General features: G+C 46.2%; 48 protein-coding genes and 5 tRNA genes (1 of these 53 running past the window's edge). 31 read left to right on the plus strand and 22 right to left on the minus strand.

Annotated elements, in window-relative coordinates:
- Positions 1-164 precede the first annotated feature (164 nt).
- Entirely contained in the window at positions 165-1,055 is an 891-nt protein-coding gene (ilvY, locus tag R7P72_RS19175) for an HTH-type transcriptional activator IlvY (protein ID WP_005379097.1), read from the minus strand.
- Between the two features lie 143 nt (positions 1,056-1,198).
- Here ilvY and ilvC point away from each other — a divergent pair, with 143 nt between their 5' ends.
- Positions 1,199-2,683, plus strand: a complete 1,485-nt coding sequence (gene ilvC / locus R7P72_RS19180; protein ID WP_005379098.1) for a ketol-acid reductoisomerase — start codon at positions 1,199-1,201, stop codon at positions 2,681-2,683.
- 266 nt (positions 2,684-2,949) lie between these two features.
- On the opposite strand, the gene ubiK is transcribed toward ilvC, so the two are convergent.
- From ubiK to R7P72_RS19200, 4 genes are all read right to left on the minus strand, one after another.
- Positions 2,950-3,201, minus strand: a complete 252-nt coding sequence (gene ubiK, locus R7P72_RS19185; RefSeq protein WP_005379099.1) for a ubiquinone biosynthesis accessory factor UbiK — start codon at positions 3,199-3,201, stop codon at positions 2,950-2,952.
- Positions 3,202-3,332: 131 nt separating this feature from the next.
- Positions 3,333-6,455 (minus strand): multidrug efflux RND transporter permease subunit VmeD, encoded by a 3,123-nt coding sequence (gene vmeD / locus R7P72_RS19190; protein WP_005379100.1) that lies wholly within the window; start codon positions 6,453-6,455, stop codon positions 3,333-3,335.
- 12 nt (positions 6,456-6,467) lie between these two features.
- Positions 6,468-7,574, minus strand: a complete 1,107-nt coding sequence (gene vmeC, locus R7P72_RS19195; protein ID WP_005379101.1) for a multidrug efflux RND transporter periplasmic adaptor subunit VmeC — start codon at positions 7,572-7,574, stop codon at positions 6,468-6,470.
- A gap of 18 nt (positions 7,575-7,592) precedes the next feature.
- Positions 7,593-8,174 (minus strand): TetR/AcrR family transcriptional regulator, encoded by a 582-nt coding sequence (locus R7P72_RS19200; RefSeq protein ID WP_005384254.1) that lies wholly within the window; start codon positions 8,172-8,174, stop codon positions 7,593-7,595.
- Between the two features lie 170 nt (positions 8,175-8,344).
- On the opposite strand from R7P72_RS19200, the gene rep reads away from it, so the two are divergent.
- Positions 8,345-10,360: a DNA helicase Rep gene (rep, locus tag R7P72_RS19205; protein ID WP_005379104.1), complete on the plus strand. Its 2,016-nt coding sequence runs from the start codon at positions 8,345-8,347 to the stop codon at positions 10,358-10,360.
- Positions 10,361-10,433: 73 nt separating this feature from the next.
- On the opposite strand, the gene R7P72_RS19210 is transcribed toward rep, so the two are convergent.
- Positions 10,434-10,847, minus strand: coding sequence for a c-type cytochrome (locus R7P72_RS19210; RefSeq protein WP_005384252.1), 414 nt, complete (start codon positions 10,845-10,847; stop codon positions 10,434-10,436).
- A 335-nt stretch (positions 10,848-11,182) separates the two neighbouring features.
- Here R7P72_RS19210 and R7P72_RS19215 point away from each other — a divergent pair.
- The 5 genes from R7P72_RS19215 to R7P72_RS19235 all read left to right on the plus strand — a co-directional run bounded on the left by R7P72_RS19215 (position 11,183) and on the right by R7P72_RS19235 (position 11,779).
- Positions 11,183-11,259: transfer RNA gene (locus R7P72_RS19215), tRNA-Arg, on the plus strand.
- A gap of 33 nt (positions 11,260-11,292) precedes the next feature.
- Positions 11,293-11,368 (plus strand) — tRNA-His (locus R7P72_RS19220).
- Between the two features lie 69 nt (positions 11,369-11,437).
- Positions 11,438-11,514: transfer RNA gene (locus tag R7P72_RS19225), tRNA-Pro, on the plus strand.
- Between the two features lie 48 nt (positions 11,515-11,562).
- A tRNA-His gene (locus tag R7P72_RS19230) sits at positions 11,563-11,638 on the plus strand.
- Between the two features lie 64 nt (positions 11,639-11,702).
- Positions 11,703-11,779 (plus strand) — tRNA-Pro (locus tag R7P72_RS19235).
- Positions 11,780-11,974: 195 nt separating this feature from the next.
- Here the strand turns inward: R7P72_RS19235 and R7P72_RS19240 are convergent.
- Positions 11,975-12,700: an HAD family hydrolase gene (locus tag R7P72_RS19240; protein WP_005379107.1), complete on the minus strand. Its 726-nt coding sequence runs from the start codon at positions 12,698-12,700 to the stop codon at positions 11,975-11,977.
- Between the two features lie 661 nt (positions 12,701-13,361).
- On the opposite strand from R7P72_RS19240, the gene R7P72_RS19245 reads away from it, so the two are divergent.
- From R7P72_RS19245 to R7P72_RS19265, 5 genes are all read left to right on the plus strand, one after another.
- Complete coding sequence (locus R7P72_RS19245) at positions 13,362-15,077, plus strand: dipeptide ABC transporter ATP-binding protein (RefSeq protein ID WP_005379108.1); 1,716 nt, start codon at positions 13,362-13,364, stop codon at positions 15,075-15,077.
- A 92-nt stretch (positions 15,078-15,169) separates the two neighbouring features.
- Positions 15,170-16,723 (plus strand): ABC transporter substrate-binding protein, encoded by a 1,554-nt coding sequence (locus R7P72_RS19250; protein ID WP_005379109.1) that lies wholly within the window; start codon positions 15,170-15,172, stop codon positions 16,721-16,723.
- Between the two features lie 147 nt (positions 16,724-16,870).
- Entirely contained in the window at positions 16,871-17,848 is a 978-nt protein-coding gene (locus tag R7P72_RS19255) for an ABC transporter permease (RefSeq protein WP_005379110.1), read from the plus strand.
- A 2-nt stretch (positions 17,849-17,850) separates the two neighbouring features.
- Positions 17,851-18,801, plus strand: a complete 951-nt coding sequence (locus R7P72_RS19260) for an ABC transporter permease (RefSeq protein WP_033907403.1) — start codon at positions 17,851-17,853, stop codon at positions 18,799-18,801.
- A gap of 157 nt (positions 18,802-18,958) precedes the next feature.
- Positions 18,959-19,978, plus strand: coding sequence for an SPOR domain-containing protein (locus tag R7P72_RS19265; RefSeq protein WP_213908236.1), 1,020 nt, complete (start codon positions 18,959-18,961; stop codon positions 19,976-19,978).
- 74 nt (positions 19,979-20,052) lie between these two features.
- On the opposite strand, the gene R7P72_RS19270 is transcribed toward R7P72_RS19265, so the two are convergent.
- The 6 genes from R7P72_RS19270 to R7P72_RS19295 form a co-directional block, all read right to left on the minus strand.
- Positions 20,053-20,196, minus strand: a complete 144-nt coding sequence (locus R7P72_RS19270) for a hypothetical protein (protein ID WP_155486777.1) — start codon at positions 20,194-20,196, stop codon at positions 20,053-20,055.
- Positions 20,186-22,507, minus strand: a complete 2,322-nt coding sequence (locus R7P72_RS19275) for an acid phosphatase (protein WP_132937271.1) — start codon at positions 22,505-22,507, stop codon at positions 20,186-20,188. The genes R7P72_RS19270 and R7P72_RS19275 overlap by 11 nt, the downstream gene beginning before the upstream one ends.
- 263 nt (positions 22,508-22,770) lie before the next feature.
- Positions 22,771-24,339, minus strand: coding sequence for a hypothetical protein (locus R7P72_RS19280; RefSeq protein ID WP_132937272.1), 1,569 nt, complete (start codon positions 24,337-24,339; stop codon positions 22,771-22,773).
- Between the two features lie 2 nt (positions 24,340-24,341).
- The gene (locus tag R7P72_RS19285; RefSeq protein WP_005379118.1) at positions 24,342-24,914 is read right to left on the minus strand and encodes a sigma-70 family RNA polymerase sigma factor; all 573 of its coding nucleotides are present in this window, start codon (positions 24,912-24,914) and stop codon (positions 24,342-24,344) included.
- Between the two features lie 2 nt (positions 24,915-24,916).
- Positions 24,917-26,389: a chromosome partitioning protein ParA gene (locus R7P72_RS19290; protein ID WP_132937273.1), complete on the minus strand. Its 1,473-nt coding sequence runs from the start codon at positions 26,387-26,389 to the stop codon at positions 24,917-24,919.
- A gap of 13 nt (positions 26,390-26,402) precedes the next feature.
- Entirely contained in the window at positions 26,403-27,755 is a 1,353-nt protein-coding gene (locus tag R7P72_RS19295; RefSeq protein ID WP_132937274.1) for a serine/threonine-protein kinase, read from the minus strand.
- A 219-nt stretch (positions 27,756-27,974) separates the two neighbouring features.
- On the opposite strand from R7P72_RS19295, the gene R7P72_RS19300 reads away from it, so the two are divergent.
- From R7P72_RS19300 to R7P72_RS19315, 4 genes are all read left to right on the plus strand, one after another.
- Positions 27,975-28,982, plus strand: a complete 1,008-nt coding sequence (locus R7P72_RS19300) for a substrate-binding domain-containing protein (RefSeq protein ID WP_017636149.1) — start codon at positions 27,975-27,977, stop codon at positions 28,980-28,982.
- 55 nt (positions 28,983-29,037) lie between these two features.
- A complete protein-coding gene (locus tag R7P72_RS19305; RefSeq protein ID WP_005379132.1) occupies positions 29,038-29,973 on the plus strand; it encodes a LysR family transcriptional regulator in 936 nt (311 codons plus the stop codon).
- A gap of 269 nt (positions 29,974-30,242) precedes the next feature.
- Positions 30,243-30,647, plus strand: a complete 405-nt coding sequence (locus R7P72_RS19310) for an SMR family transporter (RefSeq protein ID WP_005384225.1) — start codon at positions 30,243-30,245, stop codon at positions 30,645-30,647.
- Positions 30,644-30,973 carry an SMR family transporter gene (locus tag R7P72_RS19315; protein ID WP_031780884.1) on the plus strand — a complete coding sequence of 110 codons (330 nt, stop codon included), beginning with the start codon at positions 30,644-30,646 and terminating at the stop codon, positions 30,971-30,973. Before R7P72_RS19310 ends, R7P72_RS19315 begins: the two co-directional genes overlap by 4 nt.
- 1,421 nt (positions 30,974-32,394) lie before the next feature.
- Here R7P72_RS19315 and edd read toward each other — a convergent pair.
- Both edd and R7P72_RS19325 read right to left on the minus strand, forming a co-directional pair.
- Complete coding sequence (gene edd, locus R7P72_RS19320) at positions 32,395-34,191, minus strand: phosphogluconate dehydratase (RefSeq protein WP_005386249.1); 1,797 nt, start codon at positions 34,189-34,191, stop codon at positions 32,395-32,397.
- Entirely contained in the window at positions 34,191-34,715 is a 525-nt protein-coding gene (locus R7P72_RS19325; RefSeq protein WP_005379140.1) for a gluconokinase, read from the minus strand. The genes edd and R7P72_RS19325 overlap by 1 nt, the downstream gene beginning before the upstream one ends.
- A gap of 153 nt (positions 34,716-34,868) precedes the next feature.
- Between R7P72_RS19325 and R7P72_RS19330 the strand changes: the two genes are divergently transcribed.
- Together R7P72_RS19330 and R7P72_RS19335 are read left to right on the plus strand one after the other, a co-directional pair.
- Positions 34,869-36,245, plus strand: a complete 1,377-nt coding sequence (locus R7P72_RS19330) for a GntP family permease (RefSeq protein ID WP_005379142.1) — start codon at positions 34,869-34,871, stop codon at positions 36,243-36,245.
- 9 nt (positions 36,246-36,254) lie between these two features.
- Entirely contained in the window at positions 36,255-36,866 is a 612-nt protein-coding gene (locus R7P72_RS19335) for a bifunctional 4-hydroxy-2-oxoglutarate aldolase/2-dehydro-3-deoxy-phosphogluconate aldolase (RefSeq protein WP_005379148.1), read from the plus strand.
- Between the two features lie 105 nt (positions 36,867-36,971).
- On the opposite strand, the gene xapA is transcribed toward R7P72_RS19335, so the two are convergent.
- Positions 36,972-37,796 carry a xanthosine phosphorylase gene (gene xapA, locus R7P72_RS19340; RefSeq protein WP_005379149.1) on the minus strand — a complete coding sequence of 275 codons (825 nt, stop codon included), beginning with the start codon at positions 37,794-37,796 and terminating at the stop codon, positions 36,972-36,974.
- 121 nt (positions 37,797-37,917) lie between these two features.
- Between xapA and R7P72_RS19345 the strand changes: the two genes are divergently transcribed.
- Entirely contained in the window at positions 37,918-38,823 is a 906-nt protein-coding gene (locus tag R7P72_RS19345; protein WP_005379156.1) for a LysR family transcriptional regulator, read from the plus strand.
- Positions 38,824-38,904: 81 nt separating this feature from the next.
- Here R7P72_RS19345 and gorA read toward each other — a convergent pair whose 3' ends face one another.
- Both gorA and R7P72_RS19355 read right to left on the minus strand, forming a co-directional pair.
- Positions 38,905-40,260, minus strand: a complete 1,356-nt coding sequence (gene gorA, locus R7P72_RS19350) for a glutathione-disulfide reductase (protein WP_005379157.1) — start codon at positions 40,258-40,260, stop codon at positions 38,905-38,907.
- A gap of 259 nt (positions 40,261-40,519) precedes the next feature.
- Positions 40,520-41,359 carry a 23S rRNA (adenine(2030)-N(6))-methyltransferase RlmJ gene (locus tag R7P72_RS19355; protein ID WP_005379158.1) on the minus strand — a complete coding sequence of 280 codons (840 nt, stop codon included), beginning with the start codon at positions 41,357-41,359 and terminating at the stop codon, positions 40,520-40,522.
- A gap of 399 nt (positions 41,360-41,758) precedes the next feature.
- Here R7P72_RS19355 and prlC point away from each other — a divergent pair, with 399 nt between their 5' ends.
- On the plus strand, positions 41,759-43,801 hold the full coding sequence (gene prlC / locus R7P72_RS19360) for an oligopeptidase A (protein ID WP_017635033.1): 2,043 nt from the start codon (positions 41,759-41,761) through the stop codon (positions 43,799-43,801).
- Between the two features lie 66 nt (positions 43,802-43,867).
- On the opposite strand, the gene asnC is transcribed toward prlC, so the two are convergent.
- Positions 43,868-44,332 (minus strand): transcriptional regulator AsnC, encoded by a 465-nt coding sequence (gene asnC / locus R7P72_RS19365; RefSeq protein WP_005379160.1) that lies wholly within the window; start codon positions 44,330-44,332, stop codon positions 43,868-43,870.
- A gap of 113 nt (positions 44,333-44,445) precedes the next feature.
- Here asnC and R7P72_RS19370 point away from each other — a divergent pair, with 113 nt between their 5' ends.
- From R7P72_RS19370 to R7P72_RS19380, 3 genes are all read left to right on the plus strand, one after another.
- Positions 44,446-47,571 (plus strand): EAL domain-containing protein, encoded by a 3,126-nt coding sequence (locus R7P72_RS19370; RefSeq protein ID WP_213907359.1) that lies wholly within the window; start codon positions 44,446-44,448, stop codon positions 47,569-47,571.
- Positions 47,572-47,660: 89 nt separating this feature from the next.
- The gene (locus R7P72_RS19375; protein WP_005379162.1) at positions 47,661-48,440 is read left to right on the plus strand and encodes a class I SAM-dependent methyltransferase; all 780 of its coding nucleotides are present in this window, start codon (positions 47,661-47,663) and stop codon (positions 48,438-48,440) included.
- 186 nt (positions 48,441-48,626) lie between these two features.
- Positions 48,627-49,199, plus strand: a complete 573-nt coding sequence (locus R7P72_RS19380) for a hypothetical protein (RefSeq protein ID WP_005379163.1) — start codon at positions 48,627-48,629, stop codon at positions 49,197-49,199.
- Positions 49,200-49,271: 72 nt separating this feature from the next.
- Here R7P72_RS19380 and R7P72_RS19385 read toward each other — a convergent pair whose 3' ends face one another.
- Positions 49,272-50,150, minus strand: a complete 879-nt coding sequence (locus R7P72_RS19385; protein ID WP_005379164.1) for a carboxylate/amino acid/amine transporter — start codon at positions 50,148-50,150, stop codon at positions 49,272-49,274.
- Positions 50,151-50,214: 64 nt separating this feature from the next.
- Positions 50,215-50,640, minus strand: a complete 426-nt coding sequence (uspA, locus tag R7P72_RS19390; RefSeq protein ID WP_005379165.1) for a universal stress protein UspA — start codon at positions 50,638-50,640, stop codon at positions 50,215-50,217.
- A 282-nt stretch (positions 50,641-50,922) separates the two neighbouring features.
- Between uspA and ftnA the strand changes: the two genes are divergently transcribed.
- The 3 genes from ftnA to R7P72_RS19405 all read left to right on the plus strand — a co-directional run bounded on the left by ftnA (position 50,923) and on the right by R7P72_RS19405 (position 53,238).
- Positions 50,923-51,450, plus strand: a complete 528-nt coding sequence (gene ftnA / locus R7P72_RS19395; protein WP_005379167.1) for a non-heme ferritin — start codon at positions 50,923-50,925, stop codon at positions 51,448-51,450.
- 91 nt (positions 51,451-51,541) lie between these two features.
- On the plus strand, positions 51,542-51,865 hold the full coding sequence (uspB, locus tag R7P72_RS19400) for a universal stress protein UspB (protein ID WP_005379169.1): 324 nt from the start codon (positions 51,542-51,544) through the stop codon (positions 51,863-51,865).
- 179 nt (positions 51,866-52,044) lie between these two features.
- On the plus strand, positions 52,045-53,238 hold the full coding sequence (locus tag R7P72_RS19405; protein WP_005379170.1) for an NAD(P)/FAD-dependent oxidoreductase: 1,194 nt from the start codon (positions 52,045-52,047) through the stop codon (positions 53,236-53,238).
- 93 nt (positions 53,239-53,331) lie between these two features.
- Here the strand turns inward: R7P72_RS19405 and R7P72_RS19410 are convergent, their stop codons facing one another.
- On the minus strand, positions 53,332-54,675 hold the full coding sequence (locus tag R7P72_RS19410; RefSeq protein ID WP_005379172.1) for a sigma-54 interaction domain-containing protein: 1,344 nt from the start codon (positions 54,673-54,675) through the stop codon (positions 53,332-53,334).
- 436 nt (positions 54,676-55,111) lie between these two features.
- Here R7P72_RS19410 and R7P72_RS19415 point away from each other — a divergent pair, with 436 nt between their 5' ends.
- From R7P72_RS19415 to R7P72_RS19435, 5 genes are all read left to right on the plus strand, one after another.
- Positions 55,112-55,663, plus strand: coding sequence for a BON domain-containing protein (locus R7P72_RS19415; protein WP_005379174.1), 552 nt, complete (start codon positions 55,112-55,114; stop codon positions 55,661-55,663).
- Positions 55,664-55,708: 45 nt separating this feature from the next.
- A complete protein-coding gene (locus R7P72_RS19420; RefSeq protein ID WP_005379177.1) occupies positions 55,709-55,885 on the plus strand; it encodes a DUF1328 family protein in 177 nt (58 codons plus the stop codon).
- An 8-nt stretch (positions 55,886-55,893) separates the two neighbouring features.
- Positions 55,894-56,091: a hypothetical protein gene (locus R7P72_RS19425; protein ID WP_005379178.1), complete on the plus strand. Its 198-nt coding sequence runs from the start codon at positions 55,894-55,896 to the stop codon at positions 56,089-56,091.
- A gap of 104 nt (positions 56,092-56,195) precedes the next feature.
- On the plus strand, positions 56,196-56,627 hold the full coding sequence (locus tag R7P72_RS19430; RefSeq protein WP_005379185.1) for a hemerythrin domain-containing protein: 432 nt from the start codon (positions 56,196-56,198) through the stop codon (positions 56,625-56,627).
- A 144-nt stretch (positions 56,628-56,771) separates the two neighbouring features.
- Positions 56,772-57,671 carry the 5' portion of a diacylglycerol kinase family protein gene (locus tag R7P72_RS19435; protein WP_005379192.1) on the plus strand. The gene runs 765 nt beyond the window's last position, so 900 of the gene's 1,665 nt are visible here — the first part of the coding sequence; its start codon is at positions 56,772-56,774; the stop codon falls past the right edge of the window.

Here is a 57,671-nt window from a genome sequence, read left to right on the forward strand (position 1 = left end):
ACTCAGAAGTGAAACGAAATAGCGCCGATGGTAGTGTGGGGCTTCCCCATGTGAGAGTAGGACATCGCCAGGCTTTAAATTTAAGAAGCCCGCTCGAAAGAGCGGGCTTTTTTGCATCTATAGAGTTTTAAAATTAGCCCACTTTATACCTAAAAAGTGTTCATCTAAGGTGCGATATACTTGCTCTCTGCAACCTTCCAAAAGGCTTTAACAAGCGGATTCTCCAGCTGAGTTTTGTTGCAGCAAACACCAAGTTTAAAAGGTTTAATTGGTAAGACTTTTAAACGATTTATCTTTTCTCTTACCGGACTGTTGTTGATTACAACATCAGGTGCGATACCTACTCCACACCCCAATGCAACCATACTTACGATGGCTTCATGTCCGGAGGTTTGTGCGTAGATCTTTGGCTTTATTTTCATTTGTTTGAGCCAAGTATTGGCCCTGTCCCTTGCCGTTCCTGCTTCTGGGAGTATGAATGGAATGACCGACCAGTCTGGTTTTTCTTTTTGTAGCTCTTCAGCAAACGCACTAACCCCAACAGGTACGATGACAGAAAGTGGGATTTCACTGATCGTTTCAAATGCGATTTTATTTGGCATCTGTTCTGACTTGGCTGATATGGCAATATCGGCTTCATCTGCTAGTATTTTGTCGATCGCTTGAGCTGGATCGCCGGTTGATAGTTTGAACTCAATGAAAGGGTTCTGAATACGAAAGTCAGAGATTAGCTCCGGAAGATGGCTGTAGCTTGCAGTAACAGAACAAAAGAGACGGATTTCTCCTTTCAATTCATCCTCGGTTCCCTTCAGGTGACTCTGATACTGCTGCCATTCGCCAAGAATCTTTAAGGCAACTGGGACTAGCTTTTTACCTTGGATAGTTAAATCAACGCTACGGTTGTCGCGTAAAAACAATTGTTGGCTGGTTTCCTCCTCTAATTTTTGTATCTGTCGGCTTAAGGCTGAAGGGCTAATATGCATTGCCGCTGCGGTCTTGGCGAAACTTTTACTCTCACAGAGATGAATGAAAAGTTGCAGGCTTTTGATATTCATTAAATTTTCATTTCCATGTTGCATAAATTGCAATAACTAATTGTGAATATATCACTTTAAGCAATCTCATGTCTGTTTTAGTATGAAGTTATTCGGTAAGGCAATTACTGACCTCAATGGAAGAATCTCAAAGGAGCACCCAGATGGCTAATTATTTCAATACCCTAAACTTGCGCGAGCAGTTGGACCAATTAGGTCGTTGTCGTTTTATGGACCGCAGTGAGTTCGCTTCAGAAGCGGATTATCTGAAAGGTAAGAAAGTAGTCATTGTAGGTTGTGGTGCTCAAGGTCTTAACCAAGGTCTGAACATGCGCGACTCTGGTCTAGACGTTGCTTATGCGCTTCGCCAAGCCGCGATTGATGAGCAACGCCAGTCATTCAAAAACGCAAAAGACAACGGTTTTGAGGTAGGTAGCTACGAAACGCTAATTCCACAAGCTGATCTAGTAGTAAACCTTACTCCAGATAAGCAGCACACAAACGTTGTTGAGACGGTAATGCCGTTAATGAAAGAAGGCGCAGCACTAGGTTACTCTCACGGTTTCAACGTTGTTGAAGAAGGCATGCAAATCCGTAAAGACCTAACGGTAGTAATGGTTGCACCTAAATGTCCAGGTACGGAAGTTCGTGAAGAATACAAGCGCGGTTTCGGTGTACCGACTCTTATCGCTGTTCACCCAGAGAACGACCCAAAAGGTGAAGGTTGGGATATCGCGAAAGCTTGGGCTGCAGCAACAGGTGGTCACCGTGCAGGCTGTCTAGAGTCTTCTTTTGTTGCTGAGGTGAAATCTGACCTAATGGGTGAGCAAACTATCCTTTGTGGCATGCTACAGGCTGGCTCTATCGTATGTTACGAGAAGATGATTGCTGATGGTATCGATCCTGGCTACGCTGGTAAGCTTCTTCAATACGGTTGGGAAACCATCACTGAAGCACTGAAGTTTGGTGGTATCACTCACATGATGGATCGCCTAACTAACCCTGCAAAAGTGAAAGCATTTGAGCTTTCTGAAGAGCTAAAAGAACTGATGCGTCCGCTATACAACAAGCACATGGATGACATCATCACCGGTCACTTCTCTAGCACTATGATGGCTGACTGGGCAAACGACGATGCAAATCTACTAGGTTGGCGTGCAGAAACAGGTGAAACTGCTTTCGAAAACTACCCAGAAACTGACGTAGAAATCTCTGAGCAAGAGTACTTCGATAACGGTATCTTGATGGTTGCTATGGTTCGTGCGGGTGTTGAGCTAGCATTCGAAGCGATGACGGCATCTGGCATCATCGATGAGTCTGCTTACTACGAGTCTCTACACGAGCTGCCACTTATCGCAAACACTATCGCACGTAAGCGTTTATACGAGATGAACGTGGTTATCTCAGACACTGCGGAATACGGTAACTACCTGTTCGCTAACGTAGCAACGCCGCTTCTACGTGAGAAGTTTATGCCAGCCGTAAATACTGACGTAATTGGTAAAGGTTTAGGTGAAACGTCTAACCAAGTGGATAACGCGACTCTTATCGCTGTGAATGAAACAATCCGTAACCACCCTGTAGAGTACATCGGTGAAGAGCTACGTGGTTACATGACTGATATGAAGCGTATCGCGGTGGGCGGCTAAATGACTCCATTTCGGTGTCGAAGGTGCTCGTTTACTATCGTAAAGTCCGCGCCTTCTCCTAGAAATGAAACCTTAATACAGCGTAATTTACTTAGTCTCAAGTAACGCAGTAGATAAACTCCAGGCAGACTGGAGTGATAAATACAAAATAAAACACAACATCTAATCAAAAGGCTTGGTCGCCGTTGACCAAGCCTTTTTGTTTTTAGCCGATTTATCTGCGCGCCGATAAGAAAAACGCTCCTTTGTGAGGAGCGCTTTGATACTTATTTTTCAGCAAGCTTTTCTTCAAGTTGCGCCAACTTCTGTTCCATTTCTGTTAGCTTTTGACGTGTACGTAGTAAAACTTGAGTTTGAACATCAAACTCTTCGCGACTTACAACATCTAGCTTGTTTAGCTGGCCTTGGATTACTTGACGAACTTTCTGATCGACATCAGAGCCCAATTCTTTTACAGGTTGAGGCATTGAGTCGTGAATCTGTTTAGCAATTTGCTCTAATTTCTTTGGGTCAAACATAGTGGCTAAAACTCCTTTTGATTTGTCCTCATTTTAAGTAAATGATACGTGAAAGTCGCCACTTAGATGGCAAAAAAGAGAGCGGCAATAAAAAAGGCCACCGAAGTGACCTTTTTGAATGCCTTAATAGCTTATCTGTTATCCGCTAATTCACGATGAGCTGCTTTCGCTTCGTCAACTCGCGCTAACTTCTCCAAGTCTTTGTCTTCAACAAATACTGGCAGAGGTTTGTGTTTTTCAGCTAGGTAGCTGTAAATCACAGGTAGTACGAATAGTGTGAACAGTGTACCGATTGCAAGGCCAGCAACGATGACGATACCGATACTGAAACGTTGCGCGGCACCTGCACCTGTTGCGTACATCAGCGGGATCAGACCTGCGATCATCGCTGCAGTGGTCATTAGGATAGGGCGAAGACGCACTTTCGCAGCTTCCATCACCGCATCAATACGAGACAGTTTATTATGTAACTGCTCTTCTTTGGCGACTTCACAGATCAAGATACCGTGCTTGGTTATTAGGCCGACCAGCGTTATCAAACCAACCTGCGAGTAGATGTTCATCGAGGCCGTACCCCAGGCCAATGCGATCAAGGCACCACATATTGCCAGAGGTACAGATACCATGATGACAATAGGATCGCGGAGTGATTCAAATTGAATCGCCAGAACGAGGAAGATGATCGCAAGTGCAAGACCGAAGGTTGCATACAAGGCACTACCTTCCGTTACAAACTGACGAGATTCGCCCATGTAATCGTGGTTATATCCTGCAGGCAGTTTGGTTTGTGCAATATTTTCAAACCAGTCGATTGCGTCACCCATAGCAACACTAGGTGATGGTACTGCACCCACAGTCGCTGAGTTTAGCTGGTTGAAGTGTGGCAAAGAGCGAGGCTCAGCCACCACATCGATAGTAATCAGACTGCCTAATGGAACCGCTTTACCATCCACAGAGCGAACATAGTAGTTCTTCATCGATTCTGGGTTTAGACGCCATTTACGCTCAACTTGAGGTATCACCTCATACGAGCGACCATTCAGGTCGATTCGGTTTACATAACCATCTGCCATCATGGTGCTGAGAGTGATGCCAATGTCTTGCATAGTCACACCGTAGGCACCCGCTTTGTCTTTATCGATCTTGATCTTCATCGTTGCTGAATCGTAGTTCAAATCCAGGTCGGAATAGACAAACATTGGGCTACTTGCAACATCGGTTAGAATATCGCTAGCGATAGTAAACAAGCTCTCGAAGCTATTTGGTGTTGTAATTACAAACTGAACAGGTAGACCTGAGCCTGCACCTGGAAGCTCTGGCATTTGGAATGCAGTGACAGACATACCAGGCACACTTGATACTAGGCCACCCACACGTTTCGTGATTTCAGATTGGCTTGCCTCTCGTTCACTCCAAGGCTTCAATGTTGCTAGGCCAAACGCTTGGTTTGAGTTTGGTACACCATTAAAGACCTGTGCGTATTCCACCTCCGGTTGATCTGAGAGTATTTGGTTTACGTCATCCATGGTATTTTGGATATAGTCCAAGTTCGCGTTTGATGGGGCAGTACCCATCAGCATGACCACACCTTTATCTTCAGATGGTGCTAGTTCGCTAGGAATAAACTTGAACAAGACCGGTAAGCTTGCAAATACAATGATTGCAAACGCAATAACAACCGGACGATGAGCCATTACCGCTTTCAACATGCCTTCGTAACGAGTGGTCATGCCATCAAGGATATGGTGAACTTTTTGCTCAAACTTGCTTGGCTTCTCGTTCGCCTTCAGCATCTTCGAACACATCATTGGTGATAGTGTCAAAGCGATGATGCCGGATACGAATACTGAACCTGCCAGTGTCAAAGCGAACTCTTTGAACAATGAACCGGTGATACCACCCATCAATGCGATCGGCGCGTACACTGCACCTAGCGTCAATGTCATCGCGATAACTGGAACCGCAATTTCACGCGTACCAATAATTGCAGCTCGGAATGGCGATTCCCCTTCTTTGATGTGACGGTCAACGTTTTCTAGTACAACGATCGCGTCATCCACCACCAGACCGATGGCAAGCACCATCGCCAGTAGCGTCATCAAGTTCCAAGAGAACCCCATTGCCTGCATCACCATTGCCACACCAATCAATGAAAGTGGAATGGTCACGATAGGAATGATTACCGCGCGGAATGAGCCCAGGAACAGTGTGATAACCACAAGTACGATTACTGCTGCTTCAAGAATCGTTTTCACTACTTCGTGAATCGATTCGTTGATGGCGATAGTTGAGTCGTACATTACGTTCATTTTGATGTTACTTGGTAGGTTGCGCTCAAGCTGAGGCAACAGTTCAAGTACGTCTGCTGCAATGTTGATTGGGTTAGCACTTGGCGCTGCGTTGATCGCTGCAACCACAGCTTCTTGACCGTTTGCACTTGCGCGATAAACGTCGTGACTCTTCTCTAGCGTTACTTTAGCGATATCACCTAGGCGGATGACATCCCCTTCACCAGTTTTCACGACCAATGCTTCAAGTTCAGCAACGTTTGATACCTGAGTATCTGCGCTACCGTTATAAAGCACGAACTCACCCGTCGCTTGACCGGTTGCAGATTGGTAGTTGTTGGCGTTAAGAACGCTCATCACATCGGTTGCGGTCAACTTCAAAGCGCCCATTTTGGCAGGATCTAGCCATACGCGCAGTGCGTACTTCATACCACCATACAGGTCAACTTTGGACACACCGTTTACGGTGAACAACTGCGGGTTGATTACACGCTCAAGGTAGTCAGTGATCTGGCTTGAAGATAACTCGTCACTCGTAAAGCCGATGTACAGTACCGCCGTTGTCGAACCTGTCGACATGGTTACGGTTGGGTCTTCGGCTTCTTTTGGTAGCTGTGAACGTACCGAGTTGGTTTTCGCCAGAATGTCAGACAACGCCGCATTTGGGTCAGTATTCAACTTCATGTTGACAGTAATGGTCGATTTACCCAGTACCGATTGCGAAGTCATGTAATCAATATTATCGGCTTGCGCTACCGCTTGCTCCAATGGCTGAGTAATAAAGCCTTGGATCAAGTTGGCACTTGCACCGTAGTAACTGGTGGTCACGGTGACCACCGTATTCGTCATTTCAGGGTATTCACGAACCTGCATTTTGAACACCGCTTGCAAACCAAGCAATGCAATCAAAAAGCTGATCGATACCGCTAAAACTGGACGTTTTATAAAAACATCTGTAAAGCGCATGATGCCTCCAACTTAAAGCATTGGTGTTTCAGCAGGTGGGGTAGTTGCATCGCTTTCGACAATGCTTACTTTCGCATGGTTACTCAAACGGACTTGACCCGATGTCACCACTACATCACCTGGCTTCACGCCTTCTAGAATGTGTGCGATATCTTTAGAGCGTTCGCCAACTTTTACCACATGCTGCTTAACGCGTTTTTCGCCATCTTCTTCTGTTACGATGTAAACATTGTCGCCATACAGCGTAAATGTGATCGCGGTTTGAGGTAGAGTGACCTGATTTTCTAATTTAGGCAGAATGATGTTTGCACGCGCGAACATACCACTACGCAGTTTGCCGTCACTGTTAGGGATATCCGCTTGAACTTGAATCAAACCACTTTGTACGTTTACAGCTGGTTCAATCGCAGAAATAGACCCTTTGAAAGGTTGGTCTGGATAAGCGTCAACAAAGATATCCACTTCTTGATCGATATTGATACGTGAAATATCGGTTTGTGGCACGGTGAAGCGCAAGCGCATCACGCTGGTATCTTCAAGGCGAACAATGTCGGTGCCCGCCTGTAGGTACTGACCGAGGTACACGTTACGAATACCTACCACACCATCAAATGGCGCTTTGATTTCGCGTCGGTCGATGGTCGCTTTCAGGCTTTCAATATCCGCTTTTAAGGAGAAGTAGTTTGCTTCTGCTTCGTCATACGCTTCTTTAGAAATAGAGCCTTTTTTGAATAGCCCTTGGTAGCGTTTGTATTTCGCTTCTGCCGCTGGCAACTTAGCTTGCGAGCTCTTCAAATTTGCTTTTTCGACTTCAGAATCAAGCAACACTAATGGCTGACCCGATTTAACTTGAGTACCGGAATCAAACGCGATTTTATCGATAACACCGCTGGTCTCATTTGCTACCGTCACGCCTTGGTTTGGCTCGATAAAACCAATTGCTTCGATGACTGGTACCCAATCCACCGCTTGCACTTCTGTCACGGTTACTGGGAACTCAGGTTCAGGACGGTTTGCCATGTATTCAGCGATCTTTTGTTGCTTAAATAAATTGAAACCTATCACGCTGCCGAACAAGAGAACGGCGATAAGTAACATAAAGAAAGTCCACTTTTTCATTCTATTAAGAACTCCAAGTTAGTGTTTAATAATTGCATCCCAACTGGCTTCAATAGCGGCCTCTAATGCCGTCTTATCCAGTTGATAAAATCCCAAAGCGTGTTTCCGAGCAAGTGCAACACTTGCCTCAAAACTTAATCCAGAAAGTACTTCGTTATCGAGAAGCTTGAATACTCCCTCGTCTTTACCCTGATTAAAAAGAAGATCTACTTGGGCAAACATTTGTCTCTCAAGTTCCCGAGCTTTGCTACTATTTGAACAGGGTAAAGATTCATATTGGACCCGGTTGCTGATCGCACTTAAGTTCGAGCTCGCTAGATTCCAAATATTGAGCCACATGGTTCGATAACGCTGTTTTAAAGGCATCTCTTCACTAACACCTAGTTGCACCGCAGTAGCAACACGCTTAGCAACGTTAAGGCGTAGTTCCTCTAAAAGATGTTCTTTATCTGAGAAATAACGGTAAATCGTCCCTGCTGCGACACCTGCCTCATTGGCGAGCTTTTGCATGGAAAGCCCTTGAAAGCCAGATTCAGCAATGAGTTGTTCAGCAGCGACTAAGATTTGTTCTCGTTTATCTACAGCAGGGTTATCCTTCATAATGTCACCCTTTAGTGAATGAACGTTCATTCATTATAGCTTAAATACCCGCCATTTATGCAACAGAATATTGCACTTAATTGGTGTGAAAATTACAAGAAATCAGCATAGCTTTCACGAGGCCACCCCTTTATCATAGGCGCCACATTCATCACCCGCAGAGAATTTCTATGAAGCTGAACCCTAGTCAAGATGAAGCCGTGAAATACGTGTCTGGTCCATGCCTAGTGCTAGCTGGTGCTGGCTCGGGCAAAACTCGTGTTATTACCAATAAAATCGCTTATCTGGTTCAGCAATGTGGTTACAAAGCGCGTAACATTGCTGCGGTGACGTTTACCAACAAAGCAGCACGTGAAATGAAGGAGCGTGTAGGTCAAACGTTAGGGAAAGGTGAGTCTAAAGGTTTGATGGTATCAACATTCCACACTTTAGGATTGAACATCATCAAGCGTGAGTACAAGCATTTAGGGTTGAAAGCGGGCTTCTCACTGTTTGATGACCAAGACCAGCTAGCGCTGCTCAAAGAACTTACCGAAAAGCAGCTTGATGGTGATAAAGATCTGCTACGTCAGCTTCTGAGTTGTATTTCCAACTGGAAAAACGACATGTTGACGCCAGAGCAAGCCAAAGCGCGTGCGCAAGGTGAACAGCAACAATTGTTTGCGTTCTGTTTTGATATGTACCAAAAGCAAATGAAAGCCTATAACGCGCTCGATTTTGATGACCTAATTTTGATGCCCGTTTTACTCTTACGTAATCATGAAGATGTTCGTCAGCGTTGGCAGAATCGTATCCGTTACCTACTGGTTGACGAGTATCAAGATACCAACACGAGTCAGTATGAGCTGGTCAAATTAATTGTCGGAGAACGTGGGCGATTGACGGTTGTAGGGGATGACGATCAGTCTATTTATTCATGGCGTGGTGCGAAACCTCAGAACCTCGTGTTGCTGGGTGAAGATTATCCAAATTTGCGTTTGATTAAGCTAGAGCAAAACTACCGTTCAACGAGTCGAATCCTGCGTGCGGCCAACATTTTGATAGCTAACAACCCTCACGTCTATGAGAAGTCCTTGTTCTCTGAAATTCCTGACGGTGAAAAACTCAAAGTGTTGTTGGCTAAAAATGAAGAGCATGAAGCAGAGCGCGTAACGGGTGAACTAATTGCGCATAAGTTCCTAAACCGTACCGAATATAAAGATTATGCGATTCTATACCGTGGTAACCACCAATCACGTTTGATTGAAAAGTCTCTGATGCAAAACCGTGTACCGTATAAAATTTCTGGCGGCACCTCGTTTTTTGCGCGCGCAGAGATTAAAGACATCATGGCGTATTTGCGCGTTTTGGTTAATCCGGATGACGACAATGCATTTTTGCGCATTGTGAATACTCCACGACGTGAAATTGGCCCAGTAACGTTAGAGAAGTTAGGCAGTTATGCCAATATGCGAGGGAAGAGCCTGTTTGAGTCGAGCTTTGAAATGGGGCTCGAACAGCACCTAACGGGACGTGGCCTAGAAAACCTGCGTCGTTTCACCCAATGGCTAGTGGCGATTGCTGATCAAGCTGAGCGTGGTGATACCGTCGAAGCGGTTCGTTCGCTAGTTCGTGATATCCATTATGAAGATTGGCTATACGAAACTTCAGCAAGTCCGAAAGCCGCTGAAATGCGAATGAAGAACGTTTCTGATCTTTATTCATGGATAGTGGCGGACCTAGAGGGTGACAACTACGATCAAGAAGAGAAAACGTTAAAAGAAGTCGTTCAACGTTTGACCTTGCGTGACATGATGGAGCGCGGTGAAGAAGATGAAGACAGTGATGCAGTACAACTGATGACCTTGCACGCATCAAAAGGCCTTGAGTTCCCATATGTATACTTAATTGGGTCCGAAGAAGGTATTTTACCGCACCAAACCAGTATTGATGAAGATAACGTGGAAGAAGAGCGTCGCCTGATGTACGTTGGTATTACTCGCGCGCAACGTGAACTGACTTTCACTATGTGCAAAGAGCGTCGGCAGTTCGGCGAGTTGATCAAACCGACTCAAAGCCGCTTTTTGGATGAGTTGCCATTTGATGACGTTGAATGGGAAGTAAACAAAAAGCCAGTATCAGCAGAAGAGCGTATGGCGAAAGGTCAAGCACACATTGCCAATATTCGAGCAATGTTTAAGAAGTAAAGTAACCCTGTTCTCACTGACTAAAAACAAAAAGGCTTGCCAACTGGCAAGCCTTTTTCGTTGATGTCTTTACTTATAGACCTTCAATCATGTGGTCAATTGCTGCGATGATTTCATCGTCAGAACAGTCCATACAGGTTCCTTTGGCTGGCATCGCATTGAAGCCTTCTAATGCGTGCTTCACTAACGTATCTTTGCCTTGTGCAATACGTGGTGCCCAATCATCGGCATTACCTGTTTTAGGTGCGCCGTTTACACCAGATGCGTGACAAGCAATACAAAAAGTACCATAAACTGTGGCGCCATCACGTGGACCGGTTGGCTCTTCTTTCACTGGCTCAGAACCCGCTAGATAAACATCACCGACAGGTTGGATGCGTTCTGCGATCGCATCGTATTCAGTTTGGCTGATGTCAGAAGCTAAAGCTGCCGTAGAAAACGTTAAGGCAGCGAACAAAACGCTAATCATTTGTCGAGACATATCCATTAAACCCACTTCACATTCCCGAGGTAAGTGACTTACCTATTTATATAGTTAGAGTATTAATGCCGAGCAGAGAAATCATTAAATTCCACTGAATGGCATAGAATGATTAGACAACTTGGTTGCAGCTGTTAAATCAATGTAAATAATGGGTGATTATATCCCGATAACTTGTTGCAATAAACAACAAGTTATCCATGACAGGGCGTGAATCACATCAAAAATCCACTTTAACGGAAGATAACTGTCGAAAAAGAGACCAAACGATAAAAAAAGTAAAAAAAGTACTAGACGGCATAGTGTGATATCCGTATTATTCCACTCCGCCGATAGGGCATGCGCCCGTAGCTCAGTTGGATAGAGCGTTGGCCTCCGGAGCCAAAGGTCGAAGGTTCGAATCCTTTCGGGCGTACCATTGCCTCGGAGGATACATCGGTAAAAATCAGTGGTGGCTATAGCTCAGTTGGTAGAGCCCCGGATTGTGATTCCGGTTGTCGCGAGTTCAAGTCTCGTTAGCCACCCCATTCTTTCTTTTTTAGATTGAATGCGGTAGCATTGCTCCCAATCTTGATTCAATCAAGATAAAACATCGTCGGTGAATAGCGCAGCTTGGTAGCGCATCTGGTTTGGGACCAGAGGGTCGGGGGTTCGAATCCCTCTTCACCGACCACTATTTAGTTTATGGCTCTAATAGAGCGGTAAACAGCAAAAATTGATGGTGGCTATAGCTCAGTTGGTAGAGCCCTGGATTGTGATTCCGGTGGTCGCGAGTTCGAATCTCGTTAGCCACCCCATTAATTAAGGTGACTTCTTAGTTGAAGTGTCCTGTCTGATTTGAGAAAATCAGCAAATACAGTTCGGTGAATAGCGCAGCTTGGTAGCGCATCTGGTTTGGGACCAGAGGGTCGGGGGTTCGAATCCCTCTTCACCGACCACTATTTAAAGCCTCAGTCGAAAGACTGGGGCTTTTTTGCATCTCTCCTGAAAAGAATCGGCATTCCATTTCAATTTTTCCCAAAAGTGTACAGCTCTAGGGGCTTTTGACCACCTATGATCCAAATGCTTTTCGAGCTGACAAAATAAACCCCAGAGCAGTGTCTGGGGTTTTGTAGTTTTCTAATCCGCTGCTTTTATTGGGCGAGTGTTTTAAGGATTTCTTTCAGTTCTACCGTTTCTTGGATTTCAAAACTTGGCGTTATATCCGTTGAGTTGCTTGCGCCTGTCGCATTCACCCATACACTCAAAATGCCCATATTGTTAGCGCCAGCAATGTCAGCAGGTAAAGAGTCGCCCACGTGTAGAGCCTCTTCTGGTTTTACTTCGACCAAGTCGAGCGCTTTTTGGAAAATACTTGTAGCAGGTTTCTCTTCTGGCTCTTCTCCTCCCACAATAATATGGTCCACCCAGTTGCTCATTTGTGTCGCGTTTAATTTAGGGTGTTGAGAAAAAATCGGGCCGTTAGTGATCACGACGAGTTTGTAATGTTGACGAAGGTCGCTGAGCATTTCTTTTACACCAGGGAAGAAAGTGAACGCGCCCATACGTGCAGAGTCAAAGTAGTCTTGAGCTTGTTGAGCCTCTTTTGCAGTGATGCTGACGCCTTGCTCCGCCAAGATGTTTTGGATCAGGCCACAACGGAAGGCATTTTCATCGGGTAGCAGAGCAACAAGGTGAGGGAACTCAGCATTCAGCTTTTTGTATACACCCTGTAAGTAGCGCTGCAAAAAAGCTTTTGGCTCAGTCACTTGTGGGTAGGTTTTATGAATCCAAGTTGTAAACGCTTGTCCTGCAACTTTATCGGCTTGTGACGTTGCACATAAAGTCTCGTCCATATCAAAAAAAATCGCTTTAAGCACAGGGGCTCCTTTTATTTACGGCTTGGCTTTGACACTGTTCATCTATTATCCCACTCTCAATTGTGTCGTAAAGGGTTAAAACCGGCGAGTTTTCTTATGACGTACGAATGAAGATAGCGGTACTTTCCTTTGCTTAGTCAATAAACCGCTTAAGTGGCGCATAATCTGCATTGGAGCAGGATTTGTGTGGTTTTGCTGTTTTGTTCACGTTTTGACCTATCCTTTCTCTTCCTAAGTTTGGCTTTTTGTATTTGCCGACTATTTTATTAATAGTTTTTTATGTTGAAAAAACACTTTTTGCATATGATATTGTTTGTTAAATGTTAATAAATGCACATGAATAATATGGTTAATGATCTTGTTTAGCTCATGTTTACTTTTAGAGCATTTTTCTAGTTTTATTGGTGCATGACGCACAAAAATAGTGTGATATGAAAATGGTTAAATACTTGTTAATGCATTTTTATTCGCTAATTGTGCGTTTATTTAATGTTTTTTCGGCGGAATATACTTTAATTGTTGCTTTTTTGTGTGATTTTTGCCAAATTATTTCCGCATTAAGATTTCAGAGTATTATTCTGAATTTGAACGGATTCATTCAGGTGATGAATGGTGCCTTTGGCATGATTCGATACCACAGACAAGGCAGTAGAGGTCTGAAATGTCACTATTAGAAGTGAAAAACCTTCGTATTGAATACCCATCCCGACACGGCGTTCACGCTGCCGTGAAGTCACTTTCTTTTCATATTGAACGTGGTGAAATCGTGGGTGTTGTTGGCGAATCAGGTGCGGGTAAATCCACCGTTGGTAACGCCGTTATTGATTTGCTTAGCCCTCCAGGTCGCGTTGCTAGCGGCGATGTTTTCTTGGATGGAGAAAAAATTTCTGGCCTATCACCAGAAGCGATGCGTAAGGTTCGCGGCTCGAAAATAGGTTTTATTTTCCAAGATCCGATGACCTCGCTCAATCCACTTTTTACTGTTGAGCAACAGCTGAAAGAGACGATCCACGCTAACATGAAGGTCTCTGATGAAGAGGCGTATCAGCGCGCGCTTTCTCTTATGCAGCAGGTTGGTATTCCGCAACCAGAAAACCGCTTAAAACAGTACCCGCACCAATTCTCTGGTGGTATGCGTCAGCGTGTTGTCATTGCTATTGCTTTGGCTGGTGAGCCTGATCTCATCATCGCGGACGAACCAACTACGGCGTTAGACGTTTCTATCCAAGACCAAATCCTCAACTTGATCCGCGAGCTGTGTATCAAGAACAATGTCGGCTGTATGTTAGTTACTCACGATATGGGTGTCGTCTCCAACGTCACCGATCGCGTGGCGGTAATGTATCGTGGTGACTTGGTGGAGTTTGGACCAACAGCCAAAGTATTGGGCGATCCTGATCACTCTTACACTCGCAGTCTAATTTCAGCGGTACCACGTTCAGACAGAAAGTTAGATCGTTTCCCGTTAGTAAGCTATATCGAAGAAGCGGCGGAAATGGAGCCACTCGATATCAAGAACCACTGGTTAGGACAAAGCCAAGATGAGCGTGAGTACACTGGCCCGCTTTTGGACGTGAAGAACGTTAATCTTCGCTTTGTGACCAAAGACTCTTTGTTCGAGAGCCGCCGAGAATACGTGCAAGCATCTAATAATGTGAGCTTTGAAGTGCACGAAGGCGAAACCTTTGGTTTGGTGGGCGAGTCTGGTTCAGGTAAATCGACCATTGCACGTGTGATTGCTGGTTTATACCAACCTAACTCTGGTCAGGTGAAATTCGAGGGCATTGACCTGACCGCTTTAACCTCTGAGAAAGAGCGCCGCCCGATGCGTCGTCAAATGCAGATGGTGTTCCAAAACCCATATACTTCAATGAACCCTCGTATGAAGGTATTCGATATTATTGCTGAGCCAATCCGTTTCCATAAATTGACGAAAAACGAGTCGGAAACTCGCCAAATCGTGAATGACCTATTGGATCATGTTGGTTTGGGTCGAATGGCTGGGCTTAAGTACCCTCATGAATTCTCCGGTGGTCAGCGTCAGCGTATTTCTATTGCGCGTGCGTTGGCGACTCGTCCTCGACTTTTGATTTGTGATGAACCGACCTCAGCACTGGACGTATCGGTACAGGCACAAATTCTAAACTTGCTGAAAGATCTGCAAAGTGAGCTGAACTTGACTATGTTGTTTATCAGCCACGATTTACCTGTTATTCGTCAGATGTGTGACCGAGTAGGTGTGATGCAAATGGGTACACTTTTAGAAGTGGCACCAACAGAACAGTTATTCACGGCACCTCAACACGAATACAGCAAAAAATTGATTTCTCTGATGCCGGAGTTTACTGGCTTGCGAGAAGAGATCGAAACGGCATAAACCAAGCAATTCGCTTGGCTAACCTTTAGTCATAACAAAGACGCAAACACAACAACAAGGGATCCGTATCCCCGCATGAAGGAGTTATGCAAATGAAAACCATGAAAAGCAAATTAGCAGTGGCGCTAATGGCTGCGGGCCTAAGCTTTAACGCAATGGCAGCAGATATCAAAGTTGGCTATGCAGCTGACCCAGTATCGCTTGACCCACATGAGCAGCTATCAGGTGGCACACTGCAAATGTCACACATGGTATTTGATCCGTTGGTTCGCTTTACTCAAAAAATGGATTTCGAGCCTCGCCTAGCAGAAAGCTGGGAACGTATTAACGATACGACTGTTCGTTTCAAACTGCGTGAAGGTGTGAAATTCCATTCTGGCAATACTCTAACGGCTGACGACGTCGTGTGGACGTTCCAGCGTTTACAAAGCTCTCCTGACTTTAAAAACATCTTCGACCCGTACGAAAAAATCGTCAAAGTTGACGACAACACGTTCGATCTTGTAACTAAAGGTCCTTACCCACTAGTGTTGCAAACCGCAACGTACATTTTCCCAATGGACAGCAAGTTCTACACGGGCAAAACTGCGGACGGCAAAGACAAGTCTGAGTTAGTGAAGCACGGTAACTCATTTGCATCGACTAACGTATCTGGCACGGGTCCATTCATTGTGACTTCACGTGAACAGGGCGTAAAAGTGGAATTTGAACGCTTTAAAGATTACTGGGACAAAGAGTCGAAAGGTAATGTTGATAAGCTAACGCTTGTGCCAATTAAAGAAGACGCAACTCGTGTAGCAGCGCTGCTTTCTGGCGGTGTTGACATGATTCACCCTGTAGCGCCAAACGACCACAAACGCGTTGAAGATGCTGACGGCATCGACCTAGTTACGCTACCTGGTACTCGTATCATCACGTTCCAACTAAACCAAAACAGCAACGAAGCATTGAAAGACGTTCGCGTTCGCCAAGCGATTGTTCACGCAATCAATAACGAAGGTATCGTGAAGAAAATCATGAAAGGCTTCGCAACGGCCGCTGGTCAGCAAAGCCCGGCAGGTTACGTGGGTCACGATGACAAACTGGTTCCTCGCTACGATCTGAAGAAAGCGAAAGAGCTGATGAAAGAAGCGGGTTACGAAAATGGCCTGACGCTAACGATGATCGCACCAAACAACCGTTACGTGAATGATGCGAAAGTAGCACAAGCGGCGGCGGCAATGTTGTCTAAGATCGGTATCAAGGTTGATCTGAAGACCATGCCAAAAGCGCAGTACTGGCCTGAGTTCGACAAGTGTGCGGCAGACATGCTGATGATCGGTTGGCACTCAGATACAGAAGACTCAGCGAACTTCAACGAGTTCCTAACGATGACTCGTAACGAAGAAACCGGTCGTGGTCAGTACAACTGTGGTTACTACTCAAACCCAGAAATGGACAAAGTGGTTGAAGCTGCGAACGTAGAAACGGATCCTGCGAAACGTGCAGAAATGCTGAAAGGTGTAGAAGCAACACTATACAACGACGCAGCATTCGTACCGCTACACTGGCAAAGTGAAGCGTGGGGTGCGAAGTCTAACGTGAAAGCGGCAGACATCGTTAACCCAATGGTAATGCCTTACTTCGGTGACCTAGTGGTTGAATAATCACGGTTAGTCGACTTTGAGGAGGGATGGATTTCCCTCCTCAACTTAAAGCACTCGACTCAGTTTTGTTTCAGTCGGATTGAGTGGGTTATTTAGACTGAATTTTCTCTCTAATTTAGAGATCTATGGATAGTTAAGGGGCAAGGAATGTTTTCGTTTCTGGTCAAGCGCCTGTTTCAGGCACTGATAGTGATGTTTGTGATCAGTTTGGTGGCGTTTGCCATTCAGGACAACCTGGGTGATCCGCTGCGTGAGCTTGTAGGTCAGTCGGTTTCGGAATCGGAGCGTCAAGCGCTACGCGACGACTTAGGCCTGAACGATCCCTTTATCACAAAGTACACGCGCTTTGTGGGTAATGCACTGCAAGGTGATTTGGGTACCTCATATTTTTTCAAGCGACCTGCGGTTGAGGTGATTCTCGACAAGCTGGTAGCTACATTAGAGCTCGTGTTTGGCGCGACGCTTATCATCATTGTTTTCTCTATTCCGCTTGGGGTGTACTCTGCGATTCATCCTAAGAGTGTTTTTACCAAATTTGTCATGGCGATGAGCAGTGTCGGTATCTCGATTCCGGTGTTCTTAACCGCAATCATGCTGATGTATGTCTTTTCAATAGAACTCGGTTGGTTGCCTTCCTATGGGCGAGGTGAAACCGCTAACGTGCTCGGTTGGGAATCTGGCTTCTTTACCATCGATGGCATTAAGCACCTTATCCTGCCGTGTATTGCGCTAGCGTCTATCATGCTGCCGTTGTTCATCCGTCTGGTACGTTCAGAAATGCTGGAAGTACTGAGCTCGGAATACATTAAGTTTGCCAAAGCAAAAGGTTTGAACTTACAAAAGATTTATTACCAACATGCACTTAAGAACACCATGCTACCAGTATTGACGGTAGGTGGCGTGCAGATTGGTACCATGGTGGCCTACACCATTCTTACTGAAACCGTGTTCCAATGGCCGGGCACTGGCTTCCTTTTCCTAGAGGCAATCAACCGTGTAGATACACCGCTGATCACTGCCTACGTTATCTTTGTTGGTCTGATCTTCGTGGTAACCAATACCATCGTTGACTTGCTGTACGGCATCATCAACCCAACTGTGAACCTAACTGGAAAAGGAGCTTAATCATGAGCCAATCAAATTTAACACCAGCTCCTGCTCCATCAGCGTGGCAGCGTTTCAAAGAGTCAGATTTTCTGTATTACTTCAAACGCGACAAAGTGGCGATGGCGAGTTTTACCGTCTTTATGATGTTCTTAGTATTGGCATTGGCTGCACCGATTCTTGCGCCAACAGACCCGTACGATCTGACGTCTATCGACATCATGGATTCTGAGTTGCCACCTTCGTGGATGGAAGATGGCGATGAGCGCTTTGTGTTGGGTACTGACGAGCAAGGTCGCGATATTTTATCGACCATTCTTTACGGCTCTCGTCTGTCTCTAACCATCGGCTTCCTGGCTGTTGGCCTTCAGTTGGTACTGGGTATCATCATTGGTTTGTCGGCGGGTTATTTCGGTGGCCGTATCGATAGCTTCTTGATGCGTTTTGCAGACGTACAGTTGTCGTTCTCGACCATGATGGTCGCGATCATCGTGTCAGCTATCTTCAAAGCCAGCTTTGGCAGTGATTTTTACAGCCAATATGCGGTGGTCATGCTGGTGGTGATCATCGGTGTGGCAGAATGGCCGCAATACGCACGGACCATTCGCGCCTCGGTATTGGCAGAGAAGAAGAAAGAATACGTAGAAGCGGCACGAGTGATGGGCTTTAAAGCGCCACGCATCATGTTCCGTCACATCCTGCCGAACTGTCTATCACCAATCTTGGTTATCTCGACGGTACAGGTAGCGAATGCGATCATGTCGGAAGCGGCACTGTCATTCCTAGGTTTGGGTCTTCCTGTTGATCAGCCGTCACTAGGTGCGCTGATCAGCATCGGCTTTAACTACATCTTCTCAGGTGCGTGGTGGATTACTGCCTTCCCAGGCATCGTGTTGGTTACACTGGTTCTGGTTATCAACTTATTGGGTGACTGGTTACGAGATGTATTCAACCCGAAACTGTACAAAGGTTAAGAATTTTCCCGCCAAGCGTTGTAAATTCGCTTAATTCCTTCCTAAACTGAGAGCCGGATGCAAATTCCGGCTCTTTTTTTGCTAGTTATTCTTTGTTCACATTTTTTTGGCGCTTTGCCGCCATAATGACCTTACCCACTAATTTAGAGTGAAGTGTATGGAAATGAAGAAGGCACAACACCCATCTCGTATCTTCCAAGCAAGCCTAGCTTTCGGCTTGTTGCTGGTATGCGCCCAGTTTTCTAGCCCAGTATCGGCGGAGGAGTTCCTTTGCCAAGCCACTCAAGCCAGCGAGAAAGAATTACCGATGCTTGAGAAAACGTGCCCAATTGGTAACGGAGTATGGGGAAAGAAAGTGCCGCAGGGGGGCAACTACCTTTACTGGATTCAATGCGGATTGCTACCCAAGCCTATGTCTCTCGCGAAAGCTAAGCCTCTCTATAGTAAAATCACGACTGACGTATGGATGAAGCCTGAATCCAAAGGCTATCGCTGTTTGATTGGACCTTACAAGGCATTGTCTGATGCGAGGGATGACTTACGAGGAGTCAAAACCTTGTCGAACTACAAAGAGGCGTTCATCCGAGTGGTTGGGAAAGGGACGAAACAACCAGTAACACCACCTACACCTAAATCTACTGTATCGTCGAAATCAGCCGCATCTTCGGTTAAGCCAACACCGACGGTGACCCCGAAACCCGCGCCAGTTCCTGCTGTGCGAGCTGATACCGACGCCTTTAAAGCGCGGGCAGAGAAGCCAGATACCAAGGCAAAAAGTTCACGTGATAGCTCTTCGTCTACGCCTGTTGCTAAGACCAAAGCGAAGCCAATTGTCACTGGAAATGATGACATTGAAGTTCGGTTGAGAACTTCAGTACAGGGCAAAACGTACGTGGTCCCATATTTACTCGATCACCATAATCAGTTTTACATGGAACATGGTAAGCCGTGGAACCGCCTCAACTACGAAAACTCGCACAAAGTATGTCAGCAACTGGGTATGAACTTAGCTAACCCTGCAGAGTTTAAAGCGCTGAGGGCGTCTGGGGTGATGGAAAAAAATCAATGGCCACTGCAACTGCCGTATTGGGGCAAAGATAAGAAAGGTTTGTTCGCCGATCGTGAGCCCAATCAGCTCACCGGAACCTCATTATTGAACGTGGTGTGCGTGAAATAACGACTCAGATATTGCGGTCAAAATATAGAAGAAAGCCCCGAGTTCGGGGCTTTTTGCGGTCTCAAATATTATCGCTATTTGAGTGGCGTTTCTTTGTGACAGTTAGAGCAGATATACACTTCTTTGATGCCGACCAATCGTTCCCAAAATGTTCTGCGTCTTCTACGCAAATGCACGCTATCACAGCAAGGGTTAACGATGGTTGCTTTAGTCATCATCACCAGGCTCCAAAATCGGTAGTGAACTCGCGATGCTTGTCATGGCTTCTTTGCTGTTAGAGTACAGACCATATTCCGGTGCGGATTCATGACCGTTTTGTTCTTTACTCCAACGAATACCAATATAAAAGTCACCAAAATCGCGGTTGATGTAACGATGACGAGTTTTGTAATCTGACTCTGAGCCTGTTTCTTCTAGAATCAGCAGTTCACGGTCTTCATCATTCTGGATTTCCCAATTACCTGGAGTTTGGAATCCTGTTGGCATGAACGAAGTGTAGTTGTAAGTATCAGTGTCGTATTCGTACGCACCTGACGAGTATTTCAGGACTGTGTCGTCGCCTGTGCCATTACTTTCTACCATCAAGTCATGCTCTACCGTGCCTTGTTTGATGTGTTCTGCAACCGAAAGTGATTCTGCGAATGGGGTATTGCTTGAGTCCATCCAGAACAGCTCATCATCTGAGATTTTAACGATCATTTGAGTGCCGTTATGCTCGGTTTTGTGCTGGTACAACATTTCATACTCGTCGCCGTAGCTGTTGTATAGCTTGCCGTCTTTCAACTCAACGTCGTTACAGTCTTTATTGTTGTATTCTGTGTAACCAGTTTGTTGGTCCAGATCGGCAAGAATGGCGTAAGCATCGTGTTCCCATGTGTCTTTTAGGAAGTCACTGATGTTCGCTTTGTACTCTTGACTCATCTCATCGTGGTTTGAACCCCAGCAGAATAGTAGGCCTTCAGAATCTTGCATCAACATGGCGTAGCCGATTTCACCATCTTTCTGTGCAAAGCTACCCATTTTCCATTCTTGACCGTTGAAGTGCTCGTGAGTGAAGCCCAAAGTCGGTACTACTGGTGGTGGCGTGACGCCTTCGATAACCGTTGGCATGCTGAGCGCAATTTGTACCGCGGTATGGCCATCTGTTGCGCTAATCGCAAGTGTTGCTCCAGCTTCACCTGCTTTTGTTGGTGTGCCTTTAATGGTGATAATTGCATTACCATCCTCAGATACTGTTAGACCTTCAATGTCCACATAGTCCGCTGAGTAGTCGGTGATATGACCGTCTTTATCTTGGAACAAGCTAGAAATATCGAGCGTTTGTTCAAATACTTCACCTTGTTGTAGGTACCAACCATCAACGATGGACTGCAGATGCGCTTGTTCTGTTTCTACAACCATTGGTGGTAAGTTTGCCGATTCGATTTCGAACTGAAATACGGTGCTTACCGTACCCAAAACCTTACCTGACGAATCAATGTCTTGCGCCGTTAGAACAATCTCAAAATCACCAGCTTTCTCTACGATTGCAGTTGGTTGTAGAACAATCAGGTTGCCAGTTTGCACAACTTCAATGCCTGTGCCTGCAAAGTTGTGCGTCAGTTTGGTTGTCACAAGGTTTTGGTCTTTGTCTGCAAATAGACCTTCAATGTCTAGCTCTAAGCCATCAAAGTCCACGCCTTGTACGATTTTTGGTAGATTTTCTAGCTTATCTTTAGCTGCCTTTTCGACGATTTTGTTTACGGTTAGCTTGTTATTAACTGCCGTTTCAGGTGCTAAGGTGTCGCTGTCTGGGGTCGCGTCAGTGATGATTGGACGTAGATTTGGGTCATTGATGTTTTCGCCAGATGCAACAAGACGTTCCACTTCTTGGTTTGCCGCTTGAGCAAACTCCGTGGCTTTTTTCTCGTAGTTCGTTGGGTTTTGTGCTTTCGAGTCGGTCAGAATCTGAGCGGTTTTATGTAGTTCGGCGTTTTTTGTCGCACCTTCAACAAAATCACTGTACAGATCAATTGGTGCTTCTTCTGAGCCTCCTAGCGCTTGGTTTACTTTCGCTTTCGCGTCTTCTTCACTAATGGCTGGATCTTTTGCCATTTCAATCGCAACAAGGTCCGTGATAGGTGAAATCACGTTTGACGATGTTGGTGCACGGAACACGATTTCGTGGGCCATGGCTTGGCCTGGATGATCCATATCAACCGTGTATTTGCCAGCGTACTCTTTAGCATCCAAAGCGATAAGCTGTTTCTGCTTTGCACCGTTTGGTGTAATGGTCTGCAGCGCTAGAGTGCTTTCTGGTTTTGCATCCAATTTAAGCTGACCTTTCTCATCGGTCAGACCAAGGAATGTTTCTTGAGTGTCCCATTGGCCGTTGTTGTTCGTATCTTCAAAAACAACGGCATGCTTGAAGTAGCCGTCAAAACCTGTGATCACAACGCCGTCGTTAGCACTGTTTGAACCACCATCTGAACCGCCACAGCCTGTAAGAGCGATAGCCACTGACGCTGCTAGTAAACTCACCTTATTCATTATTTATTTGTCCTTGTTTCGTTTCCGAATGAGAAAGTCGCTTTTTTTATTATTTTTTTCCTTATATCTCACTAGTGAGATATAAGAGAGTGGTGTCTTTTTAATGACTATTGAGCTTAGGTTCAAGACACGAAAATCCGCACAAAACCCGTAAAATTTATTTCTATTTTTTGTCTATGATGGAAAATTGATAATTTGATCACGCTTCCAGTTTTATTTTGGTGATGATTGTTTTGTCAAAATAACCACCTGTAAATAGAGGTTTATTGGGTGTCGCTAAGGACAGGGGCGTGATAAATCATGTTGATCTTAAATTCCTCAACGTGATCAGCGAGCTCAGGTTTCGGACGTAAAATGTAGCTATACACCTCGCCATCAAGTAGTTCATCGTAAGGGGAATAGTTAAGATCAAACGATAACGATTGTTGTCCAGTAGCAGGGGCGCTGATGAACTCGTGGCAATCAATTTGGTAAGTCGGATCGTCTGGGTTAGGGTCTGATATGATGTCTATTTGATAGTCTCCTTGACCAGCAATGACATGGCTGTGATACCAAATGGCGACATCGCTACAATACAGGTTAGGACCATAAGTTCGTAAATTGAGATCGGATTCGAGACTTTCACCATGCGGACCCACGACTTTAGTACCATAGTGATAAATATAATTGCCAGCTTCAGCAACCAGATACCCCCCGCTTGGGAGAGGTAACAAATAGTCAAAAAAGGATATCTGGCGTAAATATCGCCCTGTCGGTGCGTTGATGCGCTTTTCCATCGATTGCTTGTTTTTTTGCATGGTGTAGCTTTCGAATTGTTTACCATCAAACACGGTGGTGAAGTAGTTCCGAGTATCTTCATGAACCTGAGATGGGTATTCTTTTTTGATGGTCCAAATTTGGCGTACACCTTGGACATAAACGATCAACGAGTCATCACTGATTTTGTACTTGCCCACTTTTTTCAAGTCTCCCTTTTCAGGACACTGGCGTTTGTTGTGTGAGGCGGCATAACTTACTTCGCCCCCCTCAAACTGAAAGGCCTCGCAATACACCACTTCATACGCGTACGCGATACCTGCAAGATTTTGTGTCGTCTCTAGGCGATAAACTACATCGCCAACTAACGAGTGTTCTGTGTCATTTTGATCGGGTGTGATAACGGGTAACTCAAAGCGCGTTGTGACCCATGCATGATCGCTATTACCGTGATAATCATCGCGCGCTGCTACCGCCAAATATGTGGTGGTTTTTATTTCCTCAGGCGCTCCTTGCACCATCATTTGTCCTTGGTTGAGGACTCTTAACCCATTGGCGTTTTCAAGCCAAATCTGAGTGGTGAGGAGATCGCCATCTGGGTCTTCAAAAAGCTGGTTAAGGTTGAGCGAATAACTCACCGGAGAGTTTTGTTTCAGCTCCCAAGCATAAATAATGGTTTGTAGCTGCTGTTCCACAGTGAGGTTGATGATGGGTTTATTATTCTCTGATGGGTCCTCTTGTGGTCGGCTGTTCTTATCACCCAATGCTGACTCGTAAAACGTGTTGTCTTCTGTGGTATGAAATGGATTCGTAACAGGGCCTGGTTGTCCTAAAAGGGCGGAGTTAAATGCGTCATCTCCCGCTTTTTTATGAGTGCGATCCAACGCAGAACCTGTCAACGCTTGCTTTACTTCAACTAAAGATGTGCGCTCATATTGACGATGTGCTTGCTGGGTTGACTTGTCGGCGTTGTCTGACGAGTCTTCCACAGATGCCAAATTGTGTTTGTTTGAAATGAAGTAAATACCGAACAAACCGACGCATACTGCGCCGATTATCCAAAGCTTTTTGTTCATGATTACGTGTGCGCCATTCGTGATTGTAGCCAACTGCGAGAGAATTTGAGGTCTTTCTCTATCAGGCTTGCGCTGCATTCGAGTAGCTCACTGATTTCTTGGTTTTTCATGCCCATTAAATACTTGAGTTTGAGTGCGCTCGATTGGCGTGGATAGCGGCTACTGAAACTATCCAGAGCTTTATCCATGATAATCAATTGCTCGAAACGATCTTCTTCATCTCTCATCAATGTAATGTGTTGACGCTTTTGTGCTTGGTGCGAGCGTGCGTTGTCGATCAAAATTTGACGCATCACTTTGGCGGCCATCAAAAAGAAATCGCGCTTTGTTTCAATTTCACTCATGTCGCAGTTGGACATTTTCAGGTAAGCATCATGAATTAATGCCGTGGTGCTGTTGACGCTGTCTGCCAGTACTTTGTTGTCGGTGCCGTACTTTTCTGCATTTCGTTCACGCTCATGTTGGGCGATCTTACGCAACTGTAAATAAGCAAACTGATAGAGCTCGCTCTCAGCTCGTTTATCACCAGATTGCCATTGTTGAATGATTTGTGTCAGTGCTACTGCTGTTGCCATGGTTATACATCCTCGCTCACTTTGACAAATTCAGAAATGGTGTGGGTTTCAATGCGATCGGAACCGTCTTGGTTGCGCAGAACATTTTGTTGATAGCGATATAAAATGCCTTGCTCCCAAGTTGCACCAGCTGGCAAGTATTCCCAGGTGGTGTAATTGATTTCGGATGGGGTTGTTGACCAACGCACCATGACGTTCATTTGCGCGAGTTCGGCTTTGGGGGCGCTATTGTTGACCCACCACATGTCGGCAAATTCGCGGGTAACATCTTGGGTGTACAGGCTTGTATCGGTTGGGCAGGTGTCCGTATTTTTCGGCAGTCGCATGACTTGTTGATGGCGCATCAATAGGCATGATTGTGTCATGGACTGTTGGTGGTATTCGGTTTGCTGCCACACACCGAGGTAGTCAATGTCGTGTTCGCTAGTATTGGGATACGTAAACCAGAGCATTTCTGTACGGTTATTGTGTTGGATGTTTTTTTTACGCCCGAGACCTTGTACTTTTTCCATCAATAACTCGGTGCTCGGATCAAAATTGAGGGCAACGGAGCGGTACTTCCAGTCGCCTTCATCATCGAAGTCTTCGAGAGAGAAGCCATTCAAGTCGTTGCGGGTGCACCCTGTGATTGAACAACCAACGATATTAAACCAATCCGCAAACTTGCTTATCGGTTCGACGACATCTTCCGTGATGGGGCGTTTCATCGAGAGGAAGCAGCCTTGAAAATGATCGCCAATGCTTGGGTGTTCAATCAATGAGTCTTTGGTGATGGTGAATCGAGTTTCACCAATAGGAGGACGATATTTGGGATGATGCTGATAGCGTAGATCGTAAGCACAAGCGCGGCCTTGCCAATCCTTCTTTTTGATGACGATGTTTTTGAACGTCATGTCGCGAGGTTCAAAAATGATCTCATCAGAGGAAAAATTTTTTTCAATGTACTGCTGGCTTTCGTTTAGGTGCTCAATCGCCTCATTGACAGATACCCAATCGAGATTGAGGTAGCGTTTAGCGTCATCCAGGTAATTGAGATCAAGGCCTTTGAGCTGGCTTTGAAAGTGAGGATCAGACAGCACACGGTTTGCTAGGACAATTTCCTCACGATTCTCAGGCCTGCTGTCGAGAGAAAGCAGCAGACGCGTCATATTGATGCTGCGGCTAGGTTTGGTTGTCGCCATCGTCGGCGTCAGCACTTCTTGGCTTGATAAGGTCGTCAGCAGATAACCTTTATCATCGTTACCAAGGAAGAAGCTAATTACATCACCGGGTTGGTAATGAAATGCTCCTTGCTGAGTGACGCCAGTGATATTGGAACTGGTTTTGTAATACAGGCCAGTCACTGGGGCGTCGATAAAGTAGCCTTGCTTCAAGGTTGAAGCTGGTGGGTGTGAAGTGGCAGCTGAAACGTCTGCTGCCAACGTGGACGTAGCCGTCAATGCAGACAGCCAAAATACCACTGAACGTGTATACATCTTGTTTTAAGCCTTATTGGTTGGTGCTGTCCTTAGACGCACAATTTGGCTGACAACTCATTGGTGTAGTTAGGTGCTTCTCTGGCACCGGTGTCATCATCGCCAACAACATTTTTTGTTTTATATGTTTGGGGATATCTGGGTTAGAGAGTATCCGCCTTCGTGTTAACTCCATCATGGAGTTCACTGAGAGATGTTCGACATTTTGCCCCTTCGCGTGGAATATGAGGCGAGTCATTTCGTACATCATATCTTCTGCAATCTTTTTCTCTTGTTGCAGCTGGATATTCTTTTGCATCATGGCGCTGCCAAATAACACACCAGAGAGCACAATGATGCCTGACAATACCGAAGCAAGGGGACGTCGCTGTACCAAGCGAAAGGCGCTATACAATGGCCAGTTTTTTTTCTGCTCGATTGGACGGCGTTCGATAATTCGTTCGATATCAATGCGCAATGTTCTAACATCGGTATATCGCATTTGAGTGGCAGGACGCGTTGCGCGTCTTATCACCCAGTAAACATCAGACCAAATTGTTGGTGATGGAAACATCAAAGCGAGAATTTTGCCCAAGGAGTACACGTCGCTTTGCTCTGTTAGAACCAGTCCTGCTTGCTGCTCTGGGCTGGCAAAATTTTGGCTAAACGCAATCAGCGCTGAGGGTGAATCTTCTCGGTTGGAGTGCGCTTTTTGAGTCAAGTTGAAGTCAAGCAGCTTGGGACGCTTGCTACGATCAATCAGTATATTTTCTGGTTTTAGATCGGCATGCAAAACCTGGTGCTGGTGGGCGTGCTCCATCGCCTGGCAGATCTGCTTAAACAACAGCAGCTTCTCCGTTTTTTCTAGCTTATTTTCAGATAGATACTCATCCAAAGTTTGACCAAACACCCGCTCCATCACGATGTAAACCGAATCTTGATGGAGACCGCCGTCAAACACTTTCGCGATGTAAGGATGGTTTAGACGCGCGAGAAGTTGAGCTTCATCGAAGAGTGCGCGTTGCCCTAACACATTGCTCAAATTGCTTTGAATAAACTTGATAGCCAGATCTTGCTCGAACGTTTCATCTGCACGTAGAGCTGCGTATACGACACCCATGCCACCACGCCCCAACTCATGAGTTAGGCGGTACTTACTGATGATTTCTCCGCTTAGATCGACGTCTTGGTTCGTTGCCTGATGAGCACCAAAATAAAGTAACTGCGTTAGTTGTTCTTCCGGTGTCTCGTTGGCTAAAAGAGGAACGAGTTGTCGATACAGCTCAGGTTGACTTCGTTGCAATGCTTGGAGGTATTGCTGCTTTTGGGAGTCGTCCAGATCAAGCAGGTGGTAGTAAATCTGGGTTTCGCTAGAGCCTAACTGCACTGTGACTAATGTCTTATTCTTTTAGGTACGGCATTTTATAAGAACTTTGATATAAATGTCATTTATTTATTCGGTTTTGATTCACAATCCATGAAACGCAATTTGATGGCTAATGGAGTAATAACGTCATGATTTTGCGAATTATTTTCACTGAGCTTGTCGGCAGAGAGTCTATTCGTCATAATGTTACTTGTAACATTACTGATAAATCACATATTTATGGCTCAACAGAATAAGAAAACTCGTACGACATTGCAGGATGTCGCAGACCAGGTTGGCGTCACGAAGATGACCGTTTCACGCTATATGCGTAACCCTGAATCGGTGGCAGAAAAGACTCGGGCCAAGATTGCGACTGCGATTGAAGAGATGGGTTACATCGAAAACCGTGCACCGGCGATGTTGTCAAAGTCCTCCAGTAAAGCCATTGGTATTTTACTGCCGTCTTTGTCCAACCAAATTTTTGCTTCCTTTGTTCAGGGCATAGAGATGGTGACCAAAGCCAATGGCTATGAGACGCTTTTAGCGCATTTTAGCTACGATGAGCTTGAAGAAGAGCGCAAGATCGCGTCATTACTCTCTTATCAAGTCGATGGGCTTATTCTAACTGAAAGCCATCACACGCCGCGTACATTACAGATGATCAAAAATGCGGGCATTCCGGTGGTCGAAACCATGGAACTGCCATCGGAGCCGATTGATATGGCGGTTGGACTCGATCATGAAGATGCGTCGTACACCGTGGTTAAGCAGATGCTAGATACGGGGAAGCGTACAATCGTCTATTTTGGCGCGCGTCTGGATACGCGAACCAAATTGCGGATGCAAGGTTACGATCGCGCGATGACAGAAGCAGGGCTAGAACCTAAACATGTATTAACTGGTGATCATTCGAGTTTTTCTTTAGCGCATGATTTGCTCGAACGTGCACTGGAAACGCACCCAACGCTCGATGGGGTGTTCTGTACCAACGATGACATCGCAATTGGCACCATGCTGAGTGCGCAGCAACGTGGCATTCAAGTTCCACAGCAATTGGCAGTGGCGGGCTATAACGCGCTGGATATCGGTCAAACCATCAGTCCGAAACTGACCAGCGTTGATACGCCGCGTTTCCAAATTGGTGTAAAGAGCGCAGAGCTATTAATTGCGCGCCTGAAAGGCGAAACGCAAGAAGAAAAAGTCTTCGATATGGGTTATCAGATCACGTCGGGAGAGAGTGTTTAACTAATTGTTAACTGCTCTTTGTATTCGCTCATCAATGGTATTGGTAGGTTAGGGTATGGCACATCAGCTGGATGCATTGGATCTCAACTTAATGCGTTTATTAAAAGCCGTGGTGGAAAACCGCAGCATCAAGCTGGCCGCAATGCAGCTTGGCATTTCTCAACCGAGCGCCAGCCGCGGCGTGATGAAGTTGAAGCAAGTGTTTGATGACCCGCTTTTTGTGCGTAAAGCACATGGAGTAGAGCCATCACCCATGGCGATTCGTCTCGCCGCCGAGTTCGACAATATGGTTGCACCACTGGAAAAAGTGGTGCAAGAATTTGAAGTGTTCGACCCACTGCAATACCAAGGGCAGATTGCGATTGTAACTGACCCTTATTTGATGGATGAACAAGGGCAGCGACTGCTCACTGGTTGTCATCGAGCCTTTCCCAAAGCGCACTTTGCCTTTTCCAGCTGGAATACTTACTCGCACGATGAAATGTTAGAAGGCGAGCACGATTACTGCATTCTTGACCAAGAGACCGAGCTGTCGAAAGACATTTACATGCGCCCGTTATTCGTTGAAAAACGAGTGATTTTGGCGCGCAAAAACCACCCAACGTTGTCGAAAGTCAGCAATGATTGGGACACGGTGTCCAAACTACCACTCGTCTCTTTGCCTGCGCCTGCGTCATATAAACCGCTTTGTACCGTGGAGTCCGAGTATCGACGCATGGGTTATGAGCCAGTAGTGTTACTGAAGTCCTATAATTTGCGTTTGGCTTGCCAAATGTTGCAAGAAACCGACGCGATTATGTATGCCAGTCAAAGCTCGGCATTGTTGATGCCAGAACTCGCCTCTTACGCAATGCCACCCGTTAATCGTGAGTTCAGTCAGTTTGTGGTCTCTGGCGGTTTCCTTCAAACCAACCGCAACCATCCTTTGCACAGACACCTACATAAAGTGGTGCGACAAACCCTCAATACGCCGCTGATTTTTACGCAATGACGTCACCTGATGGCATCGGCTGAATGAGAGAGTAGATGCTTTAACCTTATCAATATTATGTGATTACATAGACAACTTACTTCTTAAGATATTCAAAAATGAATATCTCAATTACCTGTCTCTTTTTCCTACCCAGCGCTAACCTTATCTCAAATAGTCAGGAGAAGTGGCTCATTTTTATCTTTTTAACTTTTTGAATGTCGATACAGGTACGCGACATTCACCATTCTCCGTTATGCATTTTTTTTATTTCTGATGGAGGATTAATCATGCTAGTTGCACGTCTATTTTTATTGCTCGCCATCGTTGCCGAAGTGGCTGGTACAAGCACTATGTCTCTTATCGGACAAGGGCACGGGTGGTGGGGCTACATCGTAATGTATGTGCTGATCGCAATCTCTTACTACTTTCTCGCGTTTGCCGCGAAGAAAATATCTATCGGTGTGGCATACGCTGTTTGGGAAGGGTTGGGTATCTCGTTGATCACCGTGGTGTCGATCATCGCCTTTGATGCACACTTAAACCATCAAGAGTTGTTTGGTTTGATGTTAGCCGTTGTTGGCATTGTGTGTGTGACCTTAGGGGAATCACATGGTCAACCTAACGCCAAGAAAAATGCCGATAAACCGGCAAAAGAACGTTCATTTTCTACTAGTACAAGGTGCGAATCATGAGTCAATTTTTTACGATGTCATTTGGATTTGTCGTGATGGCTGCCTTGGTCGATATCATGGCCAATATGGCGCTGACACGCTCAAAAGGTTTTAAATATAAAGGCTGGGGCATTGCGGCGATTGTGTTGGTACTGACAGCATTCACGCTGTTGGCACAAGCGGTGAAAGAGATCGACTTAGCCATTGCTTATGCCTCTTGGGGTGCGATCGGTATCTTGGGTACCGCAGTGGGTGGAGCCTTGCTGTTTAAGCAGAAACTCAAACCAATCGGCTGGTTTGGTATCTTTGTGGTGATTGCTGCGGTCGTAATGATGAAGACCGCTTGATGTAATTTACTGAATGCTAGATATCGTCATTCTGAGCAGCAAGAGACGAGCGTGATTCAGAATCTACCAACAAAAAGTGCTGTGGAAGAGGGGTTTTCTCTGGCTTCACAGCACCTTGATATTAGATTCCTGATCTCGCCTAGGCTCGTCGGAATGACGGATTCATTTTTTTAGAAAGAGCAGTGACCAATCCTAAAGCTCGTCATTCTGAACAGCGAGGGACGAGTGTGATTCAGAATCTACCAACAAAAAGTGCTGTGGTAGAGGGGTTTTCTCTGGCTTCACAGCACGCTGATATTAAATTCCTGATCTCGCCTAGGCTCGTCGGAATGACGGATTCATTCGTTTTTTGGAAAGAACTGAGGCTAATCCCAAAGCTCGTCATTCTGAACAGCGAGGGACGAGCGTGATTCAGAATCTACCAACAAAAAGTGCAGTGGCAGAGGAGATTTTCTCTGGCTTCACAGCACGTTGATAGTGGATTCCTGAGCTCGCCTAGGCTCGTCGGAATGACGGACTCATTCATTTTTAAAAAGAACCGAGGCCAACTCCAAAGCTTGCCATTCTGAATAGCGAGGAACGAGTGTGATTCAGAATCTACCAACAAAAAGTGCAGTGGCAGAGGTGTTTTCTCTGGATTCACAGCACGTTGATAGTGGATTCCTGATCTCGCCTAGGCTCGTCGGAATGACGGATTCATTCGTTTTTAGAAAGAGCAGTGACCAATCCTAAAGCTTGTCATTCTGGACAGCGAGGGACGAGCGTGATTCAGAATCTACCAACAAAAAGCGCTGTGGCAGAGGTGTTTTCTCTGGATTCACAGCACGTTGATAGTGGATTCCTGCTCTCGCTTAGGCTCGTCGGAACGACGGATTCATTCGTTTTTAGAAAGAACTGAGGCCAATCCCAACGCTCGTCATTCTGAACAGCGAGGGACGAGCGTGATTCAGAATCTACCAACAAAAAGTGCAGTGGCAGAGGGGGTTTCTCTGGCTTCACAGCACGTTGATATTAGATTCCTGATCTCGCCTAGGCTCGTCGGAACGACGGATTCATTTTTTTAGAAAGAGCAGTGACCAATCCTAAAGCTTGTCATTCTGGACAGCGAGGGACGAGCGTGATTCAGAATCTACCAACAAAAAGTGCTGTAGCAGAGGGGATTTTCTCTGGCTTCACAGCACGTTGATATTAGATTCCTGATCTCGCCTAGGCTCGTCGGAATGACGGATTCATTCGTTTTAGAAAGAGCGGTGGCCAATCTCAAAAACTCGTCATTCTGAACAGCGAGGGACGAGTGTGATTCAGGATCTACCAACAAAAAGTGCTGTGGCAGAGGTGTTTTCTCTGACTTCACAGCACGTTGATAGTAGATTCCTGATCTTGCTTAGTCTCGTCGGAATGACGAGGTCTTTCTTCTAGCCTTAAACAATAAAGCTTGCGCCTTCTTCTGCACTCGATACGTTTTGGCGGATCACGCTAAACAAGCCTCGTCCCCATGTTTGTTGGGTCGATTCGGTATCGAAATGAATCAACTCGCGTCCAGTGGTATCGCTTAAGTTGTTCAGTTCGCCCGTTTGGCAATCCAGACGAATCAAATCACCGTTGCGCACCAAACCAATCGCGCCACCACGAATGGCTTCTGGAGAAACATGAATCGCAGACGGAATTTTACCGGATGCACCAGATAAACGACCGTCAGTAACCAGCGCCACTTTAAAGCCCGCTTTTTGCACGTTACCTAAAATTGGCATCAGTTTGTGCAGTTCAGGCATGCCGTTTGCCGCTGGGCCGTTGTGTGTGACCACAACGATGCAATCTTTGTCCAGCTCGCCACGTTTGTACGCGGCTTCCACTTCGTGTTGGCATTGGAATACGATCGCAGGTGCCACTATTACGCGTTGCTCTTCTTTTACCGCAGACACTTTCACCACGGCTTTGCCCAAGTTGCCAGTCAATACGCGAGTGCCGCCAGTATTTTGGAAAGTGGCATCCGGTTTGGCGATCACGTCACCGTCTTGGCTGCCTTGGCACGGTGTCCAAGTCAGTTGTCCATCGACAAGGCTCGGCAGCGTCATTTGGTCTTCAAATTCACCAAACACGGGTTTCACATCGCGATGCAAAAGCTCGGATTCGTTCAAGCGGTGCAATAACGCTGGCACGCCCCCCGCGTCTTGGAACGCGTTCATATCGGCTGGGCCGTTCGGGTAAACGCGAGCTAACAAAGGAACCACATCCGACAGATCGCTGATGTCTTGCCACGTGAGCAAGATACCAGCAGCACGCGCCACGGCGATCATATGAATGGTGTGATTGGTACTGCCGCCAGATGCGAGTAGAGCGATGATGCCGTTGACCAAGCTCTTTTCTGTGACCACTTCTGCCAACGGACGGAAGTGTGCAGAACCCGCCGTCATTGAGGCGATTTTCAGAGCCGCGTGATCGGTTAACGCTTTACGCAGTTGGGTATGGGGATGGATGAATGCCGAACCTGGCAGCATTAAGCCCATGGCTTCGAACACCAACTGGTTGGTGTTGGCTGTGCCGTAAAACGTACACGTCCCCGCAGAGTGGTAAGCGCGACACTCCATATCCAGCAGAGCGTCTTTGCCGACTTCACCCGCTGCGTATTTTTGGCGCACGTCGACTTTCTCTTCATTGCTGATGCCTGTTGCCATCAGACCCGCTGGTACAAACGCAGTCGGTAGATGCGCGTAAGACAGCGCGCCCATCAGTTGCCCCGGGGCGATTTTGTCACAGATACCAAGCAGTAATGTGGCATCAAAGACATTGTGACTCAAAGACAACGCCGTTGATTGCGCAATTAAGTCACGCGAAAACAGCGACATATCCATGCCTGCTTGACCTTGAGTCACCCCATCGCACATCGCTGGCACACAACCTGCGACTTGCGCCGTATGGCCGTAGTCCGCCAGCACTTTTTTGATTTGTGCTGGGTAGTCTTGGTACGGCTGGTGGGCGCTCAACATGTCGTTGTAGGCGCTGATCAGCGCGACATTGGCATGAGTAAAATCGAGAATATTTTTCTTTTCAGAAGAGCAAGAAGCGGCGACTGCATGGGCTAAGTTACCACAAGATAAACCAACACGGCCTTTGCCAGCTTCGGCTTGCACTTCGGTGCGAGCAAGAAAGGCAGCGCGCGCTTCACGGCTGCGCTCGGTCAAGCGTTGTGTGACCTCAAGAACAACAGAGTGAGTCATTACGCCACCTCGATCGCTTGCATTTTGATTAGCTCAGCGGCAGAGCGTTCCACCACGTCGCTGATGTCTCCGTCGATACTGACGATCAGAGTTTGAGGCTCGTTGTCTGGGCGCTCTAGCGTCTCGAATTGGCTCTTCACCATGTTTTCTTTCATGAAGTGGCCTTTGCGCATACGCATGCGATTAAGGATCAACTCCCTATCGCCATCAAGGAACAGGAAGGTCACGTTGTTGTTGCCTTCGCGGATCTGATCGCGGTAAATCTTTTTCAGTGCTGAACAGACAATGATGCCGTGTTCGTTTTTGCTTTCTAGGCTGTACGCCGCATCACGAATGCGTTCTAGCCATGGCTTGCGATCATCATCGTTCAGAGGCTGGCCCGATGCCATTTTCTGAATGTTCGCTCGTGGATGAAGATCATCACCATCAATGAATTTACGCCCTAGCTTTTTCGCTAGATGCTCACCAATTGTGCTTTTACCACTAGCACAAACGCCCATAACGATGACACTACTACCAGCCATAACTTATCCTCATAACCAAATTTGCGCGTGATCTCAATTTTTGAATTCACTTTAAAATATGGGTTTATCTTATTCATGTTATCGGTAACATGTTACCGGTAACTGAAATAAATGTGAACCATAACACAAACAATAATTCTTAAAGGTGAACCTATGGAGCAATTAACCCAAGCCCCAGATCCTACGTTCCTACTGACGATTGCAGGCCTTGCCATTGCAGCGTTACTCGTTCTGATCATTAAACTGAAAGTCCATGCTTTTGCTTCCCTTACTCTGGTGAGTTTAGGTACGGCAATCGCCACTGGCGTTCCTTCTGAGAAAGTCGTATCGACCATGATGGGCGGCTTCGGCGGCACACTGGCTTCCGTGGCATTGCTGGTTGGTCTTGGTGCGATGATCGGTAAAATTCTTGAAGTGACTGGCGGTGCGAAAGTGCTGGCAGACACTTTGATTGGTCGCTTTGGTAAAGAGCGCGCACCATTTGCTTTGGGCGTCGCTTCATTACTGTTTGGCTTCCCAATCTTCTTCGATGCTGGCCTTGTAGTGATGATGCCAATCATCCTCAGTGTGGCGGCTCGTTTTGGTGGCTCACCAATTAAATACGCGTTGCCAGCAGCCGGTGCTTTTGCGGTTATGCACGCGTTTGTTCCACCACATCCAGGTCCGGTTGCAGCGGCAGAATTCCTTGGCGCAAACATCGGTCTGTTATTGGTGGTGGGTATTCTGGTGGCTATTCCAACTTGGTACCTTGGCGCTTACCTATTTGGTTTGTACGCGGGCAAAAAATTCGATATCCCACTATCTAAAGCCTTCTTTAATGGCGAAGCGATGGTGGATGAGCGCAACGCACCAAAATTTGGCACGGTTATGACCATCCTTGTGCTGCCAGTACTGCTAATCTGTTTGGATACGGTATTGAACACACTGGCGGTTGCGGGTGTGATTGATGGTAAAACGGCACTGGTTGAGTTCCTACGTATGCTAGGTAAAACCCCAGTTGCGTTGCTGATCACTTTGATTGTCTGTCTGGCTGTGTTTGCCAAAGACTACGGCATGGCAAAACTAGAAAAATTATGTGGTGAGTCATTGGCTCCTATCTGTGGTGTTATCCTAGTAACGGGTGCAGGTGGCATGTTTGGCGGCGTACTGCGCTCAAGCGGTATTGGTGATGCACTGGCTGACGTTCTTACAGACACAGGTATGCCTGTGATTGTGGCGGCGTTTGTGATTTCAACTTGTCTGCGTGTTGCTCAAGGCTCGGCAACCGTAGCGCTAACCACTACGGCGGCTCTTATCGCTCCAGTTGTGGCAGCATCAACAGGTTTGAGTGAACTCGACCTTTGCTTTATCGTAATCGCGATTGCGGGTGGTGCAACGGTACTGTCTCACTTCAATGACTCTGGTTTCTGGTTGGTATCTCGTCTGCTTGAGATGGATGAGAAAACCACATTAAAAACTTGGACGGTAATGGAAACGTTACTTGGCAGTATCGCGTTTATTATCGTCGCAACATTAAGCTTTATTCTTTAGAGGTTCCCCATGACAACACTTGAACAACGATTAAGAGAAATCAAAATCGTCCCAGTTATCGCAATCAACGACGTAGCACACGCTCTGCCACTGGCAAAAGTGTTGGTAGAAAACGGTTTACCATGTGCGGAAGTGACATTCCGCACCGAAGCTGCGGCGGAGTCGATTCGCATCATGCGTGAAGCGTACCCAGAATTGTTGATTGGCGCGGGCACCGTTCTGACCACAGAACAAGTGGACATCGCGATCGAAGCGGGCGTGGACTTTATCGTTAGCCCAGGCTTCAACCCAACCACAGTGAAATACTGTCAGCAACGTGGCGTGACTATCGTACCGGGTGTAAACAACCCAAGCTTGGTTGAGCAAGCGATGGAAATGGGTCTGCGTACGTTGAAGTTCTTCCCTGCTGAGCCATCAGGCGGCGTAAGCATGCTGAAAGCACTCACGGCGGTTTACCCAGTTGAATTCATGCCAACAGGTGGCGTAAGCCCATCCAACGTGGAAGATTACCTAGCGCTGAAATCGGTTGTAGCTTGTGGCGGTACGTGGATGGTGCCAACCGCAATGATGGACAACGGCGATTGGGAAGGCATTGCTGAATTGGTTCGCGCAGTTAAGTAAAACGCACAAACGGCTCCGAAATGCCCCCGAACGTTGGGAAACGTGATACGAAAAAGGGTCATCAAGTAACTTGATGACCCTTTTTCTTTTTGGGATGAAACGGCTTTAGAAGTGATGCTTCATAAAGCGCTTAATAAAGCGAATGAAATCGGCTTCGGCTAGCTTCGCGCACTTCAATGTTTGGGCGTGAGACAATTCTACATCTCCCAAGCCTTCTGCCATGTTGGTGATCGCACATACTGCCAATACGGGTAAGCCGCAATGCGCCGCAGAAATCACTTCTGGCACGACCGACATGCCCACGACATCACCACCGATGATTTGCATCATGCGGATTTCGGCTGCGGTCTCAAAGTTGGGGCCTGTGTAAGAGACAAACACACCTTCATTCAGGTGAATACCATTGGCTTTGCCGACTTCAAACGCTTCTGCACGTAGGTCTTTGTCGTACGCATTGGCGAGGCTGAAGAACCTCGGGCCGTACTCTTCATCATTCGGACCGATCATTGGCGATTCAGGCATGGTATTGATGTGGTCATGAAATACCACCAGAGAACCGACGTCGATGCGTTCAGGGCGAAGTGAGCCTGCCGCGTTGGTGACGAGCAGAAACTCACAGCCCAGCTTTTTAAAGGTGCGCACGGGCGTGGTCATGACCTTCATTGAGCCGTGTTCGTAGTAGTGACCGCGACCTTTCATGCACACTACGTCTACGCCGCCCATGGTACCAAGCACCAACTCACCAGAGTGGCCTTGCACGGTACTAACCGGAAAGCCTTCGAGCTCTTCGTATGGAATGACCACTTTGTCTTGTAGTTCGTCTGCCAATACGCCTAAGCCAGAGCCTAAAATAAACGCCGCTTTAGGTTGGAAGTTTGGTTTGCGTTCGCGAATGGTTTGTAGCGCGCCGATTACTGGATCGTGATTCATGTTAGTCACCTTCTGGTTGTGTGTTGATTCCATTGTGTGACTTTCTGCGCTGGTTATCTTTGCTTTATTCGCTACTATCATCCTTAAAAAGAGGATGATGAAATTCGCTAGGACTCAATGCATGAAGTCAGAACCATTTGAGCGCGTGACGCTGAAGATGCTGCGTTACTTTTACGAGGTCGCACAAACCAAGCATTTCACTAAGGCGGCTGAGAATCTCAATATCACCAATTCGCCGTTGAGCAATCGCATCAAAGAGTTGGAAGAGGTGCTTAACGTCAAACTGTTTGAGCGCGATTCAAGAAATGTCATGCTGACGGAGGCCGGGCGATTGTTGGAGTCCAAATGCCAACTGATTTTTCAGACCTTGGATGTCTCGCTCAATCAAGTGCAGCAAGTGGGGTTGAACCAGAGAAATATCCTGCGAGTTGGTGTGGTAAGTAGCGCATTTTGGGGCGGATTTGATCGTCTGTTACAGCGCTTCCATGCTGAGCATGACACTTATCACGCCGACATTTTTGACCTTAACCCAGAGACGCAAAAGAAGCATCTGAGCGAGAAGAAAATCGATGTGGGCATTGTGCGTTTTGCTGATGCACTCAACATTTATCCGTATCAGTCGGTATCTTTGGGCAAAGATGTGTTTGTGGTGGCGGTGTCGGAGCAACATGAGTTAGCCAGCAAATCTTTGCTGCGGCTCCAAGATTTAAAGACGTGTGAGTTTGCGTTTATGAGTTTGGCGAATTCTGCCTCGGCAAACTTCATCATCAATGCCTGTCTGCAAGAAGGCTTTTCACCCCATATTGGCAAACAAGTGGTGGAGCCAAGCACCTTGATGGCATATGTAGCAAACAGCAATACCGTGACGTTGGTTCCGTCGACGTTTTCTCAGCATCATTGGCATGGGATTCGTTTTATCAAGCTGAAAGAGTCACTGCGTGCAGACTTGTGTCTGATTCATGATGGTAAGCAAGAGAGTGCTATTAAAGCCGAGTTTATTCGCACATTATTAGAGAATGCGAGTTAAGCATGGGATAACAAAAAAAGGTCATCCTAAGATGACCTTTTCAAATGATTCACTGAAATCAGCAATGCGATTAGAGCGTAATTAACGCATCGTTACGAACTCTTCAGAGCCCGTTGGGTGGATAGCCACAACAGAGTCGAAGTCTGCTTTGGTTGCGCCCATCTTCATTGCTACGCCGAAGCCTTGGATCATTTCATCTACCGTGAAACCGATGCCGTGTAGGCCAACAACCGTTTCTTCTTCGCCCGCACATACAAGCTTCATCTTACATGGTTGACGGTGCTTAGTAACAGCGGTGTACATCGCAGTAAAGCCAGATGTGTAGACTTTGATGTTGTCTTTGCCGTACTTCTCTTCTGCTTCTTGCGTTGTAAGACCGATAGTGCCGATTGGTGGGTGGCTAAATACCACAGTTGGTACCAAATCGTAGTCCATCTTCGCGTTTGGTTTGTTGTTGAACAAACGCTCAGAAAGTTGACGACCCGCTTTCACTGCTACTGGCGTTAGCTCGATACCGCCTTCCATGATGTCACCCACACAGTAGATGCCTTTCACGTTGGTTTCTTGGTATTCGTCTACCTTGATGTAGCCTTTTTCGTTCGTTGCCACACCGGTTGACGCTAGGTTGATTGCGTCTGTCGCAGGGTGACGACCGATTGCCCAAATCAGTTGGTCAACGTTTTGGCTTTCACCGTTTTCTAGGTGCAGAGTTAGGCTGCCATCGGCTTCTTTTACCACTTCTTTTGGTACAGAGTGGGTGTGCAGTTTTGGACCTTCTGCGTCCATCACTTCAACCAACGTATCGATGATCATTGGATCGAAGCTACGCAGTGGTGACTCTTTACGTACGAACAGGTGCGTTTCTGTACCTAGCGCGTGCAGTACGCCAGCAATTTCAACTGCGATGTAGCCAGCGCCCACAACCGCAACGCGTTTTGGTTGCTCTGCTAGGTCGAAGAAGCCGTTTGAATCGATGCCGTATTCAGCGCCTGGAATGTTTGGAATAGTAGGACGACCACCAACCGCGATCAGGATGTGATCTGCTGTGTAGTGTTCACCGTTTACTTCGACAGTTTTTTCGTCAACAAACTTAGCAAAGCCTTTAATCACGTTTACTTTATTGTTGCCAAGAACGCGATCGTAAGATTGGTGAATACGACCAATGTACGCCTGACGGCTCTCAACCAGTTTGCTCCAGTCGAAACCTTTCACGTCGACATCAAAACCGTAATCTTCTGCGTACAGGTTCATTGCTTCTGCGATTTGCGCGCCATGCCACATCACTTTTTTCGGTACACAACCTACGTTTACACAGGTACCGCCAAGGTCTTGAGCTTCGATTAGCGCAACTTTCGCGCCGTACATCGCCGCGCGGTTTGCAGATGCGATGCCGCCACTGCCGCCACCGATACAGATATAGTCAAAATGAGTCGCCATTACTTTCTCCAAGAGCTTATAAATTTTATCTGGTACATAGATAGATTGGGATGACCTTGCCCGAACTCAATGCCACCGTTATCCCACTATCATAAATCGAATTCGACTAATTCCTAAATGGGAAAAAGCGACAATACTTATGACAAATAGCGATGAGAGGCACAAAAAGAAGAATAAGCACGACTGGAGGGAGAAGGTGAGAGCATAAAAAAGCGCAACGAGAATATCGTTGCGCTTGAAGATAGCAGTACTGAAGTGCTTACTCTGGCACAATCCAGTCCACTTTCCAGTGGCCAGTTGCTGGTGCGATCGCGTCTTGCAGGAATGGCAGAATCTCTTTCATCTGGCTTTCCAGTTTCCATGGCGGGTTAATCACAATCATGCCGGATGCCGTCATGCCGCGCTCGTTGGTATCTGGTGCAACACCTAACTCGATTTGCAGAATTTTACGAATACCCAGTGCTTCCAAGCCTTCGATCATATCTTCGATGTCGTGGCGGTTTACCACTGGGTACCAAATTGCGTAGATACCGGTTGCCCAACGTTTATGGCTCTGATGAATCGCTCGTACCACATCGCGATACTCTTTCGCGAGTTCGTATGGTGGGTCAATCAGCACCAAACCACGACGTTCTTGTGGCGGTAAGCTTGCTTTGAGGCGTTGGAACCCGTCCTCTTTGAAGATGCTCACTTGGCGATCACGATGGAATTCTTGCTCTAACAATGGGTGATCGGCCGGGTGCAACTCGGTCAGCACCATGCGATCTTGTGGGCGGATTTGCGCGCGCGCTACACGTGGTGAGCCTGGGTAGTAACGCAGCTTCTCGCCGTTGTTGAGCACTTTAATGGCATCGATGTAGCTTTTGATGTCTTCGGGAATGCTTGGGTTATCCCAAATACGTGCGATGCCTTGTTTGTATTCGCCCGTTTTTTCAGACCATTCGTGAGTCAGATCGTAACGGCCCACACCCGAGTGGGTATCGTGATAAACGAATGGCTTATCTTTTTGTTTCAGCGCATCAAGAATGAGGCTTTGAACGATGTGTTTGACCACGTCGGCATGGTTGCCAGCGTGGAAGCTGTGGCGGTAACTTAACAAATTAAACTCTCGAAACACTCTTTGGTTGAGTGTGGTCTGTGATTTTCACTCTATGGCGGTATTATACTCAAGTAACTTAAAGATGTAGAACTTCCAATCAAATCTGTTCCTCTGATAAGGGGACGCTATTGAAATTTCTTTAAGTCACCCACACTTACTATTGGTAATCGAATTGAACTAGGTGAGTTTCTCGCACTCAAAAGGGTGTGAAATTTCATTTAGGTATAACAAGACTCAAGGACAGAGTAGCGCTGGTTGACTATATGATGGTCATCGCGGCATAGAGAAAGGGAACGGAGCTCCCCCAATCCATGTTGCTGGCTCGTCTGTACATTGAGTTGGCCTATCTACACAAAATAGACAGGCAATCACAGAGTCAAAACACAAAAGGAATTATTCATGTCTAATCCTCTTCTGACGTTTACGGACCTACCTCCGTTTTCTCAAATTAAACCAGAACACATCAAGCCTGCCGTTGAGCAAGCGATTGCTGACTGCCGAGCAAAAATCGATGAAGTTCTACAAGACAACGCTCACCCAACTTGGGACAGTGTGATTGCGCCAATTGAAGAAGCGGATGATCGCTTAAGCCGCATCTGGTCGCCAGTGGGTCACATGAACTCGGTAGTGAACAGCGAAGAGCTACGTGAAGCTTACGAAAGTTGCCTACCAATTTTGTCAGAGTACGGCACTTGGGTTGGTCAGCACAAAGGGTTGTACGAAGCGTACAAAACCATCAAAGCGAGCGAAGAATTTGCAACGTTAACTCGTGCCCAGCAGAAAACCATCACTGATGCACTGCGTGATTTCGAGTTATCAGGCATTGGTTTGCCATCCGATGAGCAGCACCGTTACGGCGAGATCAGCAAACGTATGTCTGAGCTGAGCTCTAAATTCTCTAACAATGTGCTGGATGCCACCATGGGTTGGACCAAGCACATCACAGACGAGAAAGACCTAGCAGGTATGCCAGAATCGGCGCTGGCAGCAGCGAAAGCTGCCGCAGAAGCAAAAGAGTTAGATGGTTACCTCATTACGCTAGATATCCCATCTTACCTACCTGTCATGACGTACTGCGATAACCAAGAGTTGCGTAAAGAAGTGTACGAAGCGTACGTGACGCGCGCTTCTGATCGAGGTCCAAACGCAGGCAAATGGGATAACTCAGAAATCATTACTGAGCAGCTAAAACTGCGCCATGAAATTTCACGTATGCTAGGTTTCAATACTTACAGTGAAAAGTCGTTAGCAACAAAGATGGCTGAAACGCCGGATCAAGTGCTGGGCTTCCTGAATGACCTAGCGACACGAGCGAAACCGCAAGGTGAACGTGAAGTCGAAGAGTTACGTCAGTTTGCGAAAAGTGAGTTTGGTGTTGAAGAGCTGAACGTTTGGGATATCGCTTACTACAGCGAGAAACAAAAGCAGCACCTGTTCCAAATTTCGGATGAAGAACTGCGCCCATACTTCCCAGAGTCAAAAGTCGTGAGCGGTCTGTTTGAAGTGCTAAACCGCGTGTTTGGCATGACCGTTACTGAGCGCGAAGGCGTAGACACTTGGCATGAGTCCGTGCGCTTTTTCGATATCTTTGATGCTGAAGGCACACTCCGTGGCAGTTTCTACCTAGATCTCTACGCTCGTGAACACAAACGTGGCGGCGCGTGGATGGATGATTGTCGTGGTCGTCGCGTTACGCTATCTGGCGAGCTGCAAACGCCGGTTGCGTATCTAACGTGTAACTTCAACCGTCCAGTGGGCGACAAACCAGCACTGTTCACGCACGATGAAGTCGTGACGCTATTCCATGAGTTTGGTCATGGAATCCACCACATGTTGACGCAAGTTGATACAGGTGCTGTTTCAGGTATTAATGGCGTGCCTTGGGATGCGGTTGAGCTACCAAGTCAGTTCCTAGAAAACTGGTGTTGGGAAGAGGATGCGCTGGCGTTCATTTCTGGTCACTATGAGACAGGTGAGCCGCTACCTAAAGCGATGCTAGACAAAATGCTCGCAGCGAAAAACTTCCAATCTGCGATGGGTATTTTGCGTCAGCTAGAATTCGGCTTGTTCGACTTCACGCTTCACACCGAATATGACCCTGAAGTGGGTGCGCGTGTACTGGAAACTCTGGCGAAAGTGAAAGAGAAAGTCGCGGTAGTTCCTGCGGTTGAGTGGGCGCGTTTCTCACACAGCTTCGGCCATATTTTTGCTGGTGGCTACAGTGCGGGTTACTACAGCTACCTGTGGGCTGAAGTGCTGTCGTCAGACGCGTATTCTCGCTTTGAAGAAGAAGGCATCTTCAACAAAGAGACGGGTCTAAGCTTCCTGAACAACATCCTAGAAATGGGGGGCAGTGAAGAGCCAATGGAGCTGTTTAAGCGCTTCCGTGGCCGCGAGCCACAAATCGATGCACTGTTGCGCCATTCGGGTATTGCGGCGTAAATTGAGCAAAAAACATCAAGGCCAACCGTTCGGTTGGCCTTTTTTGTACAGTTTTTATAAAAAATTTTACGGATTTACGTTTCGGTTGATCGGGTTCTGCAACGATATCAATGTCTCCGTGGACTGAACCTCATCAATGGTTTGCAGCTTGTCGATCAGTACAAATTGCAGCTCTTCAATCGATTTGCACATCAATTTGACGAATATGTTATACGCGCCCGTGGTGTAGTAAGCTTCAACGACTTCGTCGAGCGCGTTGAGTTTTTCTAACGCGGAGTGGTAATCACGAGCTGCATTGAGGTTAATACCAATAAAGCAGCACACATCGTAGCCAAGCTTTTTGGTATTGATGATCACCTCCGTTCCCTCGATGATGTCAGCCGACTTCATCTTCTCGATACGCACATGGATAGTGGCAGGGCTGACATCGAACTGCTTTGCCATTTCTGCGTAGGGCGTTCTGGCGTCAGCCATCAGTGTTTTTAATATTGCGCGGTCAAGGTCGTCGAGTTTCGGCAGGCTCGCATTCATACTATGATTTCCGTTAGGGATAGAGTTTTACCTCCCTTTTATACTCATAGCGGATAGGATTCACAAGGTTTGGCAGGAGTAACTGCGGGTTAACTCCGAGCTATGGAGATAATGTGCAGCGTTTTCTGGTTATTGCCGCGCTATGTTGGAGCGCGTTTGCTACGGCCTCAGATCCGAAGGTGTTGGTCGTGCACTCCTATCATCAGGGTTTTTTCTGGACGGACTCCATACAGCGAGGCATCGAGCAACAGCTGGGCGATCGAGCGTTGGACATGCGTGTGCTTTATCTAGACTCGAAACGTAACCAGAGTGAGCAGTTTTTTGCACAACTAAAATCCTTATATCTTACGAAATTACGCAAAGAGCGATTCGATGCCATTTTAGTGAGCGATAACAATGCGCTTGAACTCATGCAGCGTTTAGCCCCAATCATCAAAGACACCCCAGTTATATTTAACGGCATTAATAACTACCATCCTTCTTTACATCGTTCTCTGAATGCAACCGGAGTCATGGAAGATGTCGATTTGGAAGCGAATCTCGCTCTTATTGAGCGCTTACATCCGAACTACACACTAGTTCTCATCGTCAGTGACCACTCGGTGACCGGTGAGGTGTTGCGTTATCAAATCGACAATTTTGTCCTCAAGTTCCCGCAATATCGAGACAAAATCGTACAACTTGTCCCAGACAGCATCATCGATCTAAAACAACAAGTCGCAAAACTGAGTTCCGATAAAGTCGTCTTGTTCTGGACCTATTACCGAGATAAACAAGGTATGGTTGGCAGCGAGCGTGACTGGGTTGGTGTCAACAAAGTCTCAAACGCGCCGCTGTTTATGGTGCATGACATTGGTTTGGGTCATGGCGCAGTTGGAGGGGTTATTCAAAGTGGTTATCGGCATGGTATTGAGAGTGCAGAGATGCTTGAATTCGTTTTGGATAACCCTGATCAGCCTCTGCCTGCCGTGAAAAAAAGTGATTCTGAAATAAAGCTCGATTACCAAGCGGTAGCGCGTTGGGGATTGGGGGCTGAACAAGAGGTTTCTGCGGTATTTTTTAATAAGCCAATGAAGCTTTCTGAACGTTTTGCCAAGGAAATTCGCCTGTTTGGTAGTCTGTTTGTGGTGATGTCGGTGGTCATTTTGCTGATGGGTTATTATTTACAGCGGATGCGTCGCAGTGAGAGCGCTGCGCGAGAAAGCCAGGCTATTCTAGAATCGATTTTCGATCAGAGCATGCAGTATATGGGCATTTTGGATGCCAACGGTGTGCTTAAATCGGGCAACGATCACCTTCAATCCTTACTTTATCACCAAGGACTGCGTTTAGACCGACCACTTTGGTTTCATCCCAACTGGAGTGAGAAAGCCCAAGCGCTGCTAGAGGAGTATTTCCATGCGCCTCACCATCAAGTGTCGACGTTTGAAGCTGAAATTTGGAGTAAAGAACACGGCGCCTTGGTATTAGAAGTTTCGCTCAAGCCTTTTTCTCAGCAAGTAGGGAATCATAAGCAATACTTGTTTGAAGCGCGCGATATTACCAGTCGTAAATTGATGGAGGACAAGCTCTACCAACGTGAGTCAACCCTACGCAACTATTATGAGCAGCAGCCCGTGATGATGGTGACGCTTGATAGTAATAACCGAATTCAAGAAGTGAATCGATTTGCTCAACTACTTCTTGGCTACAAACCGATGGACATGCTCGGACATCGCCTGAGGGAGTTTTATTTTGATGACAAAGTGCTGTTCCCTCGCCAAGTGTTATTGCAACCCAACCAGCAAGTGCATGGTGTTTGGCGACGTGAAGTCGAGTATCGTCATGCAAATGGTCATCGTGTTTGGGTGCGCGAGAATATTCGTCCGCTGAGTGAATCTGAGCAACTGCTGATTGTGGGCGAAGATATTACCGAAACCAAACTGCTCTCCGAGAAATTGGAATACCAAGCTCGCTATGACTTACTGACGGGGACTTACAACAGAAACCATTTTGAACTAGAGCTTAAGACCGCACTGTGCGAAGTGGACAGCCATCGTCGAGTCCACGCCATGTTGTACCTCGACTTAGATCAACTAAAAGTCCTCAATGATACGGTTGGGCATGATGCAGGTGATGCGGCGATTCAATTCTGCGCAAGTATGCTGGAAGGCGTTCTGCCGTACAATTCCATCTTGGCTCGAATGGGAGGCGATGAGTTTGCGGTGTTACTCAAAGACTGTGACGAATATGGCGCCATCAATATTGCCAAACTGATCATCTCGACACTAAGCGAACACCTCTTTATTTGGGAAGACACACGCCTGTTCATCAGTTGCTCAATTGGTATCCGTATCATCGATCATACCGCTGATACGCCACAAATGGTGCACGCTCAAGCAGACTCTGCTTGTCACGCCGCTAAAGAGCAAGGCCGTAACCGCTATAATCTATTCAGCTTAGATAACGAAGAGTTGCAGCGTCGTCAGATGGAAATGCAGAGCGTCAATTTGGTGCATGAGGCATTGTCGAATCAACGTTTAGAACTGTTTGCTCAACCGATAAAAAGCTTACAAAAGCACGAGACTCAAATGTATTTTGAGATTTTGGTGCGTATTCGCAATGGGTACGGTGATTATGTTTCTCCTGCGCTGTTTATCCCTGCTTCCGAGCGCTACAACATTGCCCATTGGATTGATAAGCAGGTTATTACTCAAACGCTAGAGTGGTTTGAACAGCGTCCTGAGGTGGTTGAACAGCTTGGTCGCTGTTCGATAAACCTTTCAGGTCAATCTATGGGGAATCAAGAGTTTATTGACTTCTTATTGGAGCGATTGGAAAGCTCGACTCTGCCGTGTGAAAAAATCTGCTTAGAAATCACCGAGACAGCGGCGATGAGCAATCTGGATCAAGCCATTGAGCTGTTTACCAAGCTAAAGGCTTTGGGCTGTATGATTGCATTGGATGATTTCGGATCTGGATTGTCTTCATTTGGTTACTTAAAGAAACTTCCTGTCGATATCGTGAAAATTGATGGTCTTTTCGTGCAAGATATCAACGTAAATGAAATGGACCGCGTGATGGTTCGTTCAATCAATGACTTGGCGAAGCAACTAGGTAAAGTGACGGTGGCGGAGTTTGTCGAAAATGACCAGGTTATGCAGCATTTGATAGACCTCGGTGTGGACTACGGTCAAGGCTACGGTATTGGTCATCCTAAGCCGCTTTCTGAGCTAGTGGAGCAACTGACGGTTGTATAACCTCTTCGTAGCAAGCTCAACCTAGCATTAATAGGTAACTTAGGTATACACTCAGCGCCAGTTACCTCGATTTTTATTGGAGCCTCCTTTTGCAACTGCAATTGATCTGTGAAAACCCGTCTCAACAATCTCATCTTGATGAACTCGCTGCGCGTTGGCAGCTTTCACACACTGACGATAGCGATTTTGCTTTGGTGCTAACCACCGAGCGTTTGGAGCTACGTAAAGTGGATGAGCCAAAGCTGGGTGCAATCTTTGTGGATTTGATTGGTGGTGCGGTCGGTCATCGTCGCAAGTTCGGTGGTGGTAAAGGCCAGGCAATTGCGAAAGCGGCGGGTTTGAACAAAGGGGCAACGCCAACCGTGTTAGATGGCACGGCAGGTCTTGGTCGTGATGCGTTTGTGCTCGCCTCGCTAGGTTGTAAAGTGCAGATGGTCGAGCGTCATCCAGTCGTAGCGGCTTTGTTAGATGATGGCTTGGATCGAGCGAAACAAGACCCAGAAATCGGCACCTGGGTATCTGAGCGCATGTCGCTAATCCATGCTTCTAGCCATGATGCGCTGGAACAATTGGCGCAAGATAAAGACTTTGTCCAGCCAGATGTGGTGTATCTTGACCCGATGTATCCGCACCCAGAAAATAAAAAGAAGTCGGCGCTCGTAAAAAAAGAAATGCGCGTTTTCCAATCGTTGGTTGGCGCCGATTTGGACGCCGATGGCCTACTAGAACCAGCCATGGCGTTAGCCACAAAGCGTGTAGTAGTTAAACGCCCAGACTATGCTAACTGGCTGAACGAGAAAAAACCGACCATGGCGATTGAAACGAAAAAAAATCGCTTCGATGTCTACGTTAAAGCATCGATGGCATAACTTCCTGACGGCTCAACTTTTCTTGTCACAGTATGGTGTATCGTGCTGTGACTCAGCTTCTCTTTCCTCGTCTCTATTGATAGTTTTCTCTTGCTAATTCCCTTCCCTGACTGTATATCTAACTAAGAATTATTATTATTTCACTTGTTGTGATGCGGTCGATAACTGGGAAGCTGGAGTAGTAGAATGGCTAAACGTTTATGTAAAATGAGTCGCAAACAGATCGCGGCAGAACTTGGTGATATCCATCGTTTAGTTGTCGCACCAAAATTCGTTTGTCGTTCTTGCGCACGCTCTTCATCGGCCAAAGATACCCTTTGTAAGCCAGCCGCAATTCCTCCACAAAAATGCCAAGACAAGCCATTGAGTGAGCAACAAGCATGTGGCTTATTGGTTGAAGCTCTGCCATCACAAGCGATTCCAGTGACCACTAAACAAAGCAACGAAAAAGCCGCGATTGTGAAGCGTGTTGTTGAGCGTGTGAAAGAGAAAAAACAAGCCGAAAAATCTCTGGAGCCAGTAAGAGCCGACGCACCAGTATGGTTTGATTTAGCGGATAAAAAATCGCTCAAGAAAGCGAAAAAAGCACTGAAAAAGCACTATAAGCAGCAAAAGAAGTTACTAAAAGTGGCGAAAAAACAACAAAAGTTACTTAAGCGTCAGCGCAAGCTTGAAGCGCGCAATGCGAAACTAGAAGTGTTGCTGCCAACGTCGCCCAAGGCGTTGATGAGCGCAAGCTCGCAAGTCAAAGTGCATTAATCTAATCCAAAAAAACGCTCTCCAGTTGGAGAGCGTTTTTTATTGTCGGTATGTGTGTTGGGAGCGGTCGCTTTACTTCTTGGCGTAGCTCATTTCGACGCGCTTTTTCACCCAGGTTTCGTTAATCCATAGGGATAGCATGATGATCGCACCGCCAATGGCGAGTCGCATGACATCAACATCGCGGTTCCAAATCACAATGTTTACAATCAAGCCCGCCGGAACCAATGCATTGTTCATTACTGCCAGTGCCCCTGCGTTCACCATGGTCGCGCCTTTGTTCCAAGCAAAGTAACCAAAACCAGAAGCAATCAAACCAAGGTATGTCAGAATGCCCCATTGCGTTGTAGTGGTTGGTAATTTGTCTAGGTTACCCATGAGCGCGAAAGCCACGGTTGCTACACAAAGTGCACCTAAGTAGAAGTAGCCAAACACGGTGTGTTGTGGCAAATCGACGGGTTCACTCTCCATGATATATTTGTAGCCCACCTGACCGATGGCAAAGCAGAGGTTTGCTCCTTGTACGACCAAAAAGCCCAGTAGGAAATCTTCATTAATGCCTGCAAATTTAATCCAGGCGGCACCAAATACGGCTATTGCTGCGGTAACTAAGTACCAAGGTGAAAAGCGACCTTTCAAGAAGTCATAGATGAGCGTGACGTAAATGGGTGTGAATACGGTGAACAGCAATACTTCTGGCACGGAAAGAAGCAAAAAAGATTGGTAGTAGAAGCAATACATCAAACCGAGCTGGAAGCCACCGACGGTCATCAGTTTCGCGATTAGGGATTTGCTAACGCCACGGAATTTCAAAAAGGGAATGAAAACCAGGCTCGCCAGTGCCACGCGCATGAACACCGAGAACCAAGAATCAACCTGACCGGCGAGGTAAACGCCGATCAGGCTAAATGAGAATGCCCAAAGTAGGGTAACTGCGGATAGATAAGCCATGGATGAGAATCTTTATCAACAACAAATGTGCCCGCAGTCTAACCAAGTTTTATCGTTGCGCCAATCAGTCTTTTAGCGGTACGACCAGCATATCGACTGGTGAGCAGTTAATAAGCTGTCGAGTCGAAGATAGAATCTTGCTCCAGAAATCTTGGTGATGACCACAAACCACCAAATCGATACTGTAGTCTTGAATGGTATCGCACAGCTCATTACTCAAATCGCCACTACCGACTAAAGTATGGGCAATTGGGTATTGCGCATATTCTGCGAAGTTTGCCAATTGTGTGCGCGATGCTTCCATTGCTTGATGTTGCGCTTCTGCCATATTGATATCGATAAGCCCGGTGTAGAGTTCTGCGTAGTTCACGTCGATGTGAATAAAAGAGACTTTCGCATCCAGAGGTTTAGCCAGTGATACGGCTTTCTTAATCAACACTTTACTGTCGTCTGAAAGGTCGACTGCCACAAGTATGTGTTTGTAACTCATATTGCTATCTCCTTGTAAGGTCATAGTTTTAGATTAGCACCAACCCCAAAAAAAATTTGCTGAAGTGATCTCATATCGGTGCCGTAGGTACAAAGTCTTGTCTCAGTAATCATGTTATAGTGGCGTTATACCCAAGTGACTTTGATATGCTGAAATAAGCGTAGTGTTACTGACTAGAGTTGAAGTGAAACTTCGCCGTGTCTGCCAGACCAAGCTATTCTCGCAGCGTCATTTATTTCGAGGTTACTTGGGTATATTGCATGCACAATAATAGGAGTTAACATGCTGTCTCAAACTATGGTCGAACAATTGAATGAGCAAATTAACCTAGAATTTTTCTCATCCAATCTATACTTACAAATGAGTGCTTGGTGTGAAGACAAAGGTTTTGAAGGTGCGGCTGAATTTTTACGCGCTCACGCCGTAGAAGAAATGGAGCACATGCAACGCCTATTCACTTACGTGAGTGAAACTGGCTCAATGCCAATCTTAGGCGCTATTGATGCGCCAAAGCATGACTTTGCGAGCCTAGGTGACGTTTTCCGCGAGACATTTGAACATGAGCAAATGATCACGGAAAAAATCAACAAACTGGCGCACGTTGCATTTACAAGCCAAGACTACTCAACATTTAACTTCCTACAGTGGTACGTGTCAGAACAGCACGAAGAAGAGAAGTTGTTTAAAGGGATTTTAGATAAGATCGAACTGGTAGGTGAAGACGGTAAAGCGTTGTTCTTCATTGACAAAGATCTAGCACAAATGGCGAAAGAAGGTTCATCTTCAATCATGGATGCTCCAGCTGCGTAAACGCGTTTTGGGACGTTGTAAGTAGCGGGTAAAGACGAAGTGTTGGTCGTCTTTTTCTCTTGAGCATTGTTGAAGATGTAGGGAGGAAAAGATGATCAGTGGAGACACAATCTTATTTGCGCTAATGGTGGTAACTGGAGTTAATATGGTCCGGTATCTCACCGCTCTTCGTTCTCTAATTTATATCATGCGTGAAGCGCATCCGCTGTTATATCAGCAAGTTGATGGTAATGGTTTTTTTACTACTCATGGAAATGTCACCAAGCAGGTGAGGTTGTATCACTACATTAAAAGTAAAGAATATCATCATCACCACGATGAAATTTTTACTGGTAAGTGTGAAAGAGTGCGTGAATTGTTTGTTCTATCGACCGCGTTGCTCGGCGTGACGCTACTTGCGGCCTTCATTCTCTAAGAGTCAATAATCCAGAAGTTGTTCTGTCTGAGATTTTGCGGACATACAGAGCGCTTAGAGTTTAAGCGCTTTTCCCTTTCGGTATTTGTCGGTAGAATGTCGCGCCTAGAAAGCAAGGATGTGCAATGTGCACATCCTTTTTTATTTTGATTTGATACCAATCAGTCTAAGAGCTACCGATGAGTAAGAAATTTGATGTTGTTGTAATTGGCGCAGGCGCAGCAGGTTTAATGTGTGCTGCAGAAGCAGGCAAGCGAGGCCGCCGTGTTTTGGTGCTCGATCATGCTAAAAAGCCAGGACGTAAAATCCTTATCTCGGGCGGTGGTCGTTGTAACTTCACTAACTACGACGTTTCAGCTAATCACTATTTGTGTCAAAACCCGCACTTTGTTAAGTCGGCGCTCTCCCAATACACTAACTGGGATTTTATCTCGATGGTGTGTAAACATGGCATTGAGTTCGAAGAGCGTGATCACGGCCAGTTGTTTTGTGTCGAAGCATTTACGGCCAAAGATATCGTGAAGATGTTGTTAGCTGAGTGTGACATGCCGAACATCGAGCAGCGTTACCAATGCGATGTTCATTCGATTGAAAAAATTGATGAAGGCTTTCGTTTGCATGCTGGTACTGAGATTGTCGAATGTGAGTCTTTAGTTATCGCAACAGGTGGCTTGTCGATGCCAAAACTGGGAGCGACACCATTTGGTTATAAAGTCGCGGAACAATTTGGTCTTCGAGTTATCCCAACCACGGCAGGGCTTGTACCATTTACTCTGCATAAAGAAGACAAAGAAGACTTTGCTGAGTTATCTGGTATCGCGGTACCTGCGGAAATTACGGCTGAAGATGGCACCATGTTCAAAGAAGCCCTGTTGTTCACACATCGTGGGTTATCTGGTCCAGCAGTGTTACAGATTTCTTCATTCTGGCGGGCCGGACAAAAGGTGTTGATCAATCTTGTGCCAAACGATGATGTTGCTGAGTTATTAGAACGCAGTCGTGAGAAGCATCCAAATCAGTCACTCAAGAATACGCTTGCCAAAGTGCTGCCTAAGCGTCTGGTTGAAGTCTTAATTGAACGTAAAGAGCTAGTCGATAAACCGCTAAAACAGTTCAATCAAAAGGAGCTTGCGGCGATTGTGGAGCGTCTAGAGCATTGGGATATCGCCCCGAATGGCACTGAAGGCTACCGAACTGCGGAAGTGACACTCGGCGGTGTCGATACTGATCACTTATCCTCGAAAACCATGGAATGCAAAGACATTAAAGGGCTTTATTTTATTGGTGAAGTGATGGATGTGACTGGTTGGCTAGGGGGCTACAATTTTCAGTGGTGCTGGTCGAGCGGTTTTGTTGCGGGTCAGTGGGTTTAATCAAACACCAAACGCAGCCTAACTGCATAAAAGATAAGATACAAAAAGAGCACTGAGTTTTATTCAGTGCTTTTTTTGTATTCCCATAGCGAGTTACTCGTCTTGATACTTTTCGAGTTTGTTATAGAGCGTTTTCACGCTAATGCCTAACTCCTGCGCTGATTCCGTTTTATTGCCTTGATTCTCTTCAAGGGTATTGAGAATGGCGGCTTTTTCTAGCTCTTCTAGTGAAACGCCCGCCGGAACAAGGTCTTCGATGCTGGTGCCTGTTTCCAATGGTGGTGTGTCGAAGATCAGGTGTTCATCTCGGATGGTGTCATCAGCCAAAATAAATGCACGCTCGATCGTGTGTTTGAGCTCACGGACATTACCTGGCCAGTCGTGTGCAGCGATTTTTTGGATCGCAGAGTCAAGAATCGTTTTGGTTTTTGCCTCATTGGCGTTGCGGTGTGCAATAAAGTGCTTGGCCAGACCGACGATATCACCGCCTCGTTCTCGCAGTGGCGGTATCGTTAATGGGAAATGCGATAACCGGAAAAACAGATCTTCACGCAGGAACTGCTCCTCAATGGCGATTTTAGGATCACGGTTTGTAGCAGCAATGATGCGAGTATTAGCGATATGAACTGTATTACTGCCAACTGGGCGATACTCTCCGGTTTCTAGCACCCGCAATAGCTTCACTTGATGCTCGATAGGCATCTCGGTGATTTCATCTAAAAATAGCGTGCCGCCCTCTGCCTGCTTAAATACACCTTGGTGAGTTTTATTTGCTCCGGTAAAAGCGCCTTTCTCATGGCCAAACAGTTCACTATCAACCAATTCAGGGCTAATGGCACCACAGTTAATCGCTATAAAGGGCTGTTGTTTACGCTCACTCGCTAAGTGGATGGTCTGCGCCACCAGTTCTTTGCCTGATCCACTTTCACCGACAATAAGGACGTTGGCTTCTGTTTTAGCAACGCGCCTGATCATACGATAGAGCTGATGCATCGGAGAGGAAGAGCCGACCAAAAGACCAAATTGGTCAAGATCGCTGGTGGACACTTTACGCCCTTGCTCTTGTTTGTGTTGATAGTACTGGCTGACTTCGCTCAGGGTGTCCGTCAGAATGGCAATATCAACGGGCTTTCTGTAGTGAAAAATAGCACCCAAGTTCATCAGCTTATCCAAGTTCTCGTTTGGAGCGCCTGAGCTAATGATGATCAAGTCCATATCGTAGATGTCTTCGATATTAGAAAGACGTTGATAATCTGCACTAGTAAAGTGGGCGACTTCAACAATCGCAACTTCCGGTTTGAGTTGTAGGAAATCTTCAATCCATTGGTCTGCGGCATCGATGTCATGCAGACGAAATTTGTTCAGTTCCTGGCAAGAAGCGATGGCATTTTTAAGTGATGGATCTTGTATTCTTAGAAACAGGCTTGGCATCGACATAGAAATGTCCTCTTTACTATGACAGAAACAATGTACGTGGATTATTCTCACTTCACAAGACAAAATATTGTCAGCATAGATTTAAGGATTTGTTCGGTATTTTTATGTTGTTAGCCCCTTTTTGATATATATCGGTGAGAGCCATCAGTAGATATTTCCTTTTGTTCAGATTTTTATTTTTAAAATAATAATTTTGCTATTAATTGATTCTGGAGAAATAGCCTTTCTGTTTTATCAGGTTATTTCGGCACAAGTGACGGAGGCTTTATCACCGATTAAAAATTACATTTTTTACGTGTAAATAATTCATGCTTATACTTTATTGCTCATCTCATTTTTACCTCTTTCCTTTATTAGTTACTTAAAAACAATGAGTTATAAAGTTGGCACATGGTTTGCTCCTAGGGAAGTGCAACGTCAATAAAGGAGAATTACCATGAATAACATCGCAGCTAAAATTGTACTTACGTCAGTTCTTGCTACTTCATCTACAGCAGTCTTAGCGAGTGATAAATGGGAAAAAGAATCCATGGACGCTTGGCTAGATGGTAAAGCTGAAACCACACTACTGCTAAACAGTAACCTCAACTCTTTTGATATCAATACCGATGTTGAGAATCAGGTCGTTACCCTTTCTGGTTCGGTAAACAATGATCTTGAAAAATCACTTGCCGAAGAGCTTGTTACTGGTCTTGATGGTGTGAAAAAAGTAAACAACGAATTGTCAGTAGTGAATGAAGGCAAGAAAGAAACTGATTCAGAAGCTTTAGCTACACTGACCGATTCTAAAATCACGACTATAGTTAAAACGCGCCTACTAATGGATACCAATGTGAGTGGTACGGATATTGATGTAACGACGGAACGCAAAACGGTAACGTTGGCAGGTAAAGTTAATTCAGATGCGGAGCATGATCTTGCAATTTCAATTGCAAATAACACCAATGACGTAAATAAGGTGATTGATAAGCTAGAAGTGGTTCAATAATAGCGAGCCGAGTGATTTAACCCACTTTTATTAGGAGGTAACACTATGGTTCGTTGGATGTTTATTTTTCTGGCACTGGCACTAATTTCTGCACTATTAGGCTTTACCGGTATTGCAGGAGCTGCTGCCTCTATCGCGCAAGTGATATTTTACCTATTCCTATTGTCATTAATTGTATCAATAGTGATTGTTCTGCTGGGAAGAAAAAACGTAAATAGATAGGAGATTTCATGCGACTTACGTCATTTATTTACCGTATCGCCGCAGTATTCGGTTTGGTGTTTGCGTTGGCAGCTTGTAGTGAAGAAGGGCCAATGGAACAGGCCGGCAAAAAGATAGATGAAGCCGCCGAAGAAACCCAAAATGCGATTGAAGATGAATGTGAAAACATTAAAGAAAATCTAAACGCTGAAGACCAAGACTGTTAGCCGAATCAGGTTAGGTTTTTTACGCATAGCTATGTAAGAGAGGGGCGGTCAATCACCGCCCTTCCTTTTGTCCCAATTGTTTACAATCAGATAAGGAGTCAAAGATGAAAAACATATTTGATGTACTGAAAGAGAGTCATGAAAAGCAGCGCCTTTTACTCGATGCTCTGATGGAAACGTCTGGAGATTCCCCTGCTCGTGAAGAGTTTTACCACAACCTTAAAGAGGAACTCGAACAGCACGCAGCGGCAGAAGAGCGATTTTTCTACGCGCCTTTAATAGATAGCGATAAGACCATTGATCTCACTCGCCATGGCATCGCAGAGCATCATGAAATTGATAAAGTGATTGCACAGCTTGATGCAACCGATATGAGCTCGCCAGCGTGGCTCAACCTAATGAAAACCTTGCGTCACAAAGTGTTGCACCATCTTGAGGAAGAAGAGCAGCGTTTCTTCCAGTTAGCCGGTAAGGTAATGACCGATAAGCAGAAAATGAAACTAGCGGATGGTTATGTTGAAGAGATGGCAAGCTAGGTAGAGTGTTGGACCTTTTCGTGCCATTTCGGCACGGGAAGGCACTCAATCAAGGCGTTTACTCAAGTTCATGTATCCAAGCTCAATCCCCCGTGTATTCTAACTTCCACTAAAAAGTGCACTCGCTGAAGGCAAGGAGAGCGAATGTTTATCATCAAATATTATATTCTTGGCGCTCTGATCAGTTTATTGGCCGCTATCTATACGCCTCAAATTATCGTTAGTCTGCTGTTCTTGTGGATATCTCTTTCTTTAGCGTTGGTCAGCGTAGCCTACGTATTCGACATTCCCTCTATTTTTAGAAAAAACCAAGATGGCAAGATTGTCAGATGGATTCGCTGGGCATTCATCCCATTTTTATTGGGGGCTAGAGCGTATAACGCCTGGGAAAGACGGCGTGATACAGTACCTCCAATCCAAAAAGTCAGCGACAATTTATACCTATCTCGCCGTTTGTTTCAGAGTGACTTAGATTTTCTCGAATCCAATGAGATCTCTTGTATTGTCGATGTCACTGCAGAATTTGCAGGCCTTGAAAGTGCGATGACCGACAAGCAGTTTCATTACCTTTCGATTCCGGTACTCGACCACAAAGCCCCAACGCTAGAGCGCCTTCGCCATGCGATTAACTGGATTGATACTCAAATCTCGTGCTCGCGGGCTGTGGTTGTGCATTGTGCGTTAGGGCGTGGTCGTTCAGTGTTTGTTGTGGCGGCGTATTTACTGAGCAAAGACCCGTCACTGACGGTTGAATCTGTGATGAAAAAAATCAATGACGTACGTAGTACCGCGAGATTAAATAAATTACAGATTAGGACGTTACGAGCGATCAGTGAAAAAGGCGTACTGGGGCTGGATCAATCCACTTGGATGGTGGTTAACCCTGTTTCAGGTGGCGGCAAATGGGAGGAAAACGAACAGCACTTGATTCGTGAGCTAACCCAAAAATATCGCTTGAGTATTCATCAAACCACCACAAACCTCAGCGCCGAGCAGCTAACACAACAGGCAAAAGAAAGTGGAGCTAAGCAAATCATCGTAGCT

This window comes from Vibrio sp. Vb0888 (assembly GCF_033338835.1).
GTDB classification, from domain to species: Bacteria; Pseudomonadota; Gammaproteobacteria; order Enterobacterales; family Vibrionaceae; genus Vibrio; species Vibrio alginolyticus.

What these genes read in the sequence shown, in the direction of transcription:
- R7P72_RS19280 (WP_132937272.1), bottom strand. Translation starts at nt 24,339, where the DNA reads ATGAACAAAAAGCTTTGGATAATCGGCGCAGTATGCGTCGGTTTGTTC.
- gorA (WP_005379157.1), bottom strand. Translation starts at nt 40,260, where the DNA reads ATGGCGACTCATTTTGACTATATCTGTATCGGTGGCGGCAGTGGCGGC.
- R7P72_RS19385 (WP_005379164.1), bottom strand. Translation starts at nt 50,150, where the DNA reads ATGGCTTATCTATCCGCAGTTACCCTACTTTGGGCATTCTCATTTAGC.
- vmeC (WP_005379101.1), bottom strand. Translation starts at nt 7,574, where the DNA reads ATGAAAAAGTGGACTTTCTTTATGTTACTTATCGCCGTTCTCTTGTTC.
- R7P72_RS19420 (WP_005379177.1), top strand. Translation starts at nt 55,709, where the DNA reads ATGGTTCGTTGGATGTTTATTTTTCTGGCACTGGCACTAATTTCTGCA.
- asnC (WP_005379160.1), bottom strand. Translation starts at nt 44,332, where the DNA reads ATGAATGCGAGCCTGCCGAAACTCGACGACCTTGACCGCGCAATATTA.
- R7P72_RS19255 (WP_005379110.1), top strand. Translation starts at nt 16,871, where the DNA reads ATGTTTTCGTTTCTGGTCAAGCGCCTGTTTCAGGCACTGATAGTGATG.
- ftnA (WP_005379167.1), top strand. Translation starts at nt 50,923, where the DNA reads ATGCTGTCTCAAACTATGGTCGAACAATTGAATGAGCAAATTAACCTA.
- ilvY (WP_005379097.1), bottom strand. Translation starts at nt 1,055, where the DNA reads ATGAATATCAAAAGCCTGCAACTTTTCATTCATCTCTGTGAGAGTAAA.
- R7P72_RS19260 (WP_033907403.1), top strand. Translation starts at nt 17,851, where the DNA reads ATGAGCCAATCAAATTTAACACCAGCTCCTGCTCCATCAGCGTGGCAG.
- R7P72_RS19380 (WP_005379163.1), top strand. Translation starts at nt 48,627, where the DNA reads ATGGCTAAACGTTTATGTAAAATGAGTCGCAAACAGATCGCGGCAGAA.
- R7P72_RS19245 (WP_005379108.1), top strand. Translation starts at nt 13,362, where the DNA reads ATGTCACTATTAGAAGTGAAAAACCTTCGTATTGAATACCCATCCCGA.
- R7P72_RS19405 (WP_005379170.1), top strand. Translation starts at nt 52,045, where the DNA reads ATGAGTAAGAAATTTGATGTTGTTGTAATTGGCGCAGGCGCAGCAGGT.
- R7P72_RS19415 (WP_005379174.1), top strand. Translation starts at nt 55,112, where the DNA reads ATGAATAACATCGCAGCTAAAATTGTACTTACGTCAGTTCTTGCTACT.
- ubiK (WP_005379099.1), bottom strand. Translation starts at nt 3,201, where the DNA reads ATGTTTGACCCAAAGAAATTAGAGCAAATTGCTAAACAGATTCACGAC.
- R7P72_RS19250 (WP_005379109.1), top strand. Translation starts at nt 15,170, where the DNA reads ATGAAAACCATGAAAAGCAAATTAGCAGTGGCGCTAATGGCTGCGGGC.
- R7P72_RS19265 (WP_213908236.1), top strand. Translation starts at nt 18,959, where the DNA reads ATGGAAATGAAGAAGGCACAACACCCATCTCGTATCTTCCAAGCAAGC.
- R7P72_RS19290 (WP_132937273.1), bottom strand. Translation starts at nt 26,389, where the DNA reads ATGTATACACGTTCAGTGGTATTTTGGCTGTCTGCATTGACGGCTACG.
- R7P72_RS19305 (WP_005379132.1), top strand. Translation starts at nt 29,038, where the DNA reads ATGGCACATCAGCTGGATGCATTGGATCTCAACTTAATGCGTTTATTA.
- edd (WP_005386249.1), bottom strand. Translation starts at nt 34,191, where the DNA reads ATGACTCACTCTGTTGTTCTTGAGGTCACACAACGCTTGACCGAGCGC.
- R7P72_RS19335 (WP_005379148.1), top strand. Translation starts at nt 36,255, where the DNA reads ATGACAACACTTGAACAACGATTAAGAGAAATCAAAATCGTCCCAGTT.
- R7P72_RS19315 (WP_031780884.1), top strand. Translation starts at nt 30,644, where the DNA reads ATGAGTCAATTTTTTACGATGTCATTTGGATTTGTCGTGATGGCTGCC.
- R7P72_RS19300 (WP_017636149.1), top strand. Translation starts at nt 27,975, where the DNA reads ATGGCTCAACAGAATAAGAAAACTCGTACGACATTGCAGGATGTCGCA.
- R7P72_RS19430 (WP_005379185.1), top strand. Translation starts at nt 56,196, where the DNA reads ATGAAAAACATATTTGATGTACTGAAAGAGAGTCATGAAAAGCAGCGC.
- ilvC (WP_005379098.1), top strand. Translation starts at nt 1,199, where the DNA reads ATGGCTAATTATTTCAATACCCTAAACTTGCGCGAGCAGTTGGACCAA.
- R7P72_RS19200 (WP_005384254.1), bottom strand. Translation starts at nt 8,174, where the DNA reads ATGAAGGATAACCCTGCTGTAGATAAACGAGAACAAATCTTAGTCGCT.
- uspA (WP_005379165.1), bottom strand. Translation starts at nt 50,640, where the DNA reads ATGAGTTACAAACACATACTTGTGGCAGTCGACCTTTCAGACGACAGT.
- R7P72_RS19325 (WP_005379140.1), bottom strand. Translation starts at nt 34,715, where the DNA reads ATGGCTGGTAGTAGTGTCATCGTTATGGGCGTTTGTGCTAGTGGTAAA.
- uspB (WP_005379169.1), top strand. Translation starts at nt 51,542, where the DNA reads ATGATCAGTGGAGACACAATCTTATTTGCGCTAATGGTGGTAACTGGA.
- R7P72_RS19275 (WP_132937271.1), bottom strand. Translation starts at nt 22,507, where the DNA reads ATGAATAAGGTGAGTTTACTAGCAGCGTCAGTGGCTATCGCTCTTACA.
- R7P72_RS19285 (WP_005379118.1), bottom strand. Translation starts at nt 24,914, where the DNA reads ATGGCAACAGCAGTAGCACTGACACAAATCATTCAACAATGGCAATCT.
- R7P72_RS19345 (WP_005379156.1), top strand. Translation starts at nt 37,918, where the DNA reads ATGAAGTCAGAACCATTTGAGCGCGTGACGCTGAAGATGCTGCGTTAC.
- xapA (WP_005379149.1), bottom strand. Translation starts at nt 37,796, where the DNA reads ATGAATCACGATCCAGTAATCGGCGCGCTACAAACCATTCGCGAACGC.
- vmeD (WP_005379100.1), bottom strand. Translation starts at nt 6,455, where the DNA reads ATGCGCTTTACAGATGTTTTTATAAAACGTCCAGTTTTAGCGGTATCG.
- R7P72_RS19425 (WP_005379178.1), top strand. Translation starts at nt 55,894, where the DNA reads ATGCGACTTACGTCATTTATTTACCGTATCGCCGCAGTATTCGGTTTG.
- prlC (WP_017635033.1), top strand. Translation starts at nt 41,759, where the DNA reads ATGTCTAATCCTCTTCTGACGTTTACGGACCTACCTCCGTTTTCTCAA.
- R7P72_RS19270 (WP_155486777.1), bottom strand. Translation starts at nt 20,196, where the DNA reads ATGATGACTAAAGCAACCATCGTTAACCCTTGCTGTGATAGCGTGCAT.
- rep (WP_005379104.1), top strand. Translation starts at nt 8,345, where the DNA reads ATGAAGCTGAACCCTAGTCAAGATGAAGCCGTGAAATACGTGTCTGGT.
- R7P72_RS19410 (WP_005379172.1), bottom strand. Translation starts at nt 54,675, where the DNA reads ATGTCGATGCCAAGCCTGTTTCTAAGAATACAAGATCCATCACTTAAA.
- R7P72_RS19330 (WP_005379142.1), top strand. Translation starts at nt 34,869, where the DNA reads ATGGAGCAATTAACCCAAGCCCCAGATCCTACGTTCCTACTGACGATT.
- R7P72_RS19210 (WP_005384252.1), bottom strand. Translation starts at nt 10,847, where the DNA reads ATGGATATGTCTCGACAAATGATTAGCGTTTTGTTCGCTGCCTTAACG.
- R7P72_RS19310 (WP_005384225.1), top strand. Translation starts at nt 30,243, where the DNA reads ATGCTAGTTGCACGTCTATTTTTATTGCTCGCCATCGTTGCCGAAGTG.